At 68.2% G+C, this 56100-nt stretch carries 54 protein-coding genes (1 of these 54 cut by a window edge); 23 read left to right on the top strand and 31 right to left on the bottom strand.

Annotated elements, in window-relative coordinates:
• The 6 genes from sdhA to dps all read left to right on the top strand — a co-directional run.
• Positions 1 to 1536, top strand: partial view of a succinate dehydrogenase flavoprotein subunit gene (sdhA, locus tag J7654_RS17630; RefSeq protein WP_209737132.1) — the 3' portion only. Its footprint begins 306 nt before the window's first position; the window shows 1536 of its 1842 coding nt (coding positions 307-1842); its start codon lies beyond the left edge, outside the window; it ends in the stop codon at positions 1534 to 1536.
• 66 nt (positions 1537 to 1602) lie between these two features.
• A complete protein-coding gene (locus J7654_RS17625; protein WP_209737131.1) occupies positions 1603 to 2730 on the top strand; it encodes an App1 family protein phosphatidate phosphatase in 1128 nt (375 codons plus the stop codon).
• Positions 2731 to 2852: 122 nt separating this feature from the next.
• Complete coding sequence (locus J7654_RS17620; protein WP_209737130.1) at positions 2853 to 3632, top strand: succinate dehydrogenase iron-sulfur subunit; 780 nt, start codon at positions 2853 to 2855, stop codon at positions 3630 to 3632.
• Positions 3633 to 3761: 129 nt separating this feature from the next.
• The gene (gene msrA / locus J7654_RS17615; RefSeq protein ID WP_209737129.1) at positions 3762 to 4370 is read left to right on the top strand and encodes a peptide-methionine (S)-S-oxide reductase MsrA; all 609 of its coding nucleotides are present in this window, start codon (positions 3762 to 3764) and stop codon (positions 4368 to 4370) included.
• A gap of 90 nt (positions 4371 to 4460) precedes the next feature.
• Entirely contained in the window at positions 4461 to 4958 is a 498-nt protein-coding gene (locus J7654_RS17610) for a DUF302 domain-containing protein (protein ID WP_209737128.1), read from the top strand.
• A 97-nt stretch (positions 4959 to 5055) separates the two neighbouring features.
• Positions 5056 to 5559 (top strand): DNA starvation/stationary phase protection protein Dps, encoded by a 504-nt coding sequence (gene dps / locus J7654_RS17605; protein ID WP_209737127.1) that lies wholly within the window; start codon positions 5056 to 5058, stop codon positions 5557 to 5559.
• Positions 5560 to 5627: 68 nt separating this feature from the next.
• Here dps and fsa read toward each other — a convergent pair whose 3' ends face one another.
• Positions 5628 to 6281, bottom strand: a complete 654-nt coding sequence (fsa, locus tag J7654_RS17600) for a fructose-6-phosphate aldolase (protein WP_209737126.1) — start codon at positions 6279 to 6281, stop codon at positions 5628 to 5630.
• Positions 6282 to 6572: 291 nt separating this feature from the next.
• On the opposite strand from fsa, the gene J7654_RS17595 reads away from it, so the two are divergent.
• The 8 genes from J7654_RS17595 (at position 6573) to J7654_RS17560 (ending at position 14565) form a co-directional block, all read left to right on the top strand.
• Positions 6573 to 8717 (top strand): primosomal protein N', encoded by a 2145-nt coding sequence (locus J7654_RS17595; RefSeq protein WP_209740692.1) that lies wholly within the window; start codon positions 6573 to 6575, stop codon positions 8715 to 8717.
• Between the two features lie 31 nt (positions 8718 to 8748).
• Positions 8749 to 9180 carry an AGROH133_08824 family phage infection protein gene (locus J7654_RS17590; protein WP_245195561.1) on the top strand — a complete coding sequence of 144 codons (432 nt, stop codon included), beginning with the start codon at positions 8749 to 8751 and terminating at the stop codon, positions 9178 to 9180.
• Between the two features lie 223 nt (positions 9181 to 9403).
• Positions 9404 to 9964 carry a F0F1 ATP synthase subunit delta gene (locus J7654_RS17585; RefSeq protein ID WP_209737125.1) on the top strand — a complete coding sequence of 187 codons (561 nt, stop codon included), beginning with the start codon at positions 9404 to 9406 and terminating at the stop codon, positions 9962 to 9964.
• A complete protein-coding gene (atpA, locus tag J7654_RS17580; RefSeq protein ID WP_209737124.1) occupies positions 9964 to 11493 on the top strand; it encodes a F0F1 ATP synthase subunit alpha in 1530 nt (509 codons plus the stop codon). Before J7654_RS17585 ends, atpA begins: the two co-directional genes overlap by 1 nt.
• Before the next feature lie 31 nt (positions 11494 to 11524).
• Entirely contained in the window at positions 11525 to 12412 is an 888-nt protein-coding gene (locus tag J7654_RS17575) for a F0F1 ATP synthase subunit gamma (RefSeq protein ID WP_209737123.1), read from the top strand.
• Between the two features lie 103 nt (positions 12413 to 12515).
• Positions 12516 to 13970, top strand: a complete 1455-nt coding sequence (gene atpD / locus J7654_RS17570; RefSeq protein ID WP_209737122.1) for a F0F1 ATP synthase subunit beta — start codon at positions 12516 to 12518, stop codon at positions 13968 to 13970.
• 3 nt (positions 13971 to 13973) lie between these two features.
• Positions 13974 to 14168 carry a glutathione S-transferase gene (locus J7654_RS17565; protein ID WP_209737121.1) on the top strand — a complete coding sequence of 65 codons (195 nt, stop codon included), beginning with the start codon at positions 13974 to 13976 and terminating at the stop codon, positions 14166 to 14168.
• Entirely contained in the window at positions 14161 to 14565 is a 405-nt protein-coding gene (locus J7654_RS17560) for a F0F1 ATP synthase subunit epsilon (protein ID WP_209737120.1), read from the top strand. Before J7654_RS17565 ends, J7654_RS17560 begins: the two co-directional genes overlap by 8 nt.
• Before the next feature lie 107 nt (positions 14566 to 14672).
• Here the strand turns inward: J7654_RS17560 and J7654_RS17555 are convergent, their stop codons facing one another.
• The 15 genes from J7654_RS17555 to rplU form a co-directional block, all read right to left on the bottom strand.
• A complete protein-coding gene (locus J7654_RS17555) occupies positions 14673 to 15191 on the bottom strand; it encodes an RNA pyrophosphohydrolase (RefSeq protein WP_209737119.1) in 519 nt (172 codons plus the stop codon).
• 165 nt (positions 15192 to 15356) lie between these two features.
• Positions 15357 to 16517, bottom strand: coding sequence for a divergent polysaccharide deacetylase family protein (locus J7654_RS17550; protein WP_209737118.1), 1161 nt, complete (start codon positions 16515 to 16517; stop codon positions 15357 to 15359).
• A 52-nt stretch (positions 16518 to 16569) separates the two neighbouring features.
• The gene (locus J7654_RS17545; RefSeq protein ID WP_209737117.1) at positions 16570 to 18945 is read right to left on the bottom strand and encodes a bifunctional diguanylate cyclase/phosphodiesterase; all 2376 of its coding nucleotides are present in this window, start codon (positions 18943 to 18945) and stop codon (positions 16570 to 16572) included.
• A gap of 233 nt (positions 18946 to 19178) precedes the next feature.
• Positions 19179 to 20522: a S41 family peptidase gene (locus tag J7654_RS17540; RefSeq protein WP_209737116.1), complete on the bottom strand. Its 1344-nt coding sequence runs from the start codon at positions 20520 to 20522 to the stop codon at positions 19179 to 19181.
• A complete protein-coding gene (locus tag J7654_RS17535) occupies positions 20512 to 21990 on the bottom strand; it encodes a murein hydrolase activator EnvC family protein (protein ID WP_209737115.1) in 1479 nt (492 codons plus the stop codon). Before J7654_RS17535 ends, J7654_RS17540 begins: the two co-directional genes overlap by 11 nt.
• A 353-nt stretch (positions 21991 to 22343) precedes the next feature.
• On the bottom strand, positions 22344 to 22826 hold the full coding sequence (rlmH, locus tag J7654_RS17530; RefSeq protein WP_209737114.1) for a 23S rRNA (pseudouridine(1915)-N(3))-methyltransferase RlmH: 483 nt from the start codon (positions 22824 to 22826) through the stop codon (positions 22344 to 22346).
• A 22-nt stretch (positions 22827 to 22848) separates the two neighbouring features.
• Positions 22849 to 23271 carry a ribosome silencing factor gene (gene rsfS / locus J7654_RS17525; RefSeq protein ID WP_209737113.1) on the bottom strand — a complete coding sequence of 141 codons (423 nt, stop codon included), beginning with the start codon at positions 23269 to 23271 and terminating at the stop codon, positions 22849 to 22851.
• A 74-nt stretch (positions 23272 to 23345) separates the two neighbouring features.
• Complete coding sequence (locus tag J7654_RS17520) at positions 23346 to 23906, bottom strand: nicotinate-nucleotide adenylyltransferase (protein ID WP_245195794.1); 561 nt, start codon at positions 23904 to 23906, stop codon at positions 23346 to 23348.
• 50 nt (positions 23907 to 23956) lie between these two features.
• Positions 23957 to 25240 carry a glutamate-5-semialdehyde dehydrogenase gene (locus tag J7654_RS17515; RefSeq protein WP_209737112.1) on the bottom strand — a complete coding sequence of 428 codons (1284 nt, stop codon included), beginning with the start codon at positions 25238 to 25240 and terminating at the stop codon, positions 23957 to 23959.
• Positions 25233 to 26372 carry a glutamate 5-kinase gene (gene proB, locus J7654_RS17510; protein ID WP_209740686.1) on the bottom strand — a complete coding sequence of 380 codons (1140 nt, stop codon included), beginning with the start codon at positions 26370 to 26372 and terminating at the stop codon, positions 25233 to 25235. The genes J7654_RS17515 and proB overlap by 8 nt, the downstream gene beginning before the upstream one ends.
• A 2-nt stretch (positions 26373 to 26374) precedes the next feature.
• Positions 26375 to 27448, bottom strand: coding sequence for a GTPase ObgE (obgE, locus tag J7654_RS17505; RefSeq protein ID WP_209737111.1), 1074 nt, complete (start codon positions 27446 to 27448; stop codon positions 26375 to 26377).
• 38 nt (positions 27449 to 27486) lie between these two features.
• Positions 27487 to 28068: a DUF3833 family protein gene (locus J7654_RS17500; protein WP_209737110.1), complete on the bottom strand. Its 582-nt coding sequence runs from the start codon at positions 28066 to 28068 to the stop codon at positions 27487 to 27489.
• Positions 28065 to 28631 carry a GNAT family N-acetyltransferase gene (locus tag J7654_RS17495; protein WP_209737109.1) on the bottom strand — a complete coding sequence of 189 codons (567 nt, stop codon included), beginning with the start codon at positions 28629 to 28631 and terminating at the stop codon, positions 28065 to 28067. The genes J7654_RS17500 and J7654_RS17495 overlap by 4 nt, the downstream gene beginning before the upstream one ends.
• Positions 28632 to 28765: 134 nt before the next feature.
• Positions 28766 to 29035 carry a 50S ribosomal protein L27 gene (gene rpmA / locus J7654_RS17490; RefSeq protein ID WP_209737108.1) on the bottom strand — a complete coding sequence of 90 codons (270 nt, stop codon included), beginning with the start codon at positions 29033 to 29035 and terminating at the stop codon, positions 28766 to 28768.
• Positions 29036 to 29146: 111 nt separating this feature from the next.
• Positions 29147 to 29650, bottom strand: coding sequence for a 50S ribosomal protein L21 (rplU, locus tag J7654_RS17485; protein ID WP_209737107.1), 504 nt, complete (start codon positions 29648 to 29650; stop codon positions 29147 to 29149).
• Between the two features lie 218 nt (positions 29651 to 29868).
• Between rplU and J7654_RS17480 the strand changes: the two genes are divergently transcribed.
• Positions 29869 to 30876: an LLM class flavin-dependent oxidoreductase gene (locus J7654_RS17480; RefSeq protein ID WP_209737106.1), complete on the top strand. Its 1008-nt coding sequence runs from the start codon at positions 29869 to 29871 to the stop codon at positions 30874 to 30876.
• A gap of 12 nt (positions 30877 to 30888) precedes the next feature.
• Here J7654_RS17480 and J7654_RS17475 read toward each other — a convergent pair whose 3' ends face one another.
• Positions 30889 to 32136 (bottom strand): multidrug effflux MFS transporter, encoded by a 1248-nt coding sequence (locus J7654_RS17475; protein ID WP_245195560.1) that lies wholly within the window; start codon positions 32134 to 32136, stop codon positions 30889 to 30891.
• A gap of 121 nt (positions 32137 to 32257) precedes the next feature.
• Positions 32258 to 32743: a MarR family winged helix-turn-helix transcriptional regulator gene (locus J7654_RS17470; RefSeq protein ID WP_245195559.1), complete on the bottom strand. Its 486-nt coding sequence runs from the start codon at positions 32741 to 32743 to the stop codon at positions 32258 to 32260.
• A 192-nt stretch (positions 32744 to 32935) separates the two neighbouring features.
• Here J7654_RS17470 and J7654_RS17465 point away from each other — a divergent pair, with 192 nt between their 5' ends.
• Positions 32936 to 34990 (top strand): M3 family metallopeptidase, encoded by a 2055-nt coding sequence (locus J7654_RS17465; protein WP_209737104.1) that lies wholly within the window; start codon positions 32936 to 32938, stop codon positions 34988 to 34990.
• Positions 34991 to 35016: 26 nt separating this feature from the next.
• Here the strand turns inward: J7654_RS17465 and J7654_RS17460 are convergent, their stop codons facing one another.
• Positions 35017 to 35235 carry a hypothetical protein gene (locus tag J7654_RS17460; RefSeq protein WP_209737103.1) on the bottom strand — a complete coding sequence of 73 codons (219 nt, stop codon included), beginning with the start codon at positions 35233 to 35235 and terminating at the stop codon, positions 35017 to 35019.
• A gap of 239 nt (positions 35236 to 35474) precedes the next feature.
• Here J7654_RS17460 and typA point away from each other — a divergent pair, with 239 nt between their 5' ends.
• Entirely contained in the window at positions 35475 to 37304 is a 1830-nt protein-coding gene (gene typA, locus J7654_RS17455) for a translational GTPase TypA (RefSeq protein WP_209737102.1), read from the top strand.
• A gap of 66 nt (positions 37305 to 37370) precedes the next feature.
• On the opposite strand, the gene J7654_RS17450 is transcribed toward typA, so the two are convergent.
• Entirely contained in the window at positions 37371 to 39314 is a 1944-nt protein-coding gene (locus J7654_RS17450; RefSeq protein ID WP_245195558.1) for a methyl-accepting chemotaxis protein, read from the bottom strand.
• Between the two features lie 402 nt (positions 39315 to 39716).
• On the opposite strand from J7654_RS17450, the gene J7654_RS17445 reads away from it, so the two are divergent.
• Positions 39717 to 40745: a substrate-binding domain-containing protein gene (locus J7654_RS17445; protein WP_209740680.1), complete on the top strand. Its 1029-nt coding sequence runs from the start codon at positions 39717 to 39719 to the stop codon at positions 40743 to 40745.
• Between the two features lie 52 nt (positions 40746 to 40797).
• Here the strand turns inward: J7654_RS17445 and J7654_RS17440 are convergent, their stop codons facing one another.
• From J7654_RS17440 to J7654_RS17425, 4 genes are all read right to left on the bottom strand, one after another.
• Entirely contained in the window at positions 40798 to 41622 is an 825-nt protein-coding gene (locus J7654_RS17440) for a sulfite exporter TauE/SafE family protein (RefSeq protein WP_209737101.1), read from the bottom strand.
• Positions 41623 to 41734: 112 nt separating this feature from the next.
• Complete coding sequence (locus J7654_RS17435) at positions 41735 to 42442, bottom strand: fumarylacetoacetate hydrolase family protein (protein ID WP_209737100.1); 708 nt, start codon at positions 42440 to 42442, stop codon at positions 41735 to 41737.
• Positions 42443 to 42491: 49 nt separating this feature from the next.
• The gene (locus J7654_RS17430) at positions 42492 to 43382 is read right to left on the bottom strand and encodes an SMP-30/gluconolactonase/LRE family protein (RefSeq protein WP_209737099.1); all 891 of its coding nucleotides are present in this window, start codon (positions 43380 to 43382) and stop codon (positions 42492 to 42494) included.
• Positions 43383 to 43409: 27 nt separating this feature from the next.
• Complete coding sequence (locus J7654_RS17425) at positions 43410 to 44471, bottom strand: aldose epimerase family protein (protein WP_245195557.1); 1062 nt, start codon at positions 44469 to 44471, stop codon at positions 43410 to 43412.
• 129 nt (positions 44472 to 44600) lie between these two features.
• On the opposite strand from J7654_RS17425, the gene J7654_RS17420 reads away from it, so the two are divergent.
• Positions 44601 to 45392, top strand: coding sequence for a polyphosphate kinase 2 family protein (locus J7654_RS17420; RefSeq protein WP_209737098.1), 792 nt, complete (start codon positions 44601 to 44603; stop codon positions 45390 to 45392).
• Positions 45393 to 45398: 6 nt separating this feature from the next.
• Here J7654_RS17420 and J7654_RS17415 read toward each other — a convergent pair whose 3' ends face one another.
• The 7 genes from J7654_RS17415 to J7654_RS17385 all read right to left on the bottom strand — a co-directional run bounded on the left by J7654_RS17415 (position 45399) and on the right by J7654_RS17385 (position 52302).
• The gene (locus J7654_RS17415) at positions 45399 to 46181 is read right to left on the bottom strand and encodes a nitrilase-related carbon-nitrogen hydrolase (RefSeq protein ID WP_209737097.1); all 783 of its coding nucleotides are present in this window, start codon (positions 46179 to 46181) and stop codon (positions 45399 to 45401) included.
• Positions 46178 to 46975 carry an ABC transporter permease gene (locus tag J7654_RS17410; RefSeq protein ID WP_209737096.1) on the bottom strand — a complete coding sequence of 266 codons (798 nt, stop codon included), beginning with the start codon at positions 46973 to 46975 and terminating at the stop codon, positions 46178 to 46180. Before J7654_RS17410 ends, J7654_RS17415 begins: the two co-directional genes overlap by 4 nt.
• A complete protein-coding gene (locus J7654_RS17405) occupies positions 46972 to 47829 on the bottom strand; it encodes an ABC transporter permease (protein ID WP_209737095.1) in 858 nt (285 codons plus the stop codon). The genes J7654_RS17410 and J7654_RS17405 overlap by 4 nt, the downstream gene beginning before the upstream one ends.
• Entirely contained in the window at positions 47826 to 48842 is a 1017-nt protein-coding gene (locus tag J7654_RS17400; RefSeq protein WP_209737094.1) for an ABC transporter ATP-binding protein, read from the bottom strand. The genes J7654_RS17405 and J7654_RS17400 overlap by 4 nt, the downstream gene beginning before the upstream one ends.
• Before the next feature lie 73 nt (positions 48843 to 48915).
• Positions 48916 to 49998 carry an ABC transporter substrate-binding protein gene (locus J7654_RS17395; protein WP_209737093.1) on the bottom strand — a complete coding sequence of 361 codons (1083 nt, stop codon included), beginning with the start codon at positions 49996 to 49998 and terminating at the stop codon, positions 48916 to 48918.
• Positions 49995 to 51071: an agmatinase gene (speB, locus tag J7654_RS17390; RefSeq protein WP_209737092.1), complete on the bottom strand. Its 1077-nt coding sequence runs from the start codon at positions 51069 to 51071 to the stop codon at positions 49995 to 49997. The genes J7654_RS17395 and speB overlap by 4 nt, the downstream gene beginning before the upstream one ends.
• A gap of 7 nt (positions 51072 to 51078) precedes the next feature.
• Positions 51079 to 52302, bottom strand: coding sequence for an aminotransferase (locus tag J7654_RS17385; RefSeq protein WP_209737091.1), 1224 nt, complete (start codon positions 52300 to 52302; stop codon positions 51079 to 51081).
• A gap of 107 nt (positions 52303 to 52409) precedes the next feature.
• On the opposite strand from J7654_RS17385, the gene J7654_RS17380 reads away from it, so the two are divergent.
• The 4 genes from J7654_RS17380 (at position 52410) to J7654_RS17365 (ending at position 56020) form a co-directional block, all read left to right on the top strand.
• A complete protein-coding gene (locus J7654_RS17380; protein ID WP_209737090.1) occupies positions 52410 to 53306 on the top strand; it encodes a LysR family transcriptional regulator in 897 nt (298 codons plus the stop codon).
• Between the two features lie 133 nt (positions 53307 to 53439).
• Positions 53440 to 54390, top strand: coding sequence for an ABC transporter substrate-binding protein (locus J7654_RS17375; RefSeq protein ID WP_209737089.1), 951 nt, complete (start codon positions 53440 to 53442; stop codon positions 54388 to 54390).
• Positions 54391 to 54461: 71 nt separating this feature from the next.
• Complete coding sequence (locus J7654_RS17370) at positions 54462 to 55238, top strand: ABC transporter permease (protein WP_377946511.1); 777 nt, start codon at positions 54462 to 54464, stop codon at positions 55236 to 55238.
• Positions 55235 to 56020, top strand: coding sequence for an ABC transporter ATP-binding protein (locus J7654_RS17365; protein ID WP_209737088.1), 786 nt, complete (start codon positions 55235 to 55237; stop codon positions 56018 to 56020). The genes J7654_RS17370 and J7654_RS17365 overlap by 4 nt, the downstream gene beginning before the upstream one ends.
• Positions 56021 to 56100 lie beyond the last annotated feature (80 nt).

Below are 56100 nucleotides of genomic sequence, written 5' to 3'. Positions count from 1 at the left end.
GCCATCGAATATCTGGTGCGCGAGGCGCCGGCCGCCGTCTACGAGCTGGAGCATTTCGGCGTTCCGTTCTCGCGCACGACGGATGGGCGCATCTACCAGCGGCCCTTCGGCGGCATGACCACCGATTTCGGCAACGGCCCGCCGGCCCAGCGCACCTGCGCGGCGGCGGACCGCACCGGCCACGCCATCCTGCACACGCTCTACGGCCAGTCGCTGCGCTACTCGTCCGAGTTCTTCATCGAGTATTTCGCCATCGACCTCATCATGGACGAGGAAGGCGCCTGCCGGGGCGTCGTCGCCATCAACATGGATGACGGCTCGATCCACCGCTTCCAGGCCAAGAAGACCATCCTGGCCACCGGCGGCTATGGCCGCGCCTATTTCTCCGCCACCTCGGCGCATACCTGCACGGGCGACGGCAACGCCATGGTGCTGCGTGCCGGGCTGCCGCTCCAGGACATGGAGTTCGTGCAGTTCCATCCCACCGGCATCTACGGCGCGGGCTGCCTGATCACCGAGGGCGCGCGCGGCGAGGGCGGATATCTGACCAATTCGGAAGGCGAGCGCTTCATGGAGCGCTACGCGCCCTCGGCCAAGGACCTTGCCTCGCGCGACGTGGTCTCGCGCTCCATGACGATGGAGATCCGCGAGGGGCGGGGCGTGGGCAAGAACAAGGACCACATCTTCCTGCATCTCGACCATCTGGACCCCAAGATCCTGCACGAGCGCCTGCCGGGCATCTCGGAAAGCGCCAAGATCTTCGCGGGCGTGGACGTGACGAAGGAGCCGATCCCGGTCCTGCCGACCGTGCACTACAACATGGGCGGCATCCCGACGAACTATCACGGGGAGGTACTGACCAAGAAGAACGGCGACGCCGACACGGTGGTGCCGGGCCTGATGGCGGTGGGCGAGGCGGCCTGCGTTTCCGTGCACGGGGCCAATCGCCTCGGCTCCAACTCGCTGATCGACCTCGTGGTGTTCGGCCGCGCCGCCGCGCTGCGCTGCGCCGAGACGGTTTCCACGGCCGAGGGCCATGCACCGCTGCCGGCCGATGCGGGGCAGAACTCGCTCGCCCGGCTCGACCGCTTCCGCTACGCCAAGGGCGGCACGCCCACCGCGCGCCTGCGCGACCGGATGCAGCAGACCATGCAGTCGAACTGCGCCGTTTTCCGAACCGGCGAGGTGCTGGAGGAGGGCCACCACAAGATCCACGAGGTGTGGAACGCCTCCGACGACGTGAGCGTCACCGACCGCTCGCTGGTCTGGAACACCGACCTCATCGAGACGCTGGAATATGACAATCTCATCATCCAGGCCGTGGTGACGATGGATTCGGCCGTGGCGCGCAAGGAATCGCGGGGCGCCCATGCCCGCGAGGACTATCCCGACCGGGACGACGTGAACTGGATGAAGCACACGCTCGCCTTCTGCGACACGGGCGCCAAGACGATCTCGCTGGACGACCGGCCGGTGCACACCTACACGCTGTCCAACGAGATCGAGTATATCGAGCCCAAGAAGCGCGTGTACTGATCGATCTGGGTGCCGAATGGCGACGGGGGCGCCGCTTTGCGGATGGTGAGTCGAAAGGGGCGGGGCGTGATCGGCCGCCTTCGCGCAGCGCGCTTCGCCCTCAAGCGGCGGCTGCGGCTCACCGACCGCCCCACTTTCGTGGCCTATACGGGCTTCGTGGAGGGCGGCTGCATCCGGCTCAAGGGCCGGGTGCTGGAGGATGAGGGCGTTTTCGACGCCCCGCACTCCAATTCCGCCATCCGCAATCTCTGGCTCACCTTCAAGCGCTACGAGACCGACGAGATCGTGGGGGCCAAGGTGTCCTGGGACGTGGTGGGCCAGACCGGCAGCGTCGTCAGCGGGGAGGACGGCTATTTCGAGATCGGGATCGAGGGCATCGAGCCGCCGCCCGGCTCCGGTCCCTGGCTGCCGGTGCAGTTGAAGCTGGAAACCGCGCGCCACTACGAATTCGAGCCCAAATACGCGGAAGGGGCGGTGCGCCTCGTCTCGCCGCGCGCGCGATTCGGCATCATCTCGGATATCGACGACACGATCATCCACACCGGCGCGTTCAAGATGCTGCGCCACTGGCGCATCGTCACAGCCAATTCGCCGGAGGCCCGCACCGCCTTTCCGGGGGTCTCGCACTTCTACCGCGCCCTGTGCGAGGGGGCGGACGGGCCGCAGACCAACCCGATCTTCTACGTCTCCTCCAGCCCATGGAACCTGTTCGACATCTTCGAGCGCTTCATGGCCTTGAAGGGCATTCCGCGCGGGCCGATGCTGCTGCGCAACCTGTCCGAGGACGCGATGGGCTGGCTGATGCGCCGCCACCACGGCCACAAGGACCGGATGATCGACCGTCTGATGGAGGCCTATCCGCATCTGAACTTCGTGCTGATCGGCGATTCGGGGCAGCGGGATTCCAGCGTCTACGCCCAGGCGGTGGAGCGGCATAAGGGGCGGGTCGTGGCCGTGCACATCCACGATGTGCGCCCGGGCGAGGCCCCGAGCCAGGTGGAGGCGGACCTGGAGCGAATCGAGGCGGCGGGCGTGCCGACGACCCTCGGGCGCACGCTCAGCGAGGCGGCCAGGCTCGCCGAACGACTGGGCCTTGCCGCTTCCGGCACCCTGGAAGCGGTGGAGGCGGAGATCGCCGCCGAGGACGACAAGTCGAAGCGCTTCGGTCGCTTTCCCGTGATCGTGCAACCGTGATGGCCGGGCACGCGGCCTACAATCGTTTGAAGAGCGCCTTGGCGCCATCGGCTTGTTGCGCCGCCCGCTCTTTCGTGTTTAGCCCCATTCCAAACTGCATGTGACGTCCGGAAGACAAGATCATGGTCGAACTCGCCCTTCCCAAGAACTCGCGGATCACAGACGGCAAGATCTGGCCGAAGCCGGAAGGCGCGACGAATGTGCGCGAGTTCGGCATCTATCGCTGGTCGCCGGACGACGATCTCAACCCGCGTGTCGACACCTATTATGTCGATCTCGACGATTGCGGGCCGATGGTCCTCGACGCGCTGTTGTGGATCAAGAACAATGTCGATCCGACGCTGACGCTGCGCCGCTCCTGCCGCGAGGGCATCTGCGGCTCCTGCGCCATGAATATCGACGGCGCCAACACGCTGGCCTGCACCAAGGGCATGGATGAGGTGGCTGGAGCGGTGAAGGTCTACCCGCTGCCGCACATGCCCGTCATCAAGGACCTGGTGCCGGACCTGACCGTGCCCTACGCGCAGCTCCGCTCCATCGAGCCCTGGCTCCAGACGGAGACGCCGGAGCCTGAGAAGGAATGGCGCCAGAGCCATTCGGACCGCGAGAAGCTGGACGGGCTCTACGAGTGCATCCTGTGCTTCTGCTGCCAGACCTCCTGCCCCTCCTATTGGTGGAACGGGGAGCGTTATCTCGGCCCCGCCGTGCTGTTGCAGGCCTATCGCTGGCTGATCGATTCGCGCGACGAGGCGACCGGTGACCGGCTGGACCATCTGGAAGACCCCTTCCGCCTCTATCGCTGCCACACGATCATGAACTGCACGCAGACCTGCCCGAAGGGTCTCAATCCGGCGAAGGCCATCGCTGAGATCAAGAAGATGATGGTCGAGCGCCGGGTCTGAGCGGTCTGCCGCGCGGGTTGGAACCAACATGCCCGATAATGGGCGTGGGCGAGGTGCTTTTGTCTTGCCGCAGGCTTAATCCGGGTTCATGCTTCGGGCACGCTTCGTTCTCCTGAAGGATTGGCGACCATGCGCCCGGCATTCGTCGCGGCTTTCGCCGCATCTGCTCTTCTCGCCGCCGCGAAAACGGCCGGCGCGGCGGGGGCGCTCGCGCAGGCCGTTTTCGCGGGCGGTTGCTTCTGGTCGGTCGAAAAGCGGTTCGACGAGGTGCCCGGAGTGGTGGGGACCGTCTCCGGCTTTTCCGGCGGCAGTGTCGAAAATCCCAGCTATCGCCAGGTGATCGGCGGCGGCACCGGGCATCTGGAAGCCGTTCAGGTCACATATGATCCCGGGCGCGTCAGCTACGGGGAGCTCCTGGACGCCTACTGGCATTCCATCGACCCGACCGATGCCTCCGGGCAGTTCTGCGACAAGGGCCCGCAATACCGGACGGCGATCTTCGTCTCCGACGAGTCGCAGCGCCGGGTGGCCGAGGCTTCCGCCGGGCAGGCGGCGGCCGAACTCGGCCAGCCGCTCGCCACCGAGATTCGATCCGCCAGCGCCTTCTTTCCGGCGGAAGTGGAACACCAGGACTTCCATGTCCGAAGCCCGCTCCGCTATGAAGCCTACCGGATCGGCTGCGGGCGCGATGCCGCCCTGGCGCGCGTCTGGGGCGGGCGGGCGCAACCGGCCGGCTAGGATCCTGTCTTTCAACCTCGTCTGGAGTGGATGCCCAAGCAGGCGATCGCCCCGACGGTTCTCCTCCCTCGCGTCCTTGAGGATGGTCCGATGAGAAGCCGTATCTTCTCCGTTTTCCTGTCCGTGGTCCTGCTTGCGCTTCTCGTCTCCGGCCCCTCTCTCGCGCAGGACGAATGGGTGGTGCGCTCCAGCTCCCAATCGGTCCCCGACACCGTGGCGCGGCTGGAGCAGGCCATCGAGCGCTCCGGCTCGCGTGTGCTCGCGGTCTTCGACCACGAGGCAGCGGCGCAGGAGATCGACTATGTGCTTGCGCCCACGACCGTCGTCGTCTTCGCCCAGCCGAAGGCCTCCCTGCCGTTGATCGAGGCCAATCGCCGCCTGGCGATCGAGATGCCGCAGAAGATTCTCGTCTGGGAGGAGGACGGCACCACCTATGTCGGCTACGTTTCGCCCTTCTCCATGGTCGGGCGCTACGCCCTCGACCCCGCCCAGCCGGAAATCGAGGCACTGCGCTCCTCGCTGGACGCGCTGGTCTCGGCCGCCCTCTCGCGCCCCGAGCGCCGTTCGGGAATCGCCGAAGCGCAATAGCGCGGAACAAGCGGGGGCCTTTGCCATTCTTCGCAAAAGCGTTGGCCGCGAGGGCCGGTGCGCTTTGTCACGAAATTGCGCAAGGGACTGCTGAAACATGGCCAAGAAGAGCGACGTCACGCTTCACCCGACCAGAAACACGATGAGCGAGAACACGCGCGGCGCCATGGTCGGCCTTCTGCAGAAGCACCTGGGCACCGCCATCGACGTGACCTATGCGGCCAAGCAGGCGCACTGGAACGTCAAGGGGATGAACTTCATCGCCGTGCACAAGCTGTTCGACGAGCTGCACGAGAAGGCCGAGGGATATGTGGACGAGATTGCAGAGCGCCTCACGGCCCTCGGCGGACAGGCCGTCGGCACCGTGCAGGGCGCATCGGCCAACACGATCCTGGAGCCCTATCCGACCGATCTCGTCGATTCGGAAGGCCACCTCAAGCGCCTTGCCGACCATTACGCCAACTGGGGCGCGGCGATTCGCGAGGGCATCAGCGAAGCCGACGATGCCGGCGACGACCTGACGGCCGACCTCCTCACCGGGGTCGGGCGCGGGGTGGAGGAGGCGCTGTATTTCCTGGAGAGCCACTTCCAGAGCAAGTGAGCCCTTCCGCGAACAAAAAGGGGCGGCCTGTCGAGGGCCGCCCCTTTTTGTTGGTGCCGCGAAAAAGGTCAGCCGATGGTCTGGCCGGTCTTCTTCCAATCGGCCAGGAAGGTGTCGAGGCCCTTGTCGGTCAGCGGGTGCTTGACCAGCGCCTTCAGCGTGGCCGGGGGTACGGTGGCCACGTCCGCACCGATGAGGGCTGCCTCACGCACATGGTTCAGCGTGCGGACCGAGGCGGCGAGGATTTCGGTCTCGAAATCGTAATTGTCGTAGATGCGGCGGATGTCGGCGATCAGCCCCATGCCATCGAGATTGATGTCGTCGAGGCGGCCGATGAAGGGCGAGATATAGGTCGCGCCGGCCTTGGCCGCGAGCAGCGCCTGCACTGCCGAGAAGCAGAGCGTGACATTGGTCTTGAACCCGTCATCCGTCAGGTGCTTGCAGGCCTTCAGGCCGTCCAGCGTCAGCGGCAGCTTGATGACGACGTTCTCGGCGATCTCGGCGAGCAGCCGGCCCTCGCGCAGCATCTCGTCCGCCTCCAGCGCCGTCACCTCGGCGGAGACCGGGCCGGGCGTCACCTCGCAGATATCCTTGATGATCTCCTTCATCGGCCGGCCGGCCTTGGAGACGAGCGTGGGATTGGTGGTGACGCCGTCGATCAGCCCGGCTTCCTCGAGCTCCTTGATCTCGGCGATGTCGGCCGTGTCGACGAAGAATTTCATGCCGTCCTCCTGAAGCGGGCCGGCCCCTAACCGAGGCGGCCGGCGGTGTGAATGAAACGGGCCCCGGGGGCTTTCGCGGGACCCTTCGCGCGGGGCATAGCATCCGGCGGGGCCCGGCTCCAACACCGGGCGGGGGTCTTGGCCGGAAATCTGGCGAAGCCGCCCTTGTTATCTCCCATATAGGGAGGCGCCGGCCGATTGCCGTAAAAACTGTCGGAGACGACGATCCCGTTGACTGAGAGACCCCAATCCAAGCCCACGGCTTCTTCCACTTCCGGCGTGGTGCCGGTGATGGTGCCGCTGCCGGCCGACAGGGCCTATTCCTACGGCGTGCCGGAGGGGATGGTCGTGCGGCCGGGCTCCATCGTGGCCGTTCCGCTCGGGCCCCGCCTCGTGGCGGGGGTCGTGTGGGACGGAGCGGGGGAGGGTGTGAACCCGGCCAAGCTGCGCCCGCTGGCCCATGTCTTCGACTGCCCGCCGCTGCCCGAGCCGATGCGCCGCTTCGTGGAGTGGGTGGCGCGCTACACGCTTTCGCCGCCGGGGCTGGTGGCGCGCATGGTGCTGCGCACGCCGGTTGCCTTCGACCCCGAGCCGATGATGGACGCGCTGCGCTTCACCGGCACCGCACCCGAGCGCATGACGGCCGCGCGCGAGCGGGTTCTGGCCGTGGCCGGCGAGGCGCCCGCCTGGACGCGCTCCGGCCTTGCCCACGCGGCGGGCGTGACGGCCTCCGTGGTGGACGGCCTCACCAAGGCTGGCGTGTTCGAAACCGTCTCCCTGCCGCCGTTGCCCGTCGTTCCCGAGCCGGACACGGGCTATGCGCGGGCCGAGCTTTCGCCGGATCAGGCGCAGGCCGCTTCCCGTCTGGTCGAGCGCGTGGAAAAGGGCGGGTTTTCCGCCACGCTCCTCGAGGGTGTCACCGGGTCGGGCAAGACGGAGGTCTATTTCGAGGCGGTGGCGCGGGCGCTGGAAAGGGGGGGGCAGGTGCTCATTCTATTGCCCGAGATCGCGCTGACGCAGAGCTTCATCGACCGCTTTCATGCGCGATTCGGCGCCGAGCCGGCGCAGTGGCACTCCGATGTCGCGCCGCGCACGCGCGAGCGTGTCTGGCGGCAGGTGATGGAGGGCCGTGTGCGGGTTGTGGCGGGTGCGCGTTCGGCGCTGTTCCTGCCGTTTCGCGACCTTGGCCTCGTCATCGTCGACGAGGAGCACGACCCGGCCTACAAGCAGGAGGATCGAACCTTCTACCACGCCCGCGACATGGCCGTGGTGCGCGCGCGGTTTGCCGCCTGTCCCGTCGTGCTCGCCTCCGCCACACCCTCGCTGGAAAGCCGCGTCAACGCCGCGAAGGGGCGATACGGCCATGTGCGCCTCGCCTCGCGCTTCGAGGATGCGGCGCTGCCGGACCTGAGGCTCGTCGACATGCGGCGCCATCCGCCCGCGCGGGGGCAGTTCGTCTCGCCGGTTCTGCGCACCGCCATCGAGGAGACGCTGGGCAAGGGCCAGCAGGCGCTGCTCTTCCTCAATCGCCGGGGCTACGCGCCGCTGACGCTGTGCCGCGTCTGCGGCCATCGCTTCCAGTGCCCGCAATGCTCCACCTGGCTGGTGGACCACCGTCTGCGCGGCGCGCTCCAGTGCCATCATTGCGGCCATGCCGAGCGGCGGCCGGAGGCCTGCCCCGAATGCGGCACGCTGGACCATCTCGTGCCCTGCGGGCCGGGGGTGGAGCGAATCGCCGAGGAAATGCTCGGCGCCTTCCCCCAGGCCCGCACCATCCTCCTTTCCTCCGACCTGCCGGGCGGCGCGCGGCGGTTGCGGCGGGAGCTGGACGCGGTGGCCGATGGCGAGGCGGACATCGTCATCGGCACGCAGCTCGTCGCCAAGGGGCATCATTTCCCGCTGATGACGCTGGTGGGGGCGGTGGACGCGGATCTCGGCCTCGCCAATGGCGACCCGCGCGCCGCCGAGCGCACCTTCCAGCTCCTGCACCAGGTGACGGGCCGCGCGGGCCGCACGGGGCTGAAGAGCCGGGGGCTGATCCAGACCTTCCAGCCGGAGCATCCGGTGATGCAGGCCATCGCCTCGGGCGACGCGGAGATCTTCTACGAGCGCGAGACGGCCGAGCGCGAGCGCGCCGGCCTGCCGCCCTTCGGGCGTCTGGCGGCGATCATCGTTTCGGCGGCGGACCGCCGGCAGGCGGAGGAGCATGGGCGGGCGCTGCGCGCCAACGCGCCCGAGGGTTTCGGCATCGAGCTGCTGGGCCCGGCCGAGGCGCCGCTCTCGCTCCTGCGAGGGCGCTGGCGCTTCCGGCTACTGGCGCAAGGGACCCGGCAGGCACGGCTGCAGGACTTCCTGAGGGCGCTGATCATCGCCGCGCCACGCCCCAGGGGCTCCGTGCAGGTGCAGATCGACGTCGACCCGCAAAGCTTCCTGTGAGGAGTTCAGCCCCGCGCGAGGCGGCGGGCGGATGCTGCGCGCCGAGAATCACCGGGGCCTGCGAACACCGATGCCGTTTTCCCTGCCGATCCATCAGGCCGACTGGCTACCCTTCCTGGCGGCGGCCTTCACCGTCCTGATCGGGCTTGCGGCGCTGTTCGCACCGCGCCTGCTCCTGGCCGTCCTGCGGCTCGACACGGCGCCCGCGCACCCGGAGGCGGTGGCGGAGGTGCGCGGCACGCTGGCCGGCTTCTGGCTCGGCACGGGGCTCGTCACGCTGCTCTTCTACGACCAGCCCTTCGTCCAGATGGCGCTGGGCGCGGCCTGGGCCTTCACCGGATTCGGGCGGCTGGCCTCGATCCTGAGCGATGCCGGGGCGACGGTTCCCAACTGGCTTCTGCTGGCACTCAACCTCCTTCTGGCAGCGATGTGCCTTGCTCCGGTCTTCGGCTACGTTTCCTGAAGGGTGGGGCGGCCCTGCCGGGGCGCGAAAAACGAGTCGAAACTGGGGCACGCTCGCGGTTGTCGTGCCCGGATCGCTATGCTAGACGGCAAGCGATCGGCGTGGCGGACGCCTGTTCCGGCCTGTCTGCCTCAATTTCAAGGATCGTTCGAAACGTCCTTGCGCCCCTTGTCGAGGGGCGCGTGGCGGGAGCGAACGCGAAGGCGAAGAGAAGCGGTCGTCCGTGGCAAAATCATCCTCTCCGGTATCCGGAGTCGCAGAACGCTACGCCCAGTCCCTGTTCGAGCTCGCGCGCGACGAGGGGTCGGTGGATTCCACCGAATCCGAGTTGAACGCCTTTCGTGACCTGATCGAGGAAAATGCCGACTTCCGGCGTCTCGTGGAAAGCCCCGCCTTCACCTCCCACGAGCAGCTTGCCGCCGTGTCGGCCATCGTGGCGGAGGTCAAGCCTTCGCCGCTGGTCGGCAACTTCCTGAAGGTCGTCGCCTCCAATCGCCGCCTCTTCGCACTCGCCGGCATCGCAGAGGGGTTCCGGGCCATGGCCGCCGCCCATCGCGGCGAGGCCGAGGCCGAGGTGGTGAGTGCTCATCCCCTGACCGAGGAGCAGCGCGGCGAACTTCGCGATGCGCTCGGCAGCTATTCCGGCAAGACAATCTCGCTGCGCGAGAGCGTCGATCCCGCGATCCTGGGCGGCCTCGTCGTCCGCATCGGCTCGCGGCAGGTCGACACGTCCCTGCGCTCCAAACTCAATTCGCTTAAGCTCGCTCTGAAAGAGGTCGGCTGATGGATATCCGCGCCGCGGAAATTTCCGCAATCCTCAAGAACCAGATCAAGAATTTCGGCGCCGAGGCGGAAGTCTCGGAAGTCGGCACGGTTCTTTCCGTCGGTGACGGCATCGCCCGCGTCTACGGTCTCGACCAGTGCCAGGCCGGTGAGATGGTCGAGTTCCCCGGCGGCGTGCGCGGCATGGCGCTGAACCTCGAATCCGACAATGTCGGCATCGTGGTCTTCGGCTCGGATCGCGATATCAAGGAAGGCGACACCGTGCGCCGCACCGGCGCCATCGTGGACGTGCCGGTCGGCAAGGGCCTGCTCGGCCGCGTGGTCGACGGGCTTGGCAACCCGATCGACGGCAAGGGTCCGATCGAGGGTGTCGAGCGCCGCCGCGTGGACGTGAAGGCCCCTGGCATCATCCCGCGCAAGTCGGTGCACGAGCCGATGGCAACGGGGCTGAAGGCCGTCGATGCGCTGATCCCGATCGGTCGCGGCCAGCGCGAGCTGGTCATCGGCGACCGCCAGACCGGCAAGACCGCCATCCTGCTCGACACGTTCCTGAACCAGAAGCCGGCGCACGACGCGGGCAACGAGAAGGACCGGCTCTACTGCATCTACGTGGCCATCGGCCAGAAGCGCTCCACGGTCGCGCAGTTCGTGCGCACGCTGGAGGAGCGCGGCGCGCTGGAATATTCCATCGTCGTGGCCGCCACCGCTTCGGACCCGGCGCCGATGCAGTACATCGCGCCCTTCGCGGGCTGCGCCATGGGCGAGTATTTCCGCGACAACGGCATGCATGCCGTGATTGGCTATGACGACCTGTCCAAGCAGGCCGTCTCCTACCGCCAGATGTCGCTGCTGCTGCGCCGCCCGCCTGGCCGCGAGGCCTATCCCGGCGACGTCTTCTACCTGCATTCGCGCCTTCTGGAGCGCGCGGCCAAGCTCAACGACGAGATGGGCGCCGGTTCGCTGACCGCCCTTCCGGTCATCGAGACGCAGGCCAACGACGTGTCGGCCTACATTCCGACCAATGTGATCTCGATCACCGACGGCCAGATCTTCCTGGAGACCAATCTGTTCTACCAGGGCATTCGCCCCGCCGTGAACGTCGGCCTCTCGGTCTCCCGCGTCGGCTCGGCCGCGCAGATCAAGGCGATGAAGCAGGTGGCCGGCTCCATCAAGGGCGAGCTTGCGCAGTATCGCGAGATGGCCGCCTTCGCGCAGTTCGGCTCCGATCTCGATGCCGCCACGCAGCGTCTCCTCAACCGCGGCGCGCGCCTGACCGAGCTTCTCAAGCAGCCGCAGTTCTCGCCGCTGAAGACCGAGGAGCAGGTCGCGGTGATCTTCGCGGGCACGCAGGGCTATCTCGACAAGCTGAAGATTTCCGATGTGGGCCGCTTCGAACAGGGCCTCCTGACCTCGCTGCGCGGCGAGCACAAGGAAATCCTTTCCACGATCGCCGCCGAGAAGCAGCTTTCGGACGACACGCGCTCCAAGCTCAAGGCGGCGATCGACCAGTTCGCCAAGTCCTTCTCGTAACGCCCAGTAAAAGCGGGAGAAGCGCCCTCCGATGGCTTCGCTCAAGGATCTGCGCAATCGCATCGCTTCGGTGAAGGCGACGCAGAAGATCACCAAGGCCATGCAGATGGTCGCGGCTGCCAAGCTGCGCCGGGCCCAGGATGCGGCGGAAGCGGCGCGGCCCTATGCCGAGCGCATGGCATCCGTTCTCGCCAATATCTCGGGCGCGATGGAGGACGGCGAGGCGCCGGCCCTGATGGCCGGCACCGGCAAGGACGACGTGCACCTGCTCGTCGTCTTCACAGCAGATCGCGGCTTGTGCGGAGGCTTCAACAGTCAGATCGCGCGTCTGGCGCGCGAGCATGTGCGCCGGCTCGAAGGGCAGGGCAAGACGGTGAAGATCATCACCGTCGGCAAGAAGGGCTACGACCTTCTGCGCCGCGACTTCGGCTCACGCGTCATCGAGCGGATGGACTTCCGCGACTCCAAGACGATCGGCTTCTCCAACGCCGAGACCGTCGCCGACAAGGTGATGGAGCTCTTTGCGGCGGGCGAGTTCGACGTGGCGACGATCTTCTATTCCCGCTTCGTGAACGTCATCACGCAGAAGCCCACGGCCCAGCAGATCATTCCCGCCGTCGTGGGCGGGGAAGATGCGGCGGCGGCCGAGGCAACGGCGGGTGGTGCGCTCTACGAGTACGAGCCCGGGCCGGAGGCGATCCTCGAAGAGATCCTGCCGCGCAACATCAAGGTACAGGTGTTCCGGGCTCTTCTGGAGAACGGCGCATCGGAGCAGGGCGCCCGGATGAGCGCCATGGACAACGCCACGCGCAACGCCGGCGACATGATCAACCGGCTGTCGGTGTCCTACAACCGGCAGCGCCAGGCTCAGATCACCACGGAGCTGGTGGAGATCATTTCGGGCGCCGAGGCGCTCTGACCTTTACGGGGGCGGGCTTGCCCGCCGCCGAACGACAACAAAGGGCGACGTGAGGCCGCATGGCCGAACGGCGCCGGACAGACGCTTCTAGAGGAGGCCTTCGATGGCTGAGACAATGGATACGAGCGGCTCCACGGGCCGGGTCGCGCAGGTCATCGGCGCCGTCGTGGACGTCGAGTTCGACGGCGATCTGCCGGCGATCCTGAACGCGCTCGAGACCGACAACAACGGCAACCGCCTCGTTCTCGAGGTGGCGCAGCATCTCGGCGAGAACACGGTTCGCACCATCGCCATGGACCTGACCGAGGGCCTGGTGCGCGGCCAGCCGGTGCGCGATACCGGCGCACCGATCCAGGTTCCTGTCGGCGACGGCACGCTCGGGCGCATCATGAACGTGATCGGCGAGCCGATCGACGAGGTCGGCCCGATCTCCTTCGAGTCGAAGCGTTCGATCCACCAGGAGGCGCCGCCCTACGTCGACCAGAACCCGGAAAGCCAGATTCTCGTCACCGGCATCAAGGTCATCGATCTCCTCGCGCCTTATGCGCGCGGCGGCAAGGTGGGCTTGTTCGGGGGCGCCGGCGTTGGCAAGACGGTGCTGATCCAGGAGCTGATCAACAACGTGGCCAAGGCGCATGGCGGCTATTCGGTGTTCGCCGGTGTCGGTGAGCGCACCCGCGAGGGGAACGATCTCTATCACGAGATGATCGAGTCCGGCGTCAACAAGGACCCGCACGAGAACGGCGGTTCGACCGCCGGGTCCAAGGCCGCGCTCGTTTACGGCCAGATGAACGAGCCGCCGGGTGCCCGCGCCCGCGTCGCGCTGACGGGCCTGACCATCGCGGAGAACTTCCGCGACCAGGGGCAGGACGTGCTCTTCTTCGTCGACAACATCTTCCGCTTCACGCAAGCGGGCGCCGAGGTGTCCGCACTGCTCGGCCGCATTCCCTCGGCGGTGGGCTACCAGCCGACGCTGGCGACCGATATGGGCGCCATGCAGGAGCGCATCACCACGACCCACAAGGGCTCGATCACTTCGGTGCAGGCGATTTACGTGCCCGCCGACGATCTGACCGATCCGGCGCCGGCGACCTCCTTCGCCCATCTCGACGCGCGCACGGTTCTCAACCGCGCGATCTCCGAGAAGGGCATCTACCCGGCGGTCGATCCGCTGGATTCGACCTCGCGCATGCTCTCGCCGCTGATCGTCGGCGAGGAGCACTACAATGTCGCGAACCAGGTCCAGCAGATCCTCCAGCGCTACAAGTCGCTTCAGGACATCATCGCCATTCTCGGCATGGACGAGCTGTCGGAAGAGGACAAGCTGACGGTGGCGCGTGCCCGCAAGGTCGAGCGCTTCCTCTCCCAGCCCTTCTTCGTCGCCGAGGTGTTCACCGGCTCGCCCGGCCAGCTCGTGCCGCTGGAAGACACGATCCGCTCCTTCAAGGGCCTCGTGGAAGGCGAATACGACCATCTGCCGGAGGCGGCCTTCTACATGGTCGGTTCGATCGACATGGCGGTCGAGAAGGCCCAGAAGATGGCGGCTGAAGCGGCCTGAGGCATGGCTGAAGGCGCGCTTCGGATCGAAGGCGCCGCCAACGAGGCGTATCCGTGGTCGGGAAAACCGATCTTGGCGGGTATGCCGACACTCTACAGGCAGGCGGTGGTCGGGATATGCAATTCCGGCTGCCGCAAGTTCGAGAAAGCGGCCCATCATCTCGAGGCCGCGCTTTCAAGGCAGGCGACACGTGGCTGACAGTTTCAAGTTCGAACTCGTTTCTCCCGAGCGGCTGCTTCTGTCCGAGCGGGCGACGGCCGTCATCGCGCCGGGCACCGAAGGCTATTTCACCGTCATGGCGCAGCATGCGCCGTTGATGGCGACACTCAAGCCGGGCATCGTTCGCGCCACGCTGGAGGGCGGGGCGGAGCGGCGGATCTTCATTCAGGGCGGCTTCGCGGACATCAACCCGGACGGTTTCACCCTTCTGGCCGAGCATGCGACCCCGGTCGAAGACCTCGATACGGCCGAACTGGACAAGCAGATCCAGAACGCGCGCGAGGATGTGGCGGATGCCGGGAGCGCAGAGGTGAAAGCCCGCGCGGAGAAGCGCCTAGGCGATCTTCAGAACGCCCGCGAGGCGATCAACGGCTGATATCGCCGGTTCGGCGCTTGATCATCGGGGCTGGCGCTGATGCACCGGCCCCCTTTTCGTTTCGAGCCTGTCTCGACGATCCCACCGTCACGCCTCGCCGGAAATGTTCAGGTGCGTTCCAAGTGCCGGAACTCGGCGATGACGCGTTCATAGACCGATCGCTTGAAGGGCACGACGAGGTCGAGCACCTCGTCCATCGTCTTCCAGCCCCATTCCTCGAATTCGGCCTCATGGCCGCCGGGCGGCGGGGAGATCGCGATCTCGCTCTCGGGGCCGGTGAGGCGGAAGGCGAACCATTTCTGCGTCTGGCCCCTGTAGCGGCCCTTCAGGGCAACGCCCACGAGTTCGGGCGGCAGATCGTAGTCGATCCAGCCACGCGTCTCGGCCAGAAGCTCCACGGAGCGCATCCCCGTTTCCTCGTAAAGCTCCCGCCGGGCGGCGGGCAGGGGGGCCTCCCCCTCGTCGATCCCACCCTGCGGCATCTGCCAGAGCTTGAGGGCGCCGTCCATTTCACCCTTGGGCACGACAAGACGCTTGCCGACCCAGACGAGCCCGTCAACGTTCAGCACCATGATGCCGACGCAGGGGCGGTATGGCAGGTTGTTGAAGTCGATCGGATCGGTCATGGGCTTTGAGTTCCGGGAGAGTGAGGCTTCGGGCGAGGCATTGGAGAGCTAGCGCCCATATCTCGGCGGCATCGTGCTCCTGACGACGGCCAGAGAAGGATGGCACAACACCTGTCCAGGGTTCATGACAGCCTGTAGGCGCCTGGCCGGGCGCTGGCAACCGGCTCAGCGCGTCTCGGGGTCGTGAGCGAGGGCCGAGACGGGGACGATCTCGATGCCGCGCGCCTGTGCCTCGCCGGCCCAGGCGGCGATCGTCTCCACGGAAACGTCGAACGCGCTGGCAAAGCCGATGGCGGTGCCTTGCGCCCGCGCGGAGCGCTCCAGCCTGTCGAGCTCGGCGCGGATGGCCTGGGGGTCGCGCGTCGCGTCGAGGGTCTGTTCGGCGGTGGCGAAGGGTACGCGGCTCGCCATGGCGACATCGCGGGCGATGGATCGCGCGGAGGAGCCGTCATCCACATAGAGAAGGCCGCGCCGGCCGAGTTCCCCCAGCAGGTTTTCCATCGCCGGCGCTTCTGCCGTCAGCCGCGCGCCCATGAAGTTCATCACCCCGACATAGTTGGTCATGCGCGCCAGCGCCTTGTGAAGGTTCTCGAAGTCGCCTGCGGCAGCATCGGCTGCGGTCAGCGTGCCGGGACCGGGCGACACGTTGGGATAGCCGAAGGGTTCCATCGGCGCCTGAAGCAGAAGCTCGTGGCCGTTCCGTCGCGCCTCCTGCATCCAGCGGTCAAGGCTGTTGCCGGAGGCGGCGAAGGCGAGCGTGACGCCTTGCGGCAGAAGCCGGAGGGCGGCCTGCGTGCCAGTCTGGCTGATACCGAGGCCGCCGACCACCAGCGCGACCCGCGTCCCGCGACCGGCGGCGGACGCGCCTGCATAGACGTCGAGCGGCCGGCGCCCGTCGGCCGAGCGGCGAGGCAGCATACCGTAGGCAGAGAATTCCAGCAGCGCCTGATCGGGCAAATGCGCCATGCGCGCCGGCTGGCGCAGGGAGCCCGGTTCGAAGACGCGGATCGAGCCGGTATAGGCTTCGTCCACGGCGAAGGGCGAGACTTCCACGACACTGACGCCCGCGTCTCCATTCATGCGCGTGATGGTGGGCCCGCGTGGCGCCGAAGAGCCGGCAGGCGGGGCGTCGGGCTGCGGCAGCGCGGCAGAGGGCGCTGCGGCAGGCTCGGGAAACCGGTTGTCGCGGAGAGCGACGGCGGTGGATGCAGCCAGGAGGCAAAGCCCCGCGACGCCGATCGCCAGACGCGAGAGACCGGCCGAGACCGCGCGGGGGCGCGCCCGTCCCGAATGCTGGCCCAGCGGTCGATGCAGATCGTGCGTCATGGCTTCTGATAGCGTGCGGGGCTGGCTTCTGGCTGACAGCGGCCCCTTCGAATCAGGCGGTGCGCAACTCCTCGGGCGAGGGGCCGAAGACGAGCACCCGCGTATCGGCCGCACTCATCGGGCGGCCGAGATGGAAGCCCTGCACGGCGTCGCAGCCCAGCTCGCGCAAGAGCGTCATCTGGCCTTCGGTCTCCACCCCCTCGGCGATGGTGGGCACCCCCAGGTCCCGCCCCATCTGCGTGATGGCGCGCAGGACCGCCATGGCCGCGCCATCGGTGGGCGCCGCTTCCAGGAAGCTCCGGTCGATCTTGATCCGGTCGAGGTTGAAGTCGCACAAATGGGTGAGCGAGGAGTAGCCCGTGCCGAAATCATCCATGGCGATGCGCACGCCCAGCGTGCGCAGCCCCGAGAGCTTGGCCGCGATCATGGCTCCGTCCTTCACCATGGCCGTCTCGGTCAGTTCGATCTCGAGCCTTTCCGGCGCAAGGCCCGTCTCGGCCAGAATGCGTGCGACACTGGCCATGAAGGCGTTGTAGTGAAGCTGCACGGGCGAGACATTGACCGCCACATGCAGGGTGGGTGGCAGGCTGGCCGCGTGGCGGCAGGCCTGCCGCAAAACCCATTCGCCGATCTCGATGATCGCGCCGGTCTCCTCGGCCAGCGGAATGAAGTCTGCCGGAGAGATCGCGCCGTGCTCGCGGCTGTCCCAGCGCAGGAGCGCCTCGAACCCCATGAGCTGCCCGTCCGCCAGATGGTAGAGCGGCTGGTAGAGCAGGTGGAATTCCTCGGCGGCCAGCGCGCGGGACAAGGCCGATTCCAGCATCCGGCGCCTGATGGCCTCCTCGTGCATTCCCGGCTCATAGCGCTGCGCCTGGCTGCGGCCGCGCGCCTTGGCACGGTAGAGCGCAAGATCCGCCTGCTGGAGGAGGGCGGCCTCCTCCCGAGAACGGTCGCTCGAGGTGATGCCGATGCTCGCGCCGATCATCAGCACGTGCTTTCCCACGCTCAGGGGTTGGCTGAGGATGGCGATCAGGCTCTCCGCAAGCCGCTCGGCGCTGTCCTCGTCCCCCGCGTGCAGGACGGCCAGCTCGTCGCCCCCCAGCCGCGCCACGAAGTCCTCCACGCCCGTCGCTTCGCGCAGGCGCCGCGCCACCTCGACGAGAAGATCGTCGCCGACCGCGTGGCCCAGCGTGTCGTTGACCTGCTTGAACCGGTCGAGGTCGATCATCAGGAGCGAGACGGTGCCGTCGCCGGCGAGAATGCCGGTCAGGCGATCCTGAAAGGTGCGCCGGTTCGGCAGCCCCGTCAGCGCGTCGTGGAACGCCATATGGGCAACCTGCCGCTGCACGCTCCGTTCCGTGGTCACGTCGTCATAGGTGAAGACCGCGCCGCCGCCGCCCAATGGCTTGCACGCGATCTTCAGGATGCGCCCGTCGCGCAGCGCGTGCTCCGTGACGGTCGCCTCGGTCGCGCTCATCCAGTGTTCGTAATTGGCAACAACGCCGGCCTCCCAGCGCGGGCTCCAGCGCAACTGGACACCCATGCGCCGCACATAGTCGCGCCAGGGCAGGCCGATATCGTCCTTGAAGCGACGAAGGTTGAGGAACTCGAGCATCCGCTCGTTCACAATGCGGATTCGGCCGTCTTCATCGACCAGCATCAGGCCGTTCGACATGTTGTGAAGTGCGGTGGACAGGAGGCGCATGTCAGTGCGGCGGTTGGCTTCGATGCGCGTGGCCGAGGCCAGCCACATGAAGGCGCCCAGGAAGAAGACGCTGACGACGCTGAGGATGACGATACCGAGTGTGGTCGGATCGACCGCATTGCGCAGAGGGACGACGCTGACGATCCTGGCGTGGGCCAAGGAGGTGAAATGCACGCTGCAAACGGCGGCGACGAAGAGGGCGGCGGCGATCGTCCTGCCGGGGAGCGAGCGTGGCACGCCAAGCGCCGCCGCCATCAACAGGGCGCTGACGGTCAGGGCAAGAATCACGCCGTCCGGCGCATGCTCGATGACACAGCCGCGCAGGGCGGCCATGCCGGCGAAGTGCATGGCGCCGGTGCCCAGCCCCGCGACGGCCCCCAGCGCGATGCGCAGGAAGCGCCGGCTCGTACAGCCGCTCAGCGCGACGGGCATACCCACGAAGACAACGCCGATGAGCGCCGATCCTGCCGTCACCCAGCCATCGAAGCCGAAAAGCAGGTCTGGCCGGTAGCCGAGCATGGCGATGAAATGCGTCGTCCAGACGCCGAGGCCGGCCGTTGTGGCGACCAGTGCCATCCAGCCAATGCGCGCCCAGCCCGACAGCTTCCGCGTTCGGGGCAAGAGCACGAAGAGCAGCCACGCCGAGACGATGCCGACGCCGACCGCCGCCAGCACGAAGCCCGCGGAATGCGTGGTGGCAAGAGCAAGGAGAAGCGGCGCCATGATGTAAGCTTAGGGCCCAAGACGTTCACGTCGCGTGAACAGATGGCGCCGGAAGAGCGCAGCCACGAACTTTGCCTGTTTCTTCGCGCGGCAGGCATGTTCAGGCCGTTGGACTTGTTGCCGGCGCTTCCGATCCATCGCTCACCGAAAAGCTGCCGTGAGCGATGCCCAACGAAAAGCCCGCCATATCAAACGATATGGCGGGCTCGAATGACCAGCGAAGCGGAGGCCGTTCAGTTGGCGGCCGAGGTCTCCTGGCTCGGCGGGAATGCGGCGTGGGTCTGGGTGCCGCGCAGCAGGCCGAGGGCGTACTGAAGCTGCAGGTCGTCCGCCATCTCGGGCGGAACGTAGTCGAGCGAGCCGGAGCCTTCCTCGCTCTCTTCCGCGCCCTGGATGTGGCCACGCAGCGAGGATTCGCCACGGCGTGCCGCCAGATCCTCGGCCGTGATCCCCATCTGCTCCATGATCTCGGGCGGCAACGGCTGTTCCACGGCGATGTCCGGGTCGATGCCGCGGCCCTGGATGGAACTGCCGGAGGGCGTGTAGTAGAGCGCCGTCGTCAGGCGCAGGGCGCCGTTCGAGCCGAGCGGGATGATGGTCTGGACCGAGCCCTTGCCGAAGGAGCGCGAGCCGACGACCGTGGCGCGGCGCTGGTCCTGCAAGGCGCCGGCGACGATCTCGGAGGCCGAGGCCGAGCCGCCGTTGATCAGCACGACCAGCGGCTTGCCGTCGATCTCGTCCCCGGTGCGGGCGTTGTAGCGGCGCGTCTCGTCGGCGTTGCGGCCGCGCGTGGAGACGATCTCGCCGTTCTCAAGGAAGGCGTCGGAGACGCTGACCGCCTCGTCCAGGAGGCCGCCGGGGTTGCGGCGCATGTCGAGCACGTAGCCCTTCAGGTCGTCGCCCGCCTGCTCCTTGATGTCGGCGATGGCGGCTTCGAGGCCGACCGTCGTCTGCTCGTTGAAGCGCATGAGCTTGATGTAGCCGATATCGGCCTCCAGCGAATGGCGCACGGAAGGCACGCGGATTTCGGCCCGCTCGATGGTGAGGCGCACGGGCTGGGCCGCGCCTTCGCGGATGATGGTGAGGTCCACCGAGGTGCCGATGTCGCCCTTCATGCGCTCCACCGCCTCGGAGAGGGTCAGGCCGCGCACCTGCTCGCCGTCGATCTCGGCGATGAGATCGTTGGCCAGCACGCCGGCCTGGTCGGCGGGGGTGCCGTCGAAGGGGGAGATGACCTTGACGAGCTCGTTCTCCATCGTGACCTCGATGCCGAGGCCGCCGAACTGGCCGCGCGTTTCCGTGCGCATGTCCGCCGTTTGCTCGGCGTTCATGTAGGAGGAGTGCGGATCAAGGGAGGTGAGCATCCCGTTGATCGCGGTCTCGATCAGCTTCTTGTCGTCCGGCTGGTCGACATACTGGGCGCGCACGCGCTCGAACACGTCGCCGAAGATCGCGAGCTGCCGGTAGGTATCGGTGCCGGCGGCATTGGCCACCCCGGAAGGCGATCCGACGAAGGCGGTCATCGCCGTGGCGCCCATCAGGGCTCCGGCGAAGAGTATCGAGATCTTACGAATCATTCCTCGTCCTTCCAGATGGTCCCTCGGCCCACCAGGGGGCCGGATCGACCGGTTTGCCGTCCTTGCGGAATTCGACATAGAGCGAGGGTTCGGTCGAAGGCATGTCGGCGGCTCCGGCACTGGCCAGGCGCCGCGCGCCCATTATTCCGACCGGCTCCCCGGCAAGCACGAACTGTCCCGCATCGACATCGATTTCCCGCATGCCCGCCAGAACGATATGATAGCCATCGCCGGCATTCAGGATCAAGAGTTGTCCATAGGAACGAAACGGTCCCGAGTATAAAACATGTCCGTCCGCCGGGGCGGTGACGAGATCGCCGGCACGGGCCGCGAAGACCATGCCGGTGGTCCGCCGCCCGAAACCGTCATCCTCGCCGAAGGCTCGCCTCGCTTCGCCCGCGACGGGAGTCGAGAGAATCCCCTTCAATGTCGAAAATGGGGCCGAGACGTCGAGACGCGCCATTTCACGGCGAAGTGACGCCACGTCGTAGGTCTCGCCCGCCGGGCCGGCGGGCTCCTCTCGCGCGGCCGCTCGCGTCTCGTCCTCGCCATCGGCGGGGGGGAGGCCGGTGTTCGAGAGCCGCGTGCCTTCCTCCAGGCCCCGCATCGCCTCTGCCGCCTGCCGCGAGCGCTCTTCCAGTTGCCGCAGCCTCTCGGCCTCGGCCATGCGGTGCGCCTCCTCCTCTGCCGCCTGGGCCTGCGCAAGGTCGCGCTCGAGCGTGAGGATGAGGTCTTCCAGCGTGGCAGCTTCTCCCGCCAGTTCGGCGGTTCGCCGGTTGGCCTGGGCCAGCGCCAGCCGGCTGTCGGCCTCCAGCCGCTCCTTTTCCTTCGAGAGGCGCAGGAGCCGCGTCTCCTCCTCCCGCTGGCGGGCGAGGCTCGCGGCAAAGCGCGTCTTCTGCTCCTCGATCTCGCCCTTCAGGGAAGCCAGCTCCGTCAGGTCGGCCATCAGCGCCTCGGTCTCCTCCCGCATGGAGGGCACGACGGCACCCAGGAGAATGGCGCTGCGCACCGAGCCGAGGGCGTCGTTGGGGCGCACCAGGATCGCCGGCGGCGGGGCGCGGCCCATGCGCTGAAGGGCCGCGAGAACCTCCGCCAGAGTGCCTCGCCGCTCATGAAGGGATGCGCGCAAGTCGTTCTCGCGCAGGGTGAGGGCGGACATCTGCGTTTCCACGCGGGAAATCTCGACGGCGGTCTCCTGCTGGGCGGCGGCGGCGGTGATCATCGCTTCGCGCACGGCGGCAAGGTCCTCGCCGATCGCGGCGATCTCGCCTTCCAGCCGCTCGCTGGTCTCGCGCGTCAGGGACACCTGCGAGCCGATGCGTTCCAGCTCCGCCCGCGTCGCCTCGCGCGCCGCCGCGATCGCGGCCGAGCGCGGGGCGTCCCGCAGGGCGGCGTCGGGCTCCGGGGTCTCGACGGCGGCAGCGGGCAGGTGCGGCGTGAGGGCGAGCAACAGGACCAGCACGGCCATTCGCAGGCGGTGCTTGCCTTTTTTGTCCCTGTCCCGCCTAGCCTTCAACTGCTCCGCCTTCGATATCGTCGCCGGTGCTCCAACCTTAAGGGCATCTTCTTAAGGTTGGATCAACTATCCAACGAGAATGTCATGCGGTGCGTTGCGCGGAGCTTGGGTGTTCGTCGCCGGGCCCGCGCGCCGGGCTCTCGGAGACCGTTCGAGACTTCGGGCAGGTCGGTCCTGCGGGTCTTTTCCACTGCGGCCGCGTCACCGATCCTCGCCGATGCCGCCGGCATCGACTGCGCTCGGCTCCTCGCGGACGACGAAAAATCCCTCGCGGGCCCTCTGCTGCCGAAGTCTCAAAGGGTCTTTCAGGCCCGATGGTAGGGATGGCCGGAGAGGATGGTGCAGGTGCGGTAGAGCTGCTCCGCCAGAAGGATGCGCACGATCTGGTGAGGCCAGGTCATCCGGCCGAAGGAGAGGACGAAGGAAGCTCTCGCGGCAAGGTCGCTCGCCAGCCCGTCCGGCCCGCCGATGACAAGCACCAGGTCGCGCCGCCCCTCGTCGCGAAGTGCGGCCAGGCGGTGCGCGAACTCGTGCGAGCCCTCGGTCCGGCCGGTCTCGTCGAGCAGGATGATGGCCGCCTTCTCCGGCAGGGCCGCGACAAGGCGCCCGGCCTCGTCACGCTTGCGCTCCTCGCTGGAAGCGGCGCGCGATTCGGGAAGCTCCACGACGCCGGCCCATTCGAGGCCCAGCGGCGGGCCGCTCCTGGCCAGCCGGTCCAGATAACGCGCCACGAGGTCGCGCTCCGGCCCGGCCTTCATGCGGCCGACGGCCGCGACGGTCAGCCGCATGTCATGCCCGGTCCCGTCCCGTTCAGTGGACGGTCGCGTCGCTCTTGTCGCCCAGGCTCCACATCTTCTCGATATTGTAGAAGGAGCGGACTTCCGGCCGGAAGATGTGGACGATGATGTCGCCGGTGTCGATCAGCACCCAGTCGCCATTCTGCAGGCCCTCGACCTTGGCGGAGCCGAAGCCGGCCTCCTTCAGGTCGCGCAGGAGATGGTCGGCGACGGCGCTGACGTGGCGATGCGAGCGCCCGGAGGCGATCACCATATTGTCGGCAAGAGCGGATTTTCCGATCAGGTCGATGGCGACGACATCCTCGGCCTTGGAATCCTCCAGGCTGGAGAGGACGCGGTCGATGGCGCTGGCGCCGACGCTTCGCTCGCCGGCGGGCGCTTCGGAAGGCGTGTCGAAGACGGCCTTCGGTTCTGGCGCAGGTCTCAGTGTGTCCATTCCTTCTTTGAGGCGGATGCCGCGCGGGAATTACTTTTTCCGCGCCAGTAAAGTGGCAGCTATCGCCGAGTTTTTCAAGTCGCCGGCCGAAGCGCGGTGGAGGACAAGGGCGAGCGGGGCCCGTGCAGGAACACCCAGGCCGGCGGGGGGAGGGAGGGCAGGAGGGCGGCGCGCTCCTCCCGCAGGCGGTGGCGCGCGAAGGCGCGTGCCATCGGCGCGTGGAGGGGGGAGAGCGTGCCGCCCGGCCGGTCCACCACGCAGATCGGCAGCGTGCGCGCGATGCGCGGCCAGTGCCGCCAGTGGTGGAAGCCTGCCAGGCTGTCGGCGCCCATGATCCAGACGAAGGAGACGCCGGGGCGCAGCGCCAGCACCATCTCCAGCGTATCGGCGGTGTAGGTGCGCCCGTGGCGCGCCTCGAAGGCGGTGACGAGGATGCGCGGGTCGCGTGTCAACGCGCGCGAGGCGGCGATGCGCTCGGCCAGCGGGCGCAGCGCGTCCCGATCCTTCAGCGGGTTGCCGGGCGTGACCATCCACCACACCCGGTCGAGCGAGAGGCGGCGCAGGGCCGTCTGCGCCACCAGGAGGTGCCCCGCATGGGCCGGATTGAACGACCCGCCGAAAAGGCCGATGCGCATCCCCGGCTCGGCATGGGGAATGCGAAGATCGGCGGCTGGAACGCTGCTCGTCACGGACGGAACTGGCCGGTGCCGCGAACCCGGTAGTTGAAGCTCGTCAGTTGCTCCACGCCCACCGGCCCGCGCGCGTGCATCTTGCCCGTGGCGATGCCGATCTCGCCGCCGAAGCCGAACTCCCCGCCATCGGCGAACTGGGTGGAGGCGTTGTGCAGGAGGATGGCCGAATCGATCCCGTTCAGGAAGCGCTCGGCCGTGGCCGCGTCCGCGGTGACGATGGCCTCGGTGTGGTGGGAGGAGTAACGCGCGATATGCGCGATGGCGCCCTCCACGCCGTCCACCAGCGCGACGGAGATGATGGCGTCGAGATATTCGGTGCGGAAGTCCTCCTCGCCGGCCGGGACGGCGGCCGGATAAAGCGCGCGCACCTCGTCCGTGCCCCGCACCTCGCAGCCGGCGGCGGCCAGCGCTTCGAGAACGGGGCGAAGATGCGTGCCGGCCACGGCGCGGTCCACCAGCAGCGTCTCGGCCGAGCCGCAGATGCCGGTGCGGCGCATCTTGGCGTTCACCGCGATGTCGCGGGCCATGGCAAGGTCTGCGGCCCTGTCGATATACAGATGGCAGAGCCCTTCGAGATGGGCGAAGACGGGGACGCGCGCCTCGCGCTGCACCCGCGCCACCAGGCTCTTGCCGCCGCGCGGCACAATGACGTCCACCGCGCCGGACAGGCCCTTGAGCATCTCGCCCACCGCCGCGCGGTCGGGCACGGGCACGAGCTGGATGGCATCCTCGGGAAGCCCGGCCTGCCGCAGCCCTTCCTGCAGCGCGCCGTGGATGGCGGCGGAGGAGGCGAGCGAATCCGAGCCGCCGCGCAGGATCACCGCATTGCCGGCCTTGAGGCACAGCGCGCCGGCATCGGCGGTGACGTTCGGGCGGCTCTCATAGATCACGCCGATGACGCCGAGCGGCGTGCGCACGCGGGCGATCTCCAGCCCGTTCGGCCGCGTCCAGCGGTCCATCACCGCGCCCACCGGGTCCGGCAGGGTGGCAACGTCGCGCAGGGCCTGCGCGATGGCCGCGACGCGATCGGCATCCAGCGTCAGGCGGTCGAGGAAGGAGGCAGCCATACCGGCGTCGCGAGCGCGGGCAAGGTCGTCGCTGTTGGCGGCCAGAATGTCCGGCGCCCGCGCCTCCACGGCCGAGGCCATGGCGAAGAGCGCGGCGTTCTTCTCGTCTGTCGTGGCGCCGGCGAGGCGGCGGGCGGCGGCTTTGGCACGGCGCCCGATACCGTCCATCAGCGTCTCGATGGAATCGGCGATCAAGGTTCCGTCAGGCATGGTCCATGTCCTTTTCGCTCTCGCGGCCGAGGCTTGTGACGAGGTCGTCGCGGTGGATCATCGCGGCGCGGGGCGCATGGCCGAGCACCGGCTCGATGGCGGAGGAGCGCAGGCCCGCTATGGCGCGCGCCTCGCCGCAATCATAGGCCACCAGACCGCGCGCGACCTCGGCGCCCGCCTCGTCCAGCACGAGGATAGTGTCGCCGCGCGAGAACTCGCCCTCCACGGCGGTCACGCCGGCCGGCAGAAGGCTGCGACCTTGCTTCAGCGCGCGCACCGCGCCCGCATCCACGGTGAGGCGGCCGGCGGCGTTCAGATGTCCGGCGATCCAGCGCTTGCGCGAGGTGACGGGGTTGGCCGCCGGCGAGAACAGCGTCGCCCGCTCGCCCCGCTCGATGGCCGAAAGCGGGTTCATCCGGTCGCCGGCCGTCACGATCATCGCCGCGCCGGCGGCGGTCGCGATCTTGCCCGCGTCGATCTTGGTCTTCATGCCCCCGCGCGACAGGAGCGAGGCCGCGCCGCCGGCCATCGCCTCGATCTCGGGCGTGATGGCGGGCACGTGCGGGATATGGCGCGCGTTCGGGTCGCTGGCGGGCGGGGCGGTGTAGAGCCCGTCGATGTCGGAGAGCAACACGAGAAGGTCGGCGGACATCATGGTCGCCACGCGCGCGGCGAGGCGGTCGTTGTCGCCGTAGCGGATTTCGCTCGTCGCCACCGTGTCGTTCTCGTTGATGACGGGCACCGCGCCGAGAGACAGGAGCGTGCCGATGGTGGCGCGGGCATTGAGGTATCGCCGCCGCTCCTCCGTATCGCCGAGGGTGAGAAGGATCTGCCCCGTCTCCAGTCCGTGGCCGCCGAGCGATTCGGAATAGGCGCGCGAAAGCGCGATCTGCCCCACCGCGGCGGCGGCCTGGCTCTCCTCCAGCCGCAAGGCGCGGCGCGGCAGCTTCAGGATGCTGCGGCCGAGCGCGATGGCCCCGGAGGAGACGAGCAGGATCTCCCGCCCCCCGGCCGAAAGGCGGGCCACGTCGTCGCCCAGCGAGGCGAGCCATTCGCGCCGAAGCCCCGTCGCCGGATCGACGAGCAGCGCCGAGCCGATCTTGACGACGATGCGCTTGTGGCCGGCCAGCATGTTCACCCCCGCCAGTCCTTTTCGCTGAGGCTCGCGCCGAAGCGGGCCTCGTCCTCCTCGGCCTGCGCGTCCTTGGCGGCGGGCGCGGCCATGCGGTCGATCTCACGCTTGAGGCGCCGCAGCGCCTCGGGGATGCCCTGGCGGGAAACGGCCGAAAGCGGGATCGGCGAATGGCCGACCTCCTGCGTCAACGCCTGCATCTTGGCCTCACAGTCCTCCGGGGTCAGGATATCGACTTGGGAGAGCGCCACGATCTCCGGCTTCTCTTCCAGCCCCGCGCCGTAGAGCGCCAGCTCGCGCCGCACGGTGCGGTAGGCGTGGGCCACGTCCTCCTCCACCGCGGAGACGAGGTGGAGGAGGACGCGCGTGCGCTCCACATGGCCGAGGAAGCGGTCGCCGATGCCCACGCCCTCATGCGCGCCCTCGATCAGGCCGGGAATGTCGGCGATGACGAACTCGTTGGCGTCCACGGTGGCGACGCCGAGATTGGGATGCAGCGTGGTGAAGGGGTAGTCCGCGATCTTGGGCCGCGCGGCCGTGACGGAGGCGAGGAAGGTAGACTTGCCGGCATTGGGCAGGCCGACAAGGCCCGCATCGGCGATCAGCTTGAGCTGCAGCCAGATCGTCAGCTCCTCGCCGGGCAGGCCGGGATTGGCCCGGCGCGGGGCCTGGTTGACCGAGGATTTGAACTGCCAGTTGCCGAAGCCGCCATTGCCGCCGGCGGCGATGCGCTCGATCTGCCCGATTTCGGTGAAGTCGAACAGCAGCGTCTCGCCGTCCTCTGCCAGAACCTGCGTGCCGACCGGCACCTTCAGCGTCACATCCGCGCCCTTGGCGCCGGTGCGGTTGCGGCCCATGCCGTGCATGCCGGTCTTGGCCCGGAAATGCTGCTGGTAGCGATAGTCGATCAGGGTGTTGAGGCCCGAGACGGCCTCCACGAACACGTCGCCGCCGCGCCCGCCGTCGCCGCCGTCCGGCCCGCCGAACTCGATGAACTTCTCGCGCCGGAAGGAGACGGACCCCGCCCCGCCGTCGCCCGAGCGCACATAGACCTTGGCCTTGTCGAGGAATTTCATGTCTTCAGGCTCGTTCGTTCGTCTGGCGCGGGCCGTTCTTAGCGCCCGCGCGACAGGGAGGGAAGGGCGGCGGCCTGGCGAGCGAAGATGACGGAAGACGTCGCCAGAGGCAGCCCGAATTTCGAGACGACGACACGGTTCAGGACCGTGCCGTCGCCCATGGCGCGCATGTGGTGGCGGAAATGCAGGAGAAGGCCGCCACCGCCGGGCGCATATCCTTCATAGGAGAGGACGACGCCGTCCTCTCCCGACATTCCTGAAACGGTCGCCGGCTCGGACATCTCGCCCGTCTCCAACTCGGTCTCCACCGTGCCCGAAACAGCTTGCCCTGCTTGCGCCAGAGTCCAGACCTGCAACCTGCCGCCATCCTCGAAGGCGAAGCGCTCCTCCAGCCGGAAGCCATCACCCTGCCGCCGCCCCTCGAAAGTGGCGGTGAAGGCCTCCCGTCGCACCAGCGCCGTGGTGATCGTACCCCGGCTGGCGCTCGATCCCTCGAAGAAGGCGAAGAGGTCGAAACCGCCGCCGCGCGTCGCGCTTCCGCCACCGTATCCTTGCGCGAAGGCGAGGGCGCCCCCGCCCAGCGCAAGGGCGAGAAGGAAGAGAAGCGCGATGCGCCTCACCGCCCGCCCCAGCTCTTCAACGACTGCCAGCAGCGGCGATCCATCCGGTAGGTCTCCGAGGCCACCCGGCCGGCCGCGAGCGAGATGTCCATGCTGGTTCCGAAATACTGGAACCCGCATTTCTGGATGACCCGCCGCGAGCCCCCGTTGACGACCCGGCAACGCACCTCCACGCATTCGGCCCCAAGGCCCGTAAAGGCATGGTCGATGAGCCCCTGCGCCGCTTCCGTGGCGAAGCCCTCACCCCAGAAGGGGCGCCCGAGCCAGTAGCCCAGCTCGAACGTGCCGGGTATCTGGTTGGGCGTCAGGCCGGCCAGCCCGATCAGTCCCGGCGCCCCGCGCCGCTCGATGGCGAAGACGTGCTCCTCGCCATGGTCGGCCAGGAAGCGCCGGGCGTCCTCCAGCCCGTAGGGGTGGGGGATGCGCGCCGTCATCTCCGCTATGTGGCGATCGTTGGCCAGATGCGCGATCGCCGCTTCGTCGGAGGCCCGCGCCGGCCGCAGGAACAGCCTGCGCGTCCGCAGACATTCATCGTCTTCGTCGAGGGTCTCTTCGCCTCTCATAGGCCCGTCCTTCCAGAAACGGCAAAGGGGAGATGGTGGCCCATCTCCCCTTGATCCGCTCGCCTGGAGGCCGGTGGAGGCCTTTCAGGTAAGCGCCGGGTCGGTGGGACACCGGCGCTCGAAGTGCAACCGGTTCACTCGGCGGCTTCGGCTTTCGGCATCACGGCAACGTAGGTTCGCCCCTGCGACTTGTGCTGGAACGTGACGACACCATCGGTCTTGGCGAAAAGCGTATGGTCGCGGCCAATGCCCACGCCCGCGCCCGGATGCCAGCGCGTGCCGCGCTGGCGAATGAGAATATTGCCGGCGATCACGTTCTCGCCGCCGAACTTCTTCACGCCGAGGCGCTTGGACTCCGAGTCGCGACCGTTGCGGGAAGAGCCGCCTGCTTTCTTGTGTGCCATCGTTCAGTCTCCTGATCTTGCCTTGCAGACACCGGGCGAATGCCTCGCGGTGCTGCCTCGTTGTCTTCAATCTGGCATCGGGCGGCGCGCTCCGCCACCCGTTTTCCAGCCTCAGGCCTCGTCGGCGCCCTCGGCCTTCTTCTTCGAGGCGCGGGGCTTCTTGGGAGCCTCGTCCTTGGCCTCGCCGGTCTCGGCCTTCCTGGTGGCGCGCTTGGGCTTCTCGGCCTTCGGCGCCGCCTCGGCGTCCTCGCTCACGGCCGGGGCCTCGGCGCTCGCCGGGGCGGCCTTCTTCTCCTTCTTCGAGGGGCTCGCGCCCTCGGTCAGGATTTCCGAGATGCGCACCAGCGTCAGGTCCTGGCGATGACCGCGCGTGCGCTTGGAGTTCTGGCGGCGGCGCTTCTTGAAGGAGATGACCTTGGGGCCGCGAACCTGCTCCACGATCTCGGCCACGACGGAAGCGCCCGAGACGAAAGGCGCGCCGATCGAGGTGCCGACCATCAGCACTTCGGCGAAGGAAATCTCGTCGCCGGCCTCGCCGGCCACGCGCTCGATGGTGAATTCGTCGTTTGCGGCAACGCGGTACTGCTTGCCACCGGTCTTGATGACTGCGAACATCTGTCTGGCCTTCATTCGATGCCGGCTCTCGAAGCCATGCGCTCCGGGCGGCCTTCTTCTGGTTCTTGAAACGGGCCTTGAGCCCGCGCGCTGCATAGCCGAGCGGGCGGCCAAAGGCAAGGCGCGCGGCGCGCCGTGACGCAGCGTCTCCATCTTCAGGCGTTTAAATCGAGGCCGCGCCTGACCATCTTGAACGAAACATCTTCAGGTGGCCTTTCATGATTCCCTATTCCGTGCTCGACCTTTCGCCCGTTCCCGAGGGCGCGACCGTGGCGGACGCGCTCGCCAACACGCTTGATCTCGCCCGCCATGCGGAGGCGCTGGGCTATCATCGCTTCTGGCTGGCCGAGCACCACAACATGACGGGAATCGCCAGCGCGGCGACGGCGGTGGCCATCGGCCATGTGGCGGGCGGCACGAAGACGATCCGCGTGGGGGCGGGAGGCATCATGCTGCCCAACCACGCGCCGCTGGTGATCGCCGAGCAGTTCGGCACGCTGGAGACGCTTTATCCCGGCCGCATCGATCTGGGCGTGGGGCGCGCGCCGGGCACGGACATGATGACCGCGCGCGCGCTGCGCCGCAGCCTGGAGAACTCCGACAACTTCCCGCAGGACGTGATGGAGCTGATGGTCTATCTGGAGGAGCCCGAGCCCAACCAGCGCATCCGTGCGGTGCCGGGCGCGGGCACGCGCGTGCCGGTCTGGATCCTCGGCTCCAGCCTCTACGGCGCGCAACTGGCCGCCCATCTCGGCCTGCCCTATGCCTTCGCGTCGCACTTCGCGCCCGCCGCGCTCGAGCAGGCGGCGCAGATCTACCGCGAGACTTTCCGCCCCTCCGAGCGCTGGCGCAAGCCGCATTTCATGCTGGCGATCAACGTCTTCGCCGCGGAGACGGACGAGGAGGCGCGGCGGCTGCAAAGCTCGATGCAGCAGGCCTTCGCGCGCCTGCGCACCGGGCAGCCGGGACCGCTGCCGCGCCCGGTGGACGACATCGACGCGGTGATCGAGCCGCATGTGCGGGCGGGCGTGGACGAGGCCCTGCGCATCTCGGCCGTGGGCTCGCCGCAGACGGTGCGCCGCGAGCTTGCCGAGCTGATCGACGCGCACCGGCCCGACGAGGTGATCCTGACCGGCCAGATTCACGACCACGCGGCCCGGCTGGCCTCCTTCCGGATCGCGGCCGAGGTCATGGCCTCGCTGGGCAAGGCCCATGCGGCCGAATAGCCTCTGCGCCCGCTAGCGCCGCTCGGTGTCCACGAGTTGCGGGGCAGGTAGCTGCGGGCGCGGCTCCGGCTCGGCCAGGTGCGGGCGGGAGCGGTAGAGCAGATAGGCGGCGATGGCCGTGGCCCCCATGGCGGGGATGACGATCTGTGTGGCCAGCACCGGCTGCCCGATGGCCGCGCACAACAGGCCCCCGAGGAGACCGCCGCCCATCTGTACGAAGCCCATGGCGGCGGATGCCGCGCCGGCGATGTCGGGGAAGGGCGCCAGCGAAGCCGTGGTCATCGCGGGCATCACGAAGGCGATGCCGAACGCGTAGAGGCCGACCGGCGCCATCACGGAGAGATAGGAGAGCGGCAGCAGGGCCGTGGAGGCGATGAGGGCCAGGCTGCCCGCGCCGACGAAGAAAAGGCCCGCGGGCACGAGGCGATAGGCCGAGATGCGCCGCCGCATCAGCCCGCGCACCGTGAGCGAGCCGAGGAGGAACATGCCCGTCTGTCCCAGCATCCCGAGTCCGAACTGCGCCGGCGTCAGCCCCGCCTCGTCGATCAGCACGAAGGGCAGGACGGTCGCCAGCGTGTAGACAGCCCCCACCGTACCGGCGACGGTGAGGACGGTGGTGAGGAAATGCAGGTTGGTGAACAGCCTTCGATAGGAGCGGATCAGCGCCGGGACGCGGATCAATCCCCGGTCGGGCACCGTGGTCTCGCGCATCTGCCCCAGCACGAGGCCGATGACCGCAAGGCCGAAGAACAGCATGACCACGAAGAGCGCGTGCCAGTTGGCCACGGCCAGCGTCAGCCCGCCGATGGACGGCGCAAGGGCGGGCGCCACCGCCAGGATGATGCCCATGGTGTTCATGATGCGCGAAGAGGTTTCGCCCGAATACTGGTCGCGCACGATCGCGCGGGCGGTGGCCACGCCCACCGACGCGCCGACTCCCTGCACCATCCGGGCGGCCAGCAGCCATTCTATGCCGGGCGCCAGCACCGCCATCAGCGAGCCGGCGAGGTAGAGAAGCAGGAATGCGACGGTGACGGGCCGCCGGCCGAACGCGTCCGACAGGGGCCCGCAGACGAGCTGCGTGAGCGCGAAACCCGCGAAGTAGAGCGAGACGGTGAGCTTGACCATGCCGTCCGTGGTGTCGAACGCCTCCACCAGCGTCGGCAGGGCCGGCGTGTAGAGGGCCATCGACACGGGGCCGATCGCCACGAGCATCGCTCCGATCAGGCTCGTGCGATGCTCCGACATCGATCTGGGCATGAATACCGTCCGGCAGGATTACATAGGGAGCCGCGGCGGGGCCGCGGGCCGCCCGCGTGCAGGGGTGCGGCGGCGGCCCGGGGAAGATAAGGCATCCTTAGGAAGTGTCCAGAGTGCGGCGTCAGCGCCGCGAGGCCGTCTTGCCGCGCGACGCGGTTCCGGCCTCGGCCGGCGCCTCGCGGGCCGTTCGTCCGTCGGGGGGCGCGCAGTCGCTGGTCAGGTTGTCGCGCATGGCTCCCAGCGCGTCCATGAGGGCTTCGACAGCCTCGGGCGAGAGGCCGGCGGTGGCCTGCGCCTTCATCTTCTCGAACAAGGGCTCGAGCTGGCGGATCACCGCTTCGGCCGCTTCCGTCGGCTCCACCAGCTTGGCGCGCCGGTCGGCGGGGTCGACCGTACGCCGCACGAGGCCGCGCGCTTCCAGCCGGTCGAGATAGGCCGAGAGCGTCATGGGCTCCACGCCCAGCCGCTCGGCCAGCACCGCCTGCCGCGAGCCGGAAAAGCGCATGGCGTGGGCGAGGGCGCGGATCTCCCCCGGCGTCAGGCCGAGGCCGTTCTCGGTTGCGGTCTTCTCGAAGACCTGGCGAAACAGGCGCGCCGTGTCCGTCAAGAGAAAGCCCAGACTATCCTTGCGAACGAGGCCCGGCACGTATCTTCCTTGGCTTCCGGTCCCATGCCCGGAAGGATGGGCAGCGACCGGCGGGCACTGCCCCTTGTTTCCGAAGCGCCGGCGCTTCAAATGCGTCCGGACCCTTGCCTATCTAACGTCCGAGCCCGCGGACTGTAAACCGGAGAGCCTTCCATGACGACCGACGCGAACCCCGGCGCCCTCCCTTTCGCGGCCTTCGCCTTCGATGGGCCTGCCGGCCTGCCCGCCTTCTCCACGTTGGAAGCGAAGGACTTCCCGCCCGCCTTCGAAGCCGCGATGGAGGACCACCTGCGCGAAATCGCCGCAATCTCCGCATCCGCCGAGGAGCCCAGCTTTCAGAACACGATCGGCGCGCTGGAGCGGGCCGGCGAGGCGCTGACGCGGGTGGCCGGGGTCTTCTACGCGCTGGCCGGGGCGCAGACGGACGAGGCCCTCCAGGCGGTGGAGCGCGAGGTCTCGCCGAAGCTCTCGCGCCACGGCTCGAAGATCTCGCTCGACGCGGGCCTGTTCGCGCGCATCGATGCTCTCTTCCACAAGCGCGGCGCGCTCGGGCTGGGGGCGGAGGAAATGCGGCTTCTGGAGCGCACCCATGCCGGCTTCGTGCGGCGCGGCGCGCGGCTGGAAGGGGCGGACCGCGAGCGGCTGACGGAGATCAACGCCCGCCTCTCGGAGCTGGGCACCGCCTTCTCGCAGAACGTGCTGGCCGACGAGAAGAGCTTCGTCCTGCCCGTCGCGCCGGAGGATCTGGAGGGGCTTCCCGCCTTCCTCGTCTCGTCCATGGCGTCGGCCGCGCAGGAGCGGGGGCTCAAGGGCCATGTCGTGACGCTGTCGCGCTCCATCGTCGTGCCGTTCCTGACCTATTCGCCGCGCCGGCACCTTCGCGAGGCGGCTTTCCGGGCCTGGACCATGAGGGGCGAGAATGGCGGGGCGAGCGACAACCGCGCCATCATCGCCGAAACGCTGGCGCTGCGGGCCGAGAAGGCGAAGCTTCTGGGCTTTGCCTCCTTCGCGGCCTACAAGCTCGACGACACCATGGCCAAGACGCCCGAGGCGGTGCGTGGTCTCCTGACGCAGGTCTGGGAGAAGGCGCGCGAGCGGGCTGGCGCCGATGCGCTGGCACTCTCCGCCATCGCGGCGCAGGAGGGCGGGAACGAGGCCATCGCCCCGCATGACTGGCGCTATCTCACCGAGAAGCGCCGGCGCGCCGAGTTCGACATCGACGAGGGCGAGGTGAAGGCGTATTTCTCGCTGGAGCGCATGATCGCCGCCGCCTTCGACGTGGCGAGCCGCCTGTTCGGGCTGCGTTTCGAGGCGCTCGACGGCGTGTCCGCCTGGCATCCGGACACGCGGGTCTGGCGCGTGCTGGACGCCGACGGCAGCGAGCGCGGACTGTTCATCGGCGACTATTTCGCCCGCTCGTCCAAGCGCTCCGGTGCGTGGATGAGCGCGTTGCGCTCCCAGCACAAGCTGGACGGCGGGGAGCGCCCGATCATCTACAATGTCTGCAATTTCGCAAAGCCGGCCAAGGGCGAGCCGGCGCTCCTGTCGCTCGACGATGCGCGCACGCTTTTCCACGAGTTCGGCCACGCGCTGCACGGGCTGATGAGCGACGTGACGTGGCCCTCGCTGTCCGGAACGGCCGTCAGCCGAGATTTCGTCGAACTGCCCTCCCAGCTCTTCGAGCACTGGTTGGAGACGCCGCAAATCCTTTCCACCCACGCGCGCCACGTTGAAACGGGCGAACCCATGCCTGAGGCGCTGGCGCAGCGGCTGGAGGCGGCGCGCCGGCTGGATGCGGGCTTCGACACGGTGGAGTTCACCGCTTCGGCGCTGGTCGACCTCGCCTTGCATGAGACGGGTGAGGCGCCCGCCGACCCTATGGCGCGCGAGGCGGAAATCCTCGCCGGGCTCGACATGCCGGCCGAGATCGTCATGCGCCACCGCTCGCCGCATTTCGCGCATGTGTTCTCGGGCGACGGCTATTCGGCCGGCTACTATTCCTACATGTGGTCCGAGGTGCTGGACGCGGATGCGTTCGAGGCCTTCACCGAGCAGGGCGACCCCTTCCACCCGGACACGGCCGAAAGGCTGGCCCGCCATATCTACTCGGCCGGCAATTCGCGCGATCCGGCCGAACTCTACAAGGCGTTCCGGGGCCGGATACCCAGCCCCGAAGCGCTGATGAGGAAGCGGGGCCTTGCCGCCTGAGCCGGGGAGGGCGGCGCCTGCCGCCCTCAGCTATCCTTGATCGTCTTGCCGGGCGAGCGCTTCGCCGTTTTTTCATCCACGAAGCGCCCCGTCTCTGCGCTGCGATGGGTGTCGTTGGTCGACCCGCCGCCACGCTTCTCCGTGGTCGTGCCGGCCGGATCGCGCGCCACCTTGGCCTTGGTGGTGAACTGGCCGCTGCCGGCATCGCGGTGGAGGGATTCGCTGCTGCTCTTGCTGCTGCTCATGACGTATCTCCTGAAGGACCATGCATGCCCTTTGGAATCCGCGGCTTGCGGCTTTGTTCCGTCTCGTTCGGCGGCCCGGTGAGCGCGCCTCTTTCGCAAACGCGAAAAATACGTTAAGAGAGGCGCCAATCGAACACGATGCGTGGACGGCCCCTTCGGTGCCGAAGGGCTCTTTTTCCGTGTTCGAAATCGTTCTTCGCCGGCCTCAAGCCCCGCCGGCCAACCACCGGTGCCCATATATGAAGCTGCGCAACATCGCGATCATCGCCCACGTCGATCATGGCAAGACGACGCTGGTCGACAAGCTCCTCGCCCAGTCCGGCTCGTTCCGCGAGAACCAGCGCACGGAAGAGCGCGCGATGGACTCCAACGATCTGGAGAAGGAGCGCGGCATCACCATCCTCGCCAAGGCGACCTCGGTGGAGTGGAAGGGCGTTCGCATCAACATCGTGGACACGCCCGGCCACGCCGATTTCGGCGGCGAGGTGGAGCGCATCCTCAACATGGTGGACGGCGCGGTGATCCTCGTCGATGCCGCCGAGGGGCCTATGCCGCAGACCAAGTTCGTGCTCGGCAAGGCGCTCAAGGTCGGCCTCAAGCCCATCGTGGCGATCAACAAGATCGACCGTCCCGACGAGCGCCACGAGGAGGTGTTGAACGAGATCTTCGACCTCTTCGCCAATCTCGACGCCAATGACGAGCAGCTCGACTTCCCCGTGCTGTACGGGTCGGGCCGCGGCGGCTGGATGGCCGATGCGCCGGACGGCTCGCGCGAGGAGGGCCTTGCGCCCCTTTTCGACCTCATCCTCAAGCACGTTCCCGAGCCGGACACCGCCGGCAAGGACGAGCCGTTCAAGATGATCGGCACGATCCTGGAGGCCAACCCCTTCCTCGGCCGCCTCATCACGGGCCGCATCCAGTCCGGCTCGATCAAGCCGAACCAGCCGGTGAAGGTGCTGCACGGCGACGGCACGCTGCTGGAAACGGGCCGCATCTCCAAGATCCTGGCCTTCCGGGGCCTCGAGCGCACGCCGCTGGACTATGCCGAGGCGGGCGACATCGTGGCCATTGCCGGCCTTCAGAAGGGCACGGTGGCCGACACGTTCTGCGATCCGCAGGTGTCCGAGCCGCTCGTCGCCCAGCCCATCGACCCCCCGACCGTGACGATGAGCTTCATCGTCAACGATTCACCGCTCGCCGGCACCGAGGGCGACAAGGTGACGAGCCGCGTCATCCGCGACCGCCTGTTCAAGGAGGCCGAGGGCAACGTCGCCCTGAAGATCGAGGAATCGGAGGACAAGGATTCGTTCTTCGTCTCCGGCCGTGGCGAGCTGCAGCTCGCCGTCCTCATCGAGACCATGCGCCGCGAGGGCTTCGAGCTCGGCGTCTCGCGCCCGCGTGTCGTGATGCAAAAGGACGAGGCCACCGGCGAGACGCTGGAGCCCATCGAGGAGGTCGTGATCGACGTCGACGAGGAGCATTCGGGCGTCGTCGTGCAGAAGATGAGCGAGCGCAAGGCCGAGATGGTCGAGCTGCGCCCCTCGGGCGGCGGTCGCCAGCGCCTCGTCTTCCATGCGCCCACGCGCGGCCTCATCGGCTACCAGTCCGAGCTTCTCACCGACACGCGCGGCACGGCGATCATGAACCGCCTGTTCCACTCCTACCAGCCGTTCAAGGGGCAGCTCGCGGGCCGCAACAACGGCGTGCTGATCTCCTCGGAGGATGGCGAGTCGGTGGCCTACGCGATGTTCAACCTGGAGGATCGCGGGCCCATGGTCATCGACCCGGGCGTGAAGGTCTATGCCGGCATGATCATCGGCATCCACACGCGCGACAACGACCTGGAAGTGAACGTCCTGAAGGGCAAGAAGCTCACCAATATGCGCGCGTCCGGCAAGGACGAGGCGGTGAAGCTGACCCCGCCGATCCGCATGACGCTGGACCGGGCGCTCTCCTGGATCCAGGATGACGAGCTGGTCGAGGTGACGCCCAAGACCATCCGCCTGCGCAAGCTCTATCTCGACCCGCATGAGCGCAAGCGCTTCGAGAAGAGCCGCAAGGCGGCCTGATCCCCGAAGACAAGAGCATAAAAAAGCCGGCGGAGACGCCGGCTTTTTTCGTTCGTGGCGGAAGGCTCAGAATTCCTCCCAGCTATCCTCCGCCGGCTGGCGGGCGGCACCGCCCGTGCCCACCGTCTTCATCTGCGTCACCGGACGAGGGGAGGCGGAGCGGGCGGACGCCGTCCTGGCACCGGCGCGCCTTGCCTGCTCGGCATGGCCCTGGGTGGCGGCGGTCTTGAAGCGCTCGATGAGGGTGGCGAGCTGGTCGGTCTCGCTGGCCAGCGCCTGGGCTGCGGCGGTGGCCTGTTCCACCATGGCGGCGTTCTGCTGGGTGACCTTGTCCATCTGGTCGGCGGCGGTGGAAACCTCCTTCAGGCTCACCGCCTGCTCGCGGGCCGAGCGGGCGATGGCGGTGACGGTGGAGCTCATCTCGGCCACCTGCGCCACGATCTCCTGGAGGCTGCGGCCGGAAGCCGAGACCAGCTCCACCCCGCTGCCCACCTGGGTGCGCGAGGCCGAGATCAGCTCCTTGATCTCCTTGGCGGCCTCGGCCGAGCGCTGGGCGAGCCCGCGCACCTCCTGCGCCACCACCGCAAAGCCCCGGCCCGCCTCGCCCGCGCGCGCCGCCTCGACGCCCGCGTTCAGCGCCAGAAGGTTGGTCTGGAAGGCGATCTCGTCGATCACCCCGATGATGCGGCCGATCTTTTCCGAAGACTGCTCGATGGCGTGCATGGCCTCCACCGCCCGGCCAACGATCTCGCCGCCCTTCTCGGCGCTGGCCTTGGTGGCCTCGGCCGAGGACTGGGCGCGGCCGGCGCCCTCGGCGGTCTCGTTCACCCCGCGCGTCACCTCGGCCAGAGCCGCCACCGTCTCCTCCAGGCTCGCCGCCTGCTGCTCGGTGCGCTGCGCCAGGTCGTTGGACGCCACGTTGATCTCCGAAAGGCCGGTGCGGATGGAGGAGATGGAGCCGACGACCGAGCCGATGGTCTCCTCGAGCTGGCCGATGGAGCCGTTGAACTGGGCGCGGATGGGCTCGTACTCGGCGGCCACCGGGCGCTCCATGCGCACCGTCAGGTCGCCCTGCGACAGCCGCTGGAAGCCGCTCTCAATGTCCGAAACGAAGCCGCGAAGCTCGTCCGCCTTCTGCTGGTCGATGCGAGCCAGCCGCTCACGCTCGGCGTCCTGCTGCCGGCGGAGCGCGGTGGCCTCCTCCTCCAGTTCGCGTGCCTTGACCGCGTTGTCCTTGAAGACCTGCACGGCGCGCGACATGGAGCCGACCTCGTCGCGCCGGTCCCCGCCCTCGACGGCGGCGTCCAGATTGCCGCCGGCGAGCTGTTCCATCGTGCGCTCGAGGCGCGCCAGCGGCTGGGTGATCGTCTTTCCCGAGACCAGAAGCGCGAGCACGACGCCGAGCGCCGCAGCAACCAGCGAGACGATGAGCATCATCCGGTTCATCGCGACGACGCTCGCGCTCATCTCGGCGGAGCGGTTCAACGCCCTCTCGCGCAGTTCGGTGACGAAGGCAATGTTGCGCGTATTGAAGGCGTCGGCCGACTCGTCCATGGCATTGAGGCGCGTGAGAGCCAACTCGGACTGTCCCGCGAAAATGGCCTCGAAGGCAAGTGCGCTGCGCTGGTCCACCTGGTCGAGAAGGGCGTAGGATTCCTCCAGCGCCACGAGCGAATCGGGCAGGCCGGGCTCTGCCTCGCTCAGCATCTGGCGTGCGGTGGCGATGGTGTCGGTGCGCGCCTGCTGCATCTCCCGGGCCTCGTCGCTGCCGATCGGCGCGGTGAAGGCGCGGTAGGAGTAGTATTCCACCTGCGTCATGGCGCGATTCGCCCGCGCGACGTTCATCAAGGCAGGGTAGCGCACATCGGTCAGGTGACTATAGTTCGCGTCGATTTCCGCCACTCTTGTGCCGGAATAAAGAGAAAGAATGACGCTTATCGAGGCGGTGATCACGATCATCGCTGCGATCTTGATCGCGATCTTGGTGTTGCTCAGTAAGCGTAGCATCATAACTCCTGTAGCCGCTGCCGCGGCGCCGATTTCAACCTCCCGCTCAAGGGAGACGTGCCATGAAAATTGAGCTTCCTTTCTAACGGCGGTTCTTTAATTGTTTGTGTTCTGCACAACAACTTGTGAATGTAGTTTTCGCAGTTGTTGGCTGGGCTGGGTTGTGTGAATGCAGGCTCGGCGGGGTGCCGCCTTCGGCCGGAGGCCGGAGGCGGAGCGAAGGGGTCGATGAGAAAAGCAAGTAAAACCATTGACTTGCGCCTTCGTGAGAATGTCGTCGCCCTGTCATGAGTCCGTTGCCGCTCTTGCGTAGAGACAAGGGCGTGCCCAGCCATGGAACTCCAAAGGCATCGGGTGGGCCGCAGGTTCTTCAAACCCACTCCCGCAAGGAGAGACCCTCTCGTGTTGAACAAGATCCTTTCAGGCCTTGCCCTGAGCGCTGCCTTCGCCGCCGGGCCGGCGCTCGCGCAGGCTCCCGAGCCCGTGCAGATGGCCGGCTCCTCCACGGTGCTGCCCTACGCCCAGATCGTGGCGGAGAACTTCTCCGAGACCTATCCCGACCAGTCGACGCCGATCGTGGAATCGGGCGGCACGGGCGGCGGCTTCACGCAGTTCTGCGCAGGCATCGGCGGCAACACGATCGACATCGCCAACGCCTCGCGCCCCATCTCGGCCAATGAGAAGGCGGCCTGCGCCGCCAACGGCGTGGCGGAGATCCAGGAAGTGCAGTTCGGCTATGACGGCATCGTCTTCGCCTCGTCCGCCTCGGGCCCGGATTTCGCCCTGACGCCCGAGATCGTCTTCAGCGCGCTGGCCGCCAAGGTGGTGGTGGATGGCGAGGTCGTCGACAACCCGCACCGGACCTGGGCCGATGTCGATGCCTCGCTGCCTGACCAGGCCATCGCGACCTTCATCCCGGCCGAGAACCACGGCACCCGCGAAGTCTTCGAGGTGGCTCTCCTCGAGGCCGGCTGCGAGGCCTCCGGCGCGCTGGCCGCCTTCGAGGCCGCGGGGCTGAGCGAGGACGACTGCATCCAGGTGCGCGGCGGCAACTACACCACCGACATCTCGGGCGATTATACCGAGACGCTCTCTCGCATCTCGGCCAACCCCGAAGGCGTCGGCGTCTTCGGCCTCGCCTTCTACGAGCAGAACCAGGACCGCCTGAAGGTCGCCACCATCGACGGCGTGACCCCTTCGGTGGAGAGCATCTCGACCGGTGAGTATCCGGTGTCGCGGCCGCTCTACTTCTACGTCAAGACCGCGCATCTGGGCGTGGTGCCGGGGCTGGAGGACTATGTCTCCTTCTTTTTGGACGACCAGATGATCGGCCCGGACGGCCCGCTGGCCGCCTACGGACTGGTGCCCGCGCCCGACGCCGAGCGGGAGGAATACCGCGCGGCCTTCCAGAACCGCACGCTCCTGCAGATGTAGTTCACTTCGTCGAAGGACGGGCCGGGGGCGCCAAGCCCCCGGCCTTTTCGCGTCAGCCCAGGAAAGCCGTCGCCAGCATCTTGGCCGAGGTGAGCCCGAGGAAGAGGCCGAACAGGCGGCGCAGCCATTTCGGGTCGATCGTATGGGCGGTGCGCGCGCCGAGTGGGGCGAAGAGCATCGAGGTCGCGGCGATGAGGATGAAGCCGGCGCCGTTGACGTAGCCGAGCGAGAAGGGCGGCAGGTCGGGCTCGCCCCAGCCGTTGAGGACGAAGCCGAGCGCGCCGGGCAGGGCGATGATGAGCCCGATCACCGAGGCGGTGCCCACCGCGCGGCGGACGGGATAGTTGCAGAGGCTGAGCGTGGGCACGGTGAGCGTGCCGCCGCCGATGCCCATCAGCGTGGAGATGGTGCCGATCAGGGTGGCGAGAACGGATTGGAGCGCTCGCCCGGGCAGCTTTGCGGCCAGATGCGCCTCCTCCGGCGTCAGCAGCATATGGGCGGCGACGAGAAGCGCCACCACGCCGAAGGTCAGCGTCAGCACTTCACCGTCCGCGATATTGGCGATCGCGATTCCCAGCATGACGCCGAGCGCCACGAAGGGCCCCCACCATTTCAGGAGTGCGCCATCCACCGCGCCGCGCGCGCGATGGGCGCGGATGGACTGAAAGGAGGTGGGGATGATGGTGGCGAGCGAGGTGCCCACCGCGATGTAGGGAATGAGATCGGCGTCCACGTTCAAGGCGGCGAGCACGATGTAGAGGACCGGCACCACCACGATGCCGCCGCCGACGCCGAGGAGGCCCGCAAGGAAGCCCGAGACACAGCCCGTCAGGGCGAGGGCGATCACGAAGGGAAGGACGGTTGCGACCGAGGCCATGTCAGCGCTTTCGAAAAAATGGGCGGAACGGGATGAGCCCGATGTGAAGAACCGGGCGCGGCGACGCCCGGTTCGAATTGCCTTCGGATCGGGCACCGCCGGCCCATGAACCTCAGACGACGCGCGTGCGCAACTCGCCGACGCCCTCGATATGGCCGACAAGCTCGTCGCCGCGCTGGACCGCGCCGACGCCCGCCGGCGTGCCGGCGAAGATCAGGTCGCCCGGCTGGAGCTCGAACAGGCCCGAGAGGTAGGAGATCATCTCCGGGATCTTCCAGATCATCTGGCTGAGGTCGCCGTCCTGGCGCGTCTGCCCGTTGACCGTCAGCCGAATGGCGCCGGTCGCGAGATCGGGCGCTTGCGCGGCCGGCACGAGGGCGGTGCAGGGCGCGGAGGCCTCGAAGGCCTTGGCCGTTTCCCACGGGCGTCCCGCCTTCTTGGCTTCGCCCTGAAGGTCGCGCCGGGTCATGTCGAGGCCCACCGCATAGCCGAAGACGTGCTCCATCGCGTTTTCCGGCGCGATGTCCTTGCCGCCCTTGTGCAGCGCCACCACGAGCTCGACCTCGTGATGCACGTCGTTGGAGGCCGAAGGATAGGGGAAGTCCCGGCCGGGCAGGACGAGCGTGTCGGGGTTCTTCTGGAAGAAGAAGGGCGGCTCGCGGTTCGGGTCGTGGCCCATCTCGACGGCGTGGTCGGCAAAGTTGCGGCCCACGCAATAGATGCGGTGGACGGGAAAGAGCTTGTCCGTTCCCCTCACCGGCAAGGTCGGCACCGGCAGCGGGGTGAAGACGAAGTTCTGGTCGAGCGCCTCGATGGTCATGATCTGGTTCCTGCGGAAGGGTCGGTTCGGGCTTCCGGCATAACAGCTTCTAGGCCAGGGCAAAGGGCCTGGCGCGTGTCTCGGCGAAACCGCATGCGCCGACATCGAGGAGGAAGGTCTGGCCATGGCGGGGGTCGGCCGTGCGCTCGGCTTCGCTCATGCCCTCCGAAGCGGTGGTCACGAGGAGGCGATCGAAGGCCCGGCCGACGAAGACGGGGCAGGTGGGGCGCGTGGCCGGCACGCGCACGGTGCGCAGGCGCGTGCCTTCCGGCGAATAGGCGTCCAGGCAGCCCGCGCCCCAGCGCGCGTTCCAGACCAGCCCCTGCGCGTCCACCACCGCGCCGTCCAGCCCGCCCGTTCCGCCGCGATGGTCGTAGAGCATCTCAGGCCCGTCCACGGGCAGGCCGGTGGCCGGATCGAGCGCCACGCGGTGGAGAATGCCGATATCGGTGTCGGTGAAATAGCCGGTGCGCCCGTCCTGCGTGAAGGCGATGGCGTTGGGGATGGTGAGGCGCGAATAAAGCTTCCTCAATTCGCCGCGAAAGAACCAGTAGATCGACCCGGCGCCCGTTTCAGCCTCCCTTCCCATCGTGCCGATCCACAACGCCCCGCACGGGTGCACCCGCCCGTCATTGGAGCGCGTTGCGCTGTCATCCTCCTCGATCCCCTGGAGCAGCGTCATCGCGCCGCTTTTGCGCTCGCGCACATGCAGCCCCGTGTCGGTGGCGATCAGGTCGCGCTCCTCGTCGATCACTGCCAGTTCCGAGGCCATGGCCGGCAGCGGTTCCATCCGTACGGTGCGGGTGGCGATCTCGGCGCAAAAGAGCGTCCTTTCCAGTATGTCGAACCAGAAGGCGGTGCCCGTCGCCGGATCGAAGGTCGACCCTTCGCCCAGATGGCAGGGATGGGCGCTCAGCGTCTCTGTCGGAACGTCTTGCACGGGGAACCTCGAGGGTTGACGATGGCGTCACGGGAGCGGGGCTGTGGAGAAGCGGTAGCGGATGCGGTGGCGATAGGTCTCGCCCGCGGCCAGATGCGTGGAGGGAAAGTCCGGCCGGTTCGGCGCGTCCGGGAAGGCCTGCGCCTCGAGGCACACCGCGTCTCCCTGCCGGTGCAGCCGCCCGCCCTTGCCGCGCACCGCGCCGGTCAGCGCGTTGCCCGAATAGAGCTGAAGCCCGGCCTCGTCGGTCTCCACCTCCAGCACGCGGCCGCTCGCTTGGTCGGAAAGTCTTGCCACGAGGCGCGGCTCGGCCGTGCGCCCGCCGCGCAGGCAGAAATTGTGGTCGTAGCCGCGCGCCAGCGCAAGCTGCTCGTCCGCATGGCGGATGCGCTCGCCCACACGCCGGGCCGTCCTGAAATCGAACGGGCTGCCGGCGACCGGCCGCCTCTCGCCTGTGGGGATCGCGACGGCATCGACCGGCAGGAAGGCGTCGGCCGCGATGAACAGGGCATGGTCGAGCGCCGTGCCGGAGGCCTCGCCGGCGAGGTTGAAATAGCTGTGGTTCGCCAGGTTCACCAGCGTGTCCGCGTCCCCGGCCGCGCTCAGCTCGATGAGAAGCGCGCAGCGCTGGACCTCGTAGGCCACGCGGATGTCGAGCCGGCCGGGAAAGCCTTCCTCCCCCGCCGGGCTGGTGCGGCGAAGCACCACGCGGCAAGGCTCGCGGCTCTCCACTTCGAAGAGGCGCGTGTCGAAGCCGCCCGCGCCTCCATGCAGCGCATTCGGGCCGTCATTGGGCTCGACCCGGAAGCGCCGCCCGCCGAGCGAGAAGGCGCCCCCGGCGATGCGGTTGGCATAGCGCCCGATGGTGGCGCCGAAATAGTCGCGGCTGGCCATATAGCCGGCCAGCGTGTCGTGGCCGAGCACGATATCGGCCAGGTGTCCATCCCGGTCCGGCGCGAGGATCGACTGGACGGCCGCGCCATAGCTGATCACGGATACGCGGAACCCATCTTCCCCGCAGAGGACGACCCGTTCCACCGGCGTGCCGTCGGCCATGCGGCCGAAGATCGATACGGGCTCCTGTCCCAAGCGTTCATCCTCCTCCAATGTGAGGCGAGAGATGGGGCCGGCCCTGCCGTTGGAAAGGCGCGGCTCGTTCCCGCGCGGCGATGAGCGTCCTATATTCTGGCCACGAATCTTGAAAGGCGGGGTGCGGGCATGGGCGGATCGAAGGCGCAGGGGCTCCTCTCCTCGCTCGACATGGAGCAATCCCTCAAGGCGGGCGAGTACGAAACGCGGCTTGCCGAATTGCAGCAGCGGTTCGAGGTCATACAGCAGGCCTATCTGTTTCGTGGGCAGACGGCGGTCGTCGTCTTCGAGGGGTGGGATGCGGCCGGCAAGGGCGGCGCGATCCGGCGCATCTCGGCGGTCATGGACCCGCGCGGCTTCAAGGTCTGGCCCATCGGCGCGCCGGAGCCGCGCGACCTGCGCCGGCATTACATGGCCCGCTTCTGGGAGCGCCTTCCCGCCAGGGGCGAGATCTGCGTCTTCGACCGCTCGTGGTACGGCCGGGTGCTGGTGGAGCGCGTGGAGGGCCTGGCGAGCGAGCCGCAATGGCGGCGCGCCTATCGCGAGATCAACGAGTTCGAGCGCCTGCTGGCCGATGACGGGACGCATATCGCCAAGGTCTTCCTCTACATCACGGCAGAGGAGCAGCTCGAGCGTTTCGAAAAGCGCCTGAAGGACCCGCTGAAGCGCTGGAAGCTCTCCTATGAGGATTTTCGCAACCGCGAGCGCTGGGGCGATTACGAGCGCGCGGCGAACGAGATGCTGGAGGAGACCAGCACGCCGCATGCGCCCTGGCTGGTGGTGCCGGCCAATTCGAAGAAATATGCCCGTATCGCCGCGCTCACCGAAGTGGCCGATCGCCTTTCGCAAGGCGTCGACCTGTCGCCCCGCCCGGTGGACGAGGAACTGGAGCGGCGCTTCGCCGCCTTGCCGGAGCGGTAGCGGCCTTCAGGCGCCCATGGCGCGGGCGATACGCAGATAGGGGTTGGCCTCCCGCGCCTCGTCGTAGGCATGGGGGTCGATCGTCGCGCTCAGATGGGCCGTCGCTTCGGCCGTGGCGGCTGCCAGGCGGCTGCCGTCCGGCGCCGAGATCGAGGACAGGCCCTGATAGGAGAAGCGCGCGTCGCTGCCGCAATGATCGGCATAGGCAAGGAAGATGCCGTCCTCGAAGGCCCGGGTGGGCACCATGCTCTGCGCGATGAAGCGCGCGCCCGGCCCTTGCGGCAGGGCCGTGGGCACGAGCACGAGGTCGGCGCCCGCCAGCGCGAGTTCGCGCACCTGTTCGGGAAACTCCACGTCGAAGCAGACGAGAAGGCCAAGGCGCAGGCCCGCCCATTCGGCCAGCGGGGCCGCTGCCGTTCCGGGGCGGAAGAGCGCTTTCTCGTAGGCGCCGTAGAGCTGGCGCTTGGCGTAGGCGAGGGGCGCGTGCCCCGGCCGGAAGAGGACGGCGGCGTTGGAGAGCGCGCCATCGTGCCGGCGGAGCGCCATCCCTGCGCAGATCGCCATCCCCGTTTCGCCGGCAAGGTGCTGCAACGGGGATGTGGCAAGCTCCTCCGGCGCTGGCGCTGCGGCTCCCATCGCCTCGCCCGTGCCGTAGCCTTCCACCGCCAGTTCGGGAAAGAGCGCCAGCGCGCTGCCGGCGCTCGCGGCCTCGCGCACGCCTTCCTCGATGGCGGCCCGGCGCGCCGGGCCCTCCAGCGCCGCGTCCATCTGGAAGAGCGAGAGCTTCACCGGCCTCCCCAGGCCCCCAGCAGCTTCGGCAGGTCGCCGAACCGCGCGACCGCCGAGAAGACGACGCCAGCCACCGCGACGAAGAGGATCGTCACGCTCGCCATGGTGGGTGTGTAGCCGTAGCGCAGCGCGTTGAAGATCTTGATCGGGATCGTCTCCAGCGTGAAGCCGACCGTCATGTAGGCGACGATGTACTCGTTGAGCGACAGGACGAAGGCGAAGGCGAAGCCCGAGACCATGTAGGGAAGGATCATCGGCAGGACGATGGTGGAGAAGACGCGCCGCTCATCCGCGCCCATGGTGCGCGCGGCCTCCACCATCTCCTTGTCGATGGCGGAGAAGCCGAGGACGAGCGTGACCAGCGGCAGCGAGGTGAAGAAGATCGCGTGCGAGATGACCACGGTGAAGTGCTGGCCGTAGAAGCCCGCCGTCGCCCAGAAGGAAAGCGCGCCGAGCGCGGTGATGACCGGCGGCAGCACGAAGGGCGAGACGCCCAGAAGCTGGACAAGCCGCCCGAAGGCGGTGACGCGCCGCCACAGCGCGTAAGCGATGGGCAGGGCGATCAGCAGCGAGAGGAGGGCCGCCAGCGCGGCCACCGTGACGGAGGCCGTGAGCGCCGCGCGCCAGGAGGCGTCGGTGAAGATCTGCGCATACCAGTCGAGCGAGAAGCCCTGCGGCGGGAAGGACAGCGACCGCTGCTCGTTGAGCGAGACGCCCAGGATCACCACCAGCGGGCCGGCGAGGAACAGCGCGACCAGCCCGAAGAGCAGGCGTTCAAGGAGCCGGCCGGTCATTGCGGCGCCCTGTTGCGGCCGATGGCGGCGGTGAGGAGCACGAGCAGCACGCTGGCGATGACGAGGAACACGGCCATGGCGGCGGCGAACGGCATGTTCGACTGGTAGATCGCCTGGTCGGTGACGAGGACCGAGAGCGTCCAGTGCTGCGGGCGGCCCAGAAGCTGCGGCAGCAGATAGCAGCCGAGCGCGAAGACGAAGACCACGATGAAGGTGGCGACCAGCGCCGGGCGCAGCGCCGGCAGGACGACGGTGAAGAAGGCCCGGACCGGCGTGGCGCCGAGCGTGCGGCTGGCCTCGGCCAGCGACGGGTCGAGCCGGGAGAAGGCTGGGTAGAGCACGAGCACGGCGTAGGGAAAGGCCTGGTAGACCATGCCGAGAAGCACGGCGGCGAAGCCCGGCGTGAAGGACATGGGCTCGCCGAGCAGCCCCAGCGCGAACAGGATGTTGCCGATGCCGGCGGTGCGCGAGAGCAGCGTGGACCAGGCGAAGCCGATGATCACCTCGGAAAGCGAGAGCACGCACAGGAGCGCGATCAGCCAGGGCACCTGCGCGCGGCGGGGCAGTCGCGTCAGCGCGCGCGTGAAGGGCACGCCGACGAGGAGACAGATCGCCGAGACAAGCGCCGAGAGCCAGAGCGAGAAGCCCAGGACGCGCCCGAAGAACAGGCTCCAGAAGCGGGCGTAATTGTCGAGCGTGAAGGCCGGCTGGTAGAAACCGCCCGGCACGCGCTCGAAGAAGGACACCGCGATCATGGTGCCGAAGGGCACCACGAAGAAGGCGAGGAGCATGGCGGCCGGAAACAGGATGGGCCATTGCTCCCGCCACGCGGCCCGCGCCATGGCGGCGCTCATGCGGCGGCGCCCTGCGCAAACACCGTGACCGCCCCGGCCTCGATGGCGAGCGACACGGTTTCGCCGACCGTGAGGCGGGCGCCGGCCGGCGCCAGGGCCACCACGCGCGTGCCGCCGGCGTCGAGATGGATCTCCACGCTGGAGCCTATGTCTCGCACGAAGGCGACGCGCGCCTCGATGGGCGCCTCGCCCGCCGGGCGGATCGAGACATCCTCCGGCCGCACCGAGGCGAGGGGGCCCAGCGGCCCGGCGGCTGGCAGCGCCATGCCGAGAAGGGCGTTGCCTTCGACGGGCAACAGGTTGGTCTGGCCGATGAAGTCGGCGACGAAGGCGTTGGCCGGGCGGCGGTAGATCTCCACCGGCGGGGCCTCCTGCTGGATGCGGCCGGACCGCATGACGACGATGCGGTCGGCCATGGTCATGGCCTCGCGCTGGTCGTGGGTGACGACGATGGTGGTGATGCCGAGCCGCTGCTGGAGCTGGCGCAGCTCCACCTGCATGGCCTCGCGCAGCTTGGCGTCGAGCGCGGAAAGCGGCTCGTCGAGCAGGAAGAGCCGGGGCGAGACGGAGAGGGCGCGGGCGATGGCCACGCGCTGGCGCTGCCCGCCGGAGAGCTGCGTGATGGCGCGCCCCGCCACACCCGGCAGCCGCACGAGGTCCAGAAGCTCCTCCACCCGGGCCGCGCGCGCCTTCCTGTCCACCCCGCGAATGGCGAGCGGATAGGCGATGTTGTCGCCGACCGACAGATGCGGGAACAGGGCCAGGGACTGGAAGACCATGCCGATCTCCCGCCGGTGCACCGGCCGGGCGGTGATGTCCTCTCCGTCGAAGCGGATGGTCCCGCTCGTCGGCTCGTCGAGGCCCGCGATCATGCGCAGAAGCGTGGTCTTGCCGCAGCCGGAAGGGCCGAGCAGGCACACGAAGCTGCCCGGCTCGACATGCAGGTCGAGAGCCTCGACCGCGTTCACCTCGCCGAAGCGCTTGGAGATGGAAGAGAGTGTCAGTCCGCTCATGCCCGCTCTTGCGCCGGAGAAGGAACGGCCCCGCCCCTTGAGGGCGAGGCCTGTCTTTGGGAAAGAGGCGATATCAGCCGACGATGAGTTCCGTCCACTTCTGGTTCAGCCAGTCGGCCTTCTCCACATAAAGGTCGTAGCGCGGCACCACGGGGTCGATGTCGGAGGAGACGGCGGCGAACTCCTCGTCGGTCAGATCCAGGAGATCGCGGCGCAGCGTCGGCGCGGTGCCGATCTGGCGGGCCATCAGCGCCTGGATCTCGGGCTGGGAGGCGAAGTTGAGGAACTCGTGCGCTTCCTCGGACTTGTCGGAAGCGCGCGAGATGGCCCAACAGCCTGAATCGGAGATGCCGCCCTCCGTGGGGAAGGTGGAGCGCACGGGGAAGCCGTCGGCCGCCGCAAGGCCCGTCACGTCGTGGTAATACTGGCCCATCGGGATCTCGCCCGACTTCAGCGCCTGCTCGAACTGGGCCTCGTCGCGATACCAGAGCTGCACGTTGGGCTTCAGCTCGGCGAGCTTCTCCATCACCTCCAGGATGCCTTCCTCGGTGTCCAGCTTGTCGGTGCCGCCGAAGAAGGTCTTGGCCGTCACTTCGAGAAGGAAGGAGTTGGACACGAGCGCCAAAAGGCCGAGGCGGTTGGCGTTGGCCGGGTCCCACAGCGCCTGCCAGGAGGTCGGCGCCTCGGCGTAGCTGTCGGTGTTGGTGACGAGGGTGATGTACCAGGCGACGGCGCCGACGCCGGCGAAGCGCTCGTCCGGATAGGCCACCACGAAGGGCGGCAGGATGTCGTCGAAGCGCTCCACGCGGGCCGTGTCGATGGGCGCCCACAGCTCCGTCGACAGACCCTTGCGCATCGCGACCTGGCTCATCATCGAGACGTCGGCCGGCGCGACGCCGGCGCGCGCGGCCTGCTCCAGCTGCACCAGCCACGCCTCGCCCGTGGGCTCGGCGATGGATTCCACCGCGATGCCCGTGGCCTCCGTGAAGCGGGGGAAGATGTGCTCGTCGAAAGAGTCCTTGAAGTAGCCGCCATAGACGCCGACCTTCAGCGAGCGCTCCTGCGCGCGCAGAAGGGTGGGCATGGACAGGCCGGCGGCCGCGGCGGCGGAGCCGGCGAGAATCTGCCGGCGGTTGAGGCGAAACGATCCGGTCATCGAGGGTCTCCGTTGGCTCTCGGCGAATTTTGCGCCAGCGAGGGCGCGAAGGGAAGCAGGCTCAGGATTTCGAACAGCATCTGCGCGCCCGCATGGGCGGTGTTGGTCGTGGCGTCGTATTGCGGCGCGACCTCCACCACATCGCTGCCGACGAGGTTCAGGCCCTTGAGCCCGCGCAGGAGCGCCTGCGCCTCGCGCGTGGTGAGCCCGCCGATCTCCGGCGTGCCGGTGCCGGGCGCGAAGGCGGGGTCGAGGCTGTCGATGTCGAAGGACAGGTAGGTCGGCCCGTCGCCCACGATCTCGCGCGCCTTCGCGATCACCGCCTCGATGCCGAGACCCGATATCTCCTCGGCGTGGATCACCGTCATGCCGGAGGCATAGGAGAACTCCCAGAGATATTCCGAGGCGCCGCGAATGCCGATCTGGATGGTGCGCGCGGGGTCGAGCACGCCCTCCAGCACCGCGTGGCGGAACGGCCCGCCATGGTGGAAGCGGCAATTGTCGAAGGGGCCGGACGTGTCGCAATGGGCGTCGATATGGATCATGCCGACGGGACGCTTCGCGCCGACGGCGCGCAGGATGGGCAGCGTGATGGAATGGTCGCCGCCCACGCTGAGCGGCACGACGCCCGCCGCGACGATGCCCGCCACCGCCGCCTCGATGTCGCGATGCGAGGTCTCCAGCTCGAAGCGCGAGCGGAAGGGCACGTCGCCGATATCGGCGACGGCCAGCTCGCGCCCCGGCATGGTTTTCAGAACGTGATTGTAGGGCCCGATGCGCTCGATGGCGCGCAGGGCGCGGGGGCCGAACCGGCAGCCGTTGCGGTTGGTGATGCCCAGGTCCATCGGCACCCCGAGGAGCGCGACGTCGAGGCCGGAAAGGTCCGGCGCACGCCAGTCCACCGCGCGGTAGGGAGCGTCGAGCAGCGTCGGCAGGCCCGCATAGGGCGCCTGGCGCGTGCCCTTCGGGTCTATGGTCATGGCGGCGATGGCCGAGAAGTGCGGATCGTGAATGCGCGTCTCGTTCTCGCCGGAAAAGCGGGCCCGCAGGGTCTCCAATGTATCGTTCGCCATGATCGTCCTACCCGTGTTCGAAGAGATTGCCGGCCAGCGCCAGCCGCTGGGCGAAGCGGGCGATGCCCGCCTCGTCCACATTGGCGAAGGCGACGCGCAGGTGGCCATCCTGGCCGGGGCCGAAGAAGGAGCCCGGCAGGACGAGAAGGCCGAGGCGCCCCGCCAGCGCGGTCGCCACCTCCTCGGCCGAGCGGCCGGGGAAGGGGTGGGCGAGATAGGCGAAATAGGCCCCGCAGCTCTCCACCCGCCACTGCGGCAGGGCCGCCATCGCGGCTTCGAAGGCGCGGGTGCGGGCAAGGATTTCCGCCGTGCGCGCCGCGCGCCAGTCGCCCGTCTCCGCGATGGAGGGGGCGAGCGCGGCCTGGCTGGGGCGCGAGGCGCAGATCTCCACGCAGTCGAGGATCTTGCCGGCCGCGTCCAGCACCGCCGGGCCCGCCGCCATCGCGCCGAGCCGGTGGCCGGGAATCGCGTAGGATTTGGAGAAGGAATAGAGCGCGATCAGCCCATCGCGCCAGTCCGGCCGGCCGAACAGCGCGTGCGGCGGGCCGGCCTCGGCGGGCAGGAAGTCGCGATAGGTCTCGTCCAGGATCAGGAAGAGCCCGCGCTGCCGGCACATGTCGTGCAGCGCCTCGATGGCGGCGGGCGGGTAGACCGCGCCGGTGGGGTTGTTCGGCGAGACGAGCACCAGCGCGCGCGTCGTCTCGTCGACCAGCGCCTCGGCCTCGGCCGGGTCGGGCACGAAGCCCCGGGCCGCGTTGGTCGGCAGGGCGACCGGCTCGATGCCGAGCATGCGCAACGTCATCTCGTGATTGAAGTACCAGGGCGTGGGCAGGAGCACGGAGGAGTCGGGGCCCGCGACGGCGAGCGCGGCCACGAAGAAGGCCTGGTTGCAACCGGCCGTGACGGCGATGTCGTCCGCCTCCACGCTTGCGCCATAGAGCGGCGAGACGTGCCGGGCATAGGCTTCGCGCAGCGCCTCGTCACCCAGGATCGGCCCGTATCGGGCGCTCGCTGGATCGAGCGCCGCCCGCGCGAAGCGCTCCAGGAACGAGGCCGCCGGCCCATGGCCCGGCACGGCCTGGCTGAGATCGACGGCGGGACCGAGCCGGCCGTCATAGGCCTTCAGCCAGCCCTGCGCCTGGGGTATCGGCGGTGCGGAGACCCGGTTCACCAGCGGGTTGGCGCCGAGCGGCGCCCGGCCGAGAGGAGAAGTTGCCGCCAAGTTCACCATGCGCATCCGTTGCTGACCTGATGGGCAGATGAGGCAGGCTGGACCCTGGTTTGAATAACGCGTTATCAATCCCAACCTTGATAGATCTCAAAGAAAGTGGCGTTTTCATGCGTGTTTCGGGGAGTGACCTGCGCCTGCTCCAGGTCTTCGAAAGCGTGGTGCGCAACAACGGGTTCGCGGCTGCCGAGCACGAGCTGAACATCGGCCAGTCCACCATCTCCAACCATATGACGGCGCTGGAGGAGCGCCTCGGCTTCGTGCTTTGCCAGCGCGGGCGCGGCGGATTTCGGCTGACGGAGAAGGGCCGCGCCGTCTACGAGGCCTCGCGCCGCCTCGGCAAGGCGCTGGAGGATTTCTCCAGCGATGTCGCTTCCGTGCGCGGCGAGCTGAAGGGCGAGCTTCGCGTCGGCATCCTGGACGCCATCGCGGACGATCCGCGCAACCTCCTGCCACAGGCCCTCGCGGCCTACGGGAGGATCGCGCCCGAGGTGAAGATCACCCTCGTCCAGGAGCGTCCGCTCGACCTCCAGCAGAAGGTCGCGGACGGGCAGTATCATTGCGCCATCGGCTCCTTCCAGAAGCGGATCGATGGGCTGGACCACGAATGGCTCTATGACGAGTGGCACGGCTGCTATTGCGGCCGGGGCCATCCGCTCTTCGACCCGCCCGGGGAGGTGACGGTGGAGGCGCTCGGCGAGGCGGCCTTCGTGCATCGCGGCTACTGGCGCGACGAGGACGCCTTCCGCCACGTCGCATGGCGCGTGGCCGCGACGGTCTTCCAGATCGAGCCGCAGCTCCTGCTCATCCGCTCCGGCCGCTATATCGGCTATCTGCCACACCACTACGCGGCGCGGCTGGAGGCGGCGGGCGAGTTGCGGGCACTTCTGCCGGACCTCCTGACGCATTCCTGCCCGTTCGAGCTCATCACGCCCTCGCGCGGGCGACATAGCGATATCTCGGCGGCCTTCGCCCAGACGGTTCGCCAGGTCTGGCAGGTCGGGTGATGCCCTATCGGGCATATTGCCTTCCGTAAGGGCTTTACCTGCGCACCGAATGGGCGTTGCCTCCCTTGACCGGGCGAGGGGCCGCGAGTCACTCTCCTTTTGTGTAGACAAATAGCGACCACGGGGCGTTGGCATGAGATTTCTTCTGAAGACGGGATGTGCGGCCGGCCTTCTCCTCGCGGGGATGACCGGCGCGAGCGCGCAGGCCACCAGCATCAATCTGGGCCTTTCGGGCTGGACGGGCTTCGCGCCGCTGACGCTCGCCAAGGAGGCGGGCATCTTCGAGAAGCACGGGCTTGACGTGACGCTTTCGAAAATCCCGCAGGCGAGCCGGCATCTGGCCATCGCCTCCGGCGACATCCAGTGCGCGGCGACGACCGTGGAAACCTGGATCGCCTGGAACGCCAACGGCGTGGAAACCACGCAGATCTTCCAGATGGACAAGAGCTACGGCGCGGACGGCATCGCCGTGCGCGCCGATGTGGAGAGCTTCGAGGACCTTCGCGGCAAGACCATCGCGGCCTCCGCGCCGGGCACCTCGCCCTATTTCTTCCTCGCCTGGATGCTACACGAGAACGGCATGACGATGCGCGACGTCTCCGTCGTCAACATGGAGCCCGGCCCCGCCGCGCAGGCTTTCGTCGCCGGGCAGAACGACGCGGCGATGACCTATGAGCCCTATCTCTCCACCGTGCGCGAGGCGCCCGATTCCGGCAAGATCCTGGCCACGACGCTGGATTACCCGGCGGTGATGGACACGGTGGGTTGCACGCCGGCCTTCCTGGAAGAGAACCCGGAAGCGGCCAAGGCGCTGGCGGACAGCTATTTCGAGGCGCTGGAGCTGATCGAGAGCGACGAGGCGCGCGCCTTCGAGATCATGGGCGCGGACGTGAACCAGACCGCCGAGCAGTTCGCGGCCTCGGCCTCGCATCTGCGCTGGCAGGACCGCGAGGCCAACAAGGCCTTCTTCGCGGGCGAGTGGCAGGAGTTCTCCGAGGCGGCGGCCGATCTGCTTCTGGAAGTCGGCGTCATCCGCCAGAAGCCCGAGATCGCCGGCCTCGCCGATCCCAGCTTCATCGAGTAGGCTTTTCGCCCTCAAGGCGCCCCGGCGGTCGCTCGCCGGGGCGCGCCCACGCATTCCATGAGCCGGTTTTCATGATCCGACCCTTCCAACCGGTGGGCACGGGCACGCGCGTCCTCCTCGGCGTCTCGTTCTTCGTGCTCTTCGTCGCCGTGTGGTCGCTCGCCACCTTCGGCGGCTTCGTTTCGCGAACCTTCCTGGCCGATCCGCTGACGATGCTGGCCGACGGCTGGTATCTCCTGTCGCAGCGGGGCTTCCTGTACGACATCGGCATGACGGTGTGGCGCGTCGTCGGCGGCTTCACGGTGGCGGCGGCGCTGGCGGTTCCCATCGGCATCGCCATGGGCACCTACAAGCCGGTGGAGGCGCTGCTGGAGCCCTTCGTCTCCTTCGCGCGCTATCTGCCCGCCTCGGCCTTCGTGCCGCTTCTCATCCTGTGGGCGGGCATCGGCGAGACGCAGAAGCTCCTCGTCATCTTCATCGGCGCCTTCTTCCAGATCGTCCTGATGGTGGCCGGGGCCGTGGGCTCCACCCGCCAGGACCTCGTGGAGGCGGCCTATACGCTGGGCGCCAGGGACAGGGGCGTCGTCGCCCGCGTGCTGATGCCCGCCAACGCGCCGGACATCGCGGAAATCCTTCGCCTCGTCCTGGGGTGGGCCTGGACCTACGTCATCGTCGCCGAGCTGATCGGCGCATCCTCCGGCATCGGCTACATGATCATCAACAGCCAGGCCTTGATGGCGACGGGCCAGATCATCTTCGGCATCATCGTGATCGGCGTCATCGGCCTCGTCTCCGACTTCCTCTTCAAGTCGCTCAACCGCTGGCTCTTCGCCTGGAGGTTCGCATGAGCGAGCTCGTCATCTCCGGCGTCGGCCGCATCTTTCCCGGTGTGAAGGGCGGCCAGCCCGTCACTGCCCTCCAGCCCACCGACCTCACGGTGCCCTCCAACGACTTCGTCACGATCCTCGGCCCCTCCGGCTGCGGCAAGTCCACGCTCCTGCGGATCGTCGCCGGGCTGGACAAGCCGACCAGCGGCACCGTCACGCTGGACGGGCAGGCCATCTCCGGGCCCGGGCCGGACAGGGGCATGGTGTTCCAGTCCTACACCCTGTTTCCGTGGCTGACGGTGGAGGACAACATCGCCTTCGGCCTGCGCGAGAAGCGCATGGGCGAGGCCGAGAAGCGCGATATCGTCTCCTTCTATGTGGAGCAGGTGGGGCTGAAGGGCTTCGAGAAGCACTGGCCCAAGCAGCTCTCCGGCGGGATGCAGCAGCGCACGGCGATTGCCCGCGCGCTGGCCAACGACCCCAAGATCCTGCTTCTCGACGAGCCCTTCGGCGCGCTCGACAACCAGACGCGCGGCCTGATGCAGGAACTCCTGCTCGGCATATGGGAGCGCGAGCACAAGATGGTGCTGTTCGTGACCCACGACATCGAGGAGGCGATCTTCGTCGGCTCGCGCGTCGTCACCATGTCCGCGCGCCCCGGCCGCATCAAGTCCATCCTGCCCGTCGAGCTTCCCCACCCGCGTCACTACACGGTGAAGTCCAGCCCCGAGTTCAGCGAAATGCGCGCGCGCCTGACGGAGGAAATCCGCTCGGAGGCCATCCGCGCCGACCAGGGGCATTGAGCCGCCCGGAGCCGGCAGGCGACGGGGATCGTGTGGCATGTGGCCGTGTTCGGTTCGTGGGGAGCCGCGGCCGCCGGGGC

This window comes from Aureimonas populi (assembly GCF_017815515.1).
GTDB lineage: Bacteria > Pseudomonadota > Alphaproteobacteria > Rhizobiales > Rhizobiaceae > Aureimonas > Aureimonas populi.
Note: the sequence above shows the minus strand (reverse complement) of the source record. Positions and strands in the feature narration are given on the sequence as shown.

Bases quoted from the DNA above. Each gene is read 5' to 3' on its own strand.
- J7654_RS17620 (WP_209737130.1), top strand. From the start codon at position 2,853: ATGGTCGAACTCGCCCTTCCCAAGAACTCGCGGATCACAGACGGCAAG.
- msrA (WP_209737129.1), top strand. From the start codon at position 3,762: ATGCGCCCGGCATTCGTCGCGGCTTTCGCCGCATCTGCTCTTCTCGCC.
- J7654_RS17610 (WP_209737128.1), top strand. From the start codon at position 4,461: ATGAGAAGCCGTATCTTCTCCGTTTTCCTGTCCGTGGTCCTGCTTGCG.
- dps (WP_209737127.1), top strand. From the start codon at position 5,056: ATGGCCAAGAAGAGCGACGTCACGCTTCACCCGACCAGAAACACGATG.
- fsa (WP_209737126.1), bottom strand. From the start codon at position 6,281: ATGAAATTCTTCGTCGACACGGCCGACATCGCCGAGATCAAGGAGCTC.
- J7654_RS17595 (WP_209740692.1), top strand. From the start codon at position 6,573: ATGGTGCCGCTGCCGGCCGACAGGGCCTATTCCTACGGCGTGCCGGAG.
- J7654_RS17590 (WP_245195561.1), top strand. From the start codon at position 8,749: ATGCTGCGCGCCGAGAATCACCGGGGCCTGCGAACACCGATGCCGTTT.
- atpA (WP_209737124.1), top strand. From the start codon at position 9,964: ATGGATATCCGCGCCGCGGAAATTTCCGCAATCCTCAAGAACCAGATC.
- J7654_RS17575 (WP_209737123.1), top strand. From the start codon at position 11,525: ATGGCTTCGCTCAAGGATCTGCGCAATCGCATCGCTTCGGTGAAGGCG.
- atpD (WP_209737122.1), top strand. From the start codon at position 12,516: ATGGCTGAGACAATGGATACGAGCGGCTCCACGGGCCGGGTCGCGCAG.
- J7654_RS17565 (WP_209737121.1), top strand. From the start codon at position 13,974: ATGGCTGAAGGCGCGCTTCGGATCGAAGGCGCCGCCAACGAGGCGTAT.
- J7654_RS17555 (WP_209737119.1), bottom strand. From the start codon at position 15,191: ATGACCGATCCGATCGACTTCAACAACCTGCCATACCGCCCCTGCGTC.
- J7654_RS17550 (WP_209737118.1), bottom strand. From the start codon at position 16,517: ATGACGCACGATCTGCATCGACCGCTGGGCCAGCATTCGGGACGGGCG.
- J7654_RS17545 (WP_209737117.1), bottom strand. From the start codon at position 18,945: ATGGCGCCGCTTCTCCTTGCTCTTGCCACCACGCATTCCGCGGGCTTC.
- J7654_RS17540 (WP_209737116.1), bottom strand. From the start codon at position 20,522: ATGATTCGTAAGATCTCGATACTCTTCGCCGGAGCCCTGATGGGCGCC.
- J7654_RS17535 (WP_209737115.1), bottom strand. From the start codon at position 21,990: ATGGCCGTGCTGGTCCTGTTGCTCGCCCTCACGCCGCACCTGCCCGCT.
- rlmH (WP_209737114.1), bottom strand. From the start codon at position 22,826: ATGCGGCTGACCGTCGCGGCCGTCGGCCGCATGAAGGCCGGGCCGGAG.
- rsfS (WP_209737113.1), bottom strand. From the start codon at position 23,271: ATGGACACACTGAGACCTGCGCCAGAACCGAAGGCCGTCTTCGACACG.
- J7654_RS17520 (WP_245195794.1), bottom strand. From the start codon at position 23,906: ATGCGCATCGGCCTTTTCGGCGGGTCGTTCAATCCGGCCCATGCGGGG.
- J7654_RS17515 (WP_209737112.1), bottom strand. From the start codon at position 25,240: ATGCCTGACGGAACCTTGATCGCCGATTCCATCGAGACGCTGATGGAC.
- proB (WP_209740686.1), bottom strand. From the start codon at position 26,372: ATGCTGGCCGGCCACAAGCGCATCGTCGTCAAGATCGGCTCGGCGCTG.
- obgE (WP_209737111.1), bottom strand. From the start codon at position 27,448: ATGAAATTCCTCGACAAGGCCAAGGTCTATGTGCGCTCGGGCGACGGC.
- J7654_RS17495 (WP_209737109.1), bottom strand. From the start codon at position 28,631: ATGAGAGGCGAAGAGACCCTCGACGAAGACGATGAATGTCTGCGGACG.
- rpmA (WP_209737108.1), bottom strand. From the start codon at position 29,035: ATGGCACACAAGAAAGCAGGCGGCTCTTCCCGCAACGGTCGCGACTCG.
- rplU (WP_209737107.1), bottom strand. From the start codon at position 29,650: ATGTTCGCAGTCATCAAGACCGGTGGCAAGCAGTACCGCGTTGCCGCA.
- J7654_RS17480 (WP_209737106.1), top strand. From the start codon at position 29,869: ATGATTCCCTATTCCGTGCTCGACCTTTCGCCCGTTCCCGAGGGCGCG.
- J7654_RS17475 (WP_245195560.1), bottom strand. From the start codon at position 32,136: ATGCCCAGATCGATGTCGGAGCATCGCACGAGCCTGATCGGAGCGATG.
- J7654_RS17465 (WP_209737104.1), top strand. From the start codon at position 32,936: ATGACGACCGACGCGAACCCCGGCGCCCTCCCTTTCGCGGCCTTCGCC.
- J7654_RS17460 (WP_209737103.1), bottom strand. From the start codon at position 35,235: ATGAGCAGCAGCAAGAGCAGCAGCGAATCCCTCCACCGCGATGCCGGC.
- typA (WP_209737102.1), top strand. From the start codon at position 35,475: ATGAAGCTGCGCAACATCGCGATCATCGCCCACGTCGATCATGGCAAG.
- J7654_RS17450 (WP_245195558.1), bottom strand. From the start codon at position 39,314: ATGATGCTACGCTTACTGAGCAACACCAAGATCGCGATCAAGATCGCA.
- J7654_RS17440 (WP_209737101.1), bottom strand. From the start codon at position 41,622: ATGGCCTCGGTCGCAACCGTCCTTCCCTTCGTGATCGCCCTCGCCCTG.
- J7654_RS17435 (WP_209737100.1), bottom strand. From the start codon at position 42,442: ATGACCATCGAGGCGCTCGACCAGAACTTCGTCTTCACCCCGCTGCCG.
- J7654_RS17420 (WP_209737098.1), top strand. From the start codon at position 44,601: ATGGGCGGATCGAAGGCGCAGGGGCTCCTCTCCTCGCTCGACATGGAG.
- J7654_RS17410 (WP_209737096.1), bottom strand. From the start codon at position 46,975: ATGACCGGCCGGCTCCTTGAACGCCTGCTCTTCGGGCTGGTCGCGCTG.
- J7654_RS17405 (WP_209737095.1), bottom strand. From the start codon at position 47,829: ATGAGCGCCGCCATGGCGCGGGCCGCGTGGCGGGAGCAATGGCCCATC.
- J7654_RS17400 (WP_209737094.1), bottom strand. From the start codon at position 48,842: ATGAGCGGACTGACACTCTCTTCCATCTCCAAGCGCTTCGGCGAGGTG.
- J7654_RS17395 (WP_209737093.1), bottom strand. From the start codon at position 49,998: ATGACCGGATCGTTTCGCCTCAACCGCCGGCAGATTCTCGCCGGCTCC.
- speB (WP_209737092.1), bottom strand. From the start codon at position 51,071: ATGGCGAACGATACATTGGAGACCCTGCGGGCCCGCTTTTCCGGCGAG.
- J7654_RS17385 (WP_209737091.1), bottom strand. From the start codon at position 52,302: ATGGTGAACTTGGCGGCAACTTCTCCTCTCGGCCGGGCGCCGCTCGGC.
- J7654_RS17380 (WP_209737090.1), top strand. From the start codon at position 52,410: ATGCGTGTTTCGGGGAGTGACCTGCGCCTGCTCCAGGTCTTCGAAAGC.
- J7654_RS17375 (WP_209737089.1), top strand. From the start codon at position 53,440: ATGAGATTTCTTCTGAAGACGGGATGTGCGGCCGGCCTTCTCCTCGCG.
- J7654_RS17370 (WP_377946511.1), top strand. From the start codon at position 54,462: ATGATCCGACCCTTCCAACCGGTGGGCACGGGCACGCGCGTCCTCCTC.
- J7654_RS17365 (WP_209737088.1), top strand. From the start codon at position 55,235: ATGAGCGAGCTCGTCATCTCCGGCGTCGGCCGCATCTTTCCCGGTGTG.